Source organism: Fertoeibacter niger, assembly GCF_009380135.2.
In the GTDB taxonomy this organism is placed as follows: Bacteria; Pseudomonadota; Alphaproteobacteria; order Rhodobacterales; family Rhodobacteraceae; genus Fertoeibacter; species Fertoeibacter niger.
Genome location: NZ_WHUT02000019.1, coordinates 1 through 49,672 on the forward strand (window position 1 = coordinate 1; position 49,672 = coordinate 49,672).

Consider the following 49,672-nt stretch of genomic DNA (forward strand, 5'->3'; position numbering starts at 1 on the left):
CCCTCACATCGCTGGTGGCGGTTGGTGCAGGAGTTTCCACACAGCCTAAGCCCAAAGCCGACTGTCTGAGGGAACCGTCAAAGGACCAAGAGAGCAAAACCCGTTAACATTCGAAGAAGCTTGCGCGGACCATGAAGCTTTGTATGGTTACTAGCGCACAAAGGGTAGCTCAACTATGCTTTCCGACCAACTTTCCCGCCTCGCCACCGAATACACTTATGAACGTGCAAAGCCATTTACAGGTTCGAAATTTGGTGAATTTGTCAGGCACGACATAGCTATAGAGGCAAAGAAGCTTCTGACGTTCAGCCCCTTTGATCTGAAGGTTAAGGCAAGCGTCGGGCAGGGTGTATGGGCGTCGGTTCCTTGGCTCGCATTCTTTGATCCTCTCGTAACCGAGACCGCGACAAAGGGCTTTTACATTGTCTACTTGATTAATCCTGACGCGCAAACCATCACGCTGTCGATGAACCAAGGAACTACGGCCATATACAATGATTTCGGACCGGTCCGTGGTCGCGACGTTCTGAAGCGTAGAGCGCGTGACATGGCGGATCGCGTACATGAGTTTGCGAAGCATTTTTCTGAAGATCCAATTGAACTCGGTTCCGAAGCTGGACTTCCGGCTGGTTATGAGGCTGGGCATGCTTTTGGAAGTACCTACAAAGCTGGCATGCTCACCGAGGACGTGCTCGTGGCTGACTTAAACCAAATGCTGCTCGCCTACGAAGCGCTGGTCAATCGCGGCGGAACTATACCAAGCGAAGTGATGCAGGAAGAGGCAAACGGAAAAGATATCAATGAGACACGACGCTACATTCTTTCTCGCCGTATTGAACGCTCGCCAAAGGTGCGAAAAGACGTATTAAAGACAAAACCTCCGATCTGTGAATGCTGTGGGCTTGACCCGAAACGAGACTATGGTTTCACCGGTCCAGTTTATGAAACACCTCTGGATGTACATCATGCAGCCCCATTGCACGGCCTTGCTGAGGGCGAAACAAGTCGTTATCGGGTTCCAGATGACTTCATGGTACTTTGTCCCACCTGCCATCGCATGATCCACAAGATTGATGCACCGTCCGATCTGTCAAGGTTGAAACAAAAGCTAAGATTCAAGATTGCGCGTGAGGTTTTCTACTTCACCCCTTGAGGGTCATTAGGATAGTAGGTTGCTGCCGTCCACAGTAGAAAAAACGGAAACCTGATTGACCGTCTGCTTCGTTTGTCCGCTAAGCCGCCAGCCAAACCTAAAGGCACCGCCCACCCTCACCGCCTCTTCTTCGGCACCACCACCCGGTTGCCCCGCGGACCCGTCAGCACCGGCGTGTTGTCGCGGTTTTCATCCCCCAGCTTGCGCCAGCGGTCCAGCCTGCCAGCATCCAGCGTGCCTGCCGCCACCGCCGCCTGCACGGCGCAGCCGGGTTCATGGGCATGGGTGCAGTCGCGGAAGCGGCAGAGGGGGGCCAGTTCGGTGATCTCGGCGAACAATGTGTCGATGCCGAAGGCCGCCTCGCTCATGTGCAGCGTCCGCATGCCGGGCGTGTCGATCACCCAGCCGCCGCCCGCGATGGGGTGCAGGGATCGCGCGGTGGTGGTGTGCCGCCCCTTGGCGTCATCCTCGCGGATCGCGCCGGTTTCCTGCGGCACCGCCAGCGCATCGCCCGCCAGCGTGTTCAGCAGCGTGGATTTGCCCACGCCGGATGAACCCACCAGCGCCACGGTCTGCCCGGCACCGCACCAGCGGGCCAGTGCCGCCCCGGCATCGGGCGATTTCGCATTCACCGTCACCGCCACCAGCCCCCGCTGCAACACCCCGGCCTGCGCGATATAGCTGCTGGCATCCGCCACCGTGTCGGCCTTGGTCAGCACGATGACCGGGTCGCAGCCCGCCTCATTCGCCAGCGCCAGATAACGCTCCAGCCGCGCCGGGTTGAAATCGGCATTGCAGGAGGTGACGATGAACAGCGTATCGACATTGGCGGCGATAAGCTGCGGCTGGCGCGCGCCTTCGGTGTGTCGCTCCAGCAGGGTGTGCCGGTCAAGGCGGCGGTGCAGGCGGTGGCTGTCAGGCTCCAGCAACACCCAGTCGCCCACAGCGAAATCGCCGGTGGTGGCATGGGCGGGCAAGGTGACGCGCACCGATCCGGCGGTAGTCAGCGCCGACATGCGGGCGCGGTGCACGGTGGCGATGCGGGCGGGGCGCAGGTGCGCCTCGTCGCCCGTCACCTGATCGGCAAAGTGGGCGTCAAAGCCCAGATCCGCCAGCGGGGTGGCGTCAGGCACGATGCTGGCCTTGGGTGGGCATTGGCAGCTTCCTTTGCTGTGGCGGGTGCAGCAGGCATAGGCTGCGGCAGGGCGTTAGGCAACCGGCGCGCGGCGGCAGGCGGTGGACAGCGCGCGGCATGGGGCCTATCACCCCGGGGGGCGGCGCGGGCTGGGGGCTTTTATGCGGGCGATCATGATTCAGGGCGCGGGATCGAACGTCGGCAAATCGCTGCTGGTGGCGGGGCTGTGCCGGGCGGCCCGGCTGCGCGGGCTGTCGGTCGCGCCGTTCAAACCGCAGAACATGTCGAACAATGCCGCCGTCACGGCGGACGGGGGCGAGATCGGCCGCGCGCAGGCCTTGCAGGCGCTGGCCTCGGGCCTTGATCCGCACACCGACATGAACCCGGTGCTGCTGAAGCCGGAATCCGAGGTGGGGTCGCAGGTTATCGTGCAGGGCCGCCGGGTGGCCACGGTAAAGGCGCGCGACTATGCGGCGCTGAAACCCGCGCTGATGGCCCCGGTGCTGGACAGCTTTCACAGGCTCAAGGCGGCGCATGATCTGGTGATCGTCGAAGGGGCGGGCAGCCCGGCCGAGGTGAACCTGCGCAGCGGCGACATCGCCAACATGGGCTTTGCCCGGGCGGGCGGCGTGCCTGTGGTGTTGGTGGGCGATATCGACCGGGGCGGGGTGATCGCGCAGATGGTGGGCACGCTGGCGGTGCTGGACCCAAGCGATGCCGCGATGATCGCGGGCTTCATCATCAACAAGTTCCGGGGCGATGTGCGGCTGTTCGACGATGGCTATCGGCTGATCGCTGACCGAACCGGATGGCACGGCCTTGGCGTGGTGCCCTACTTTGCCGATGCGGCAAAATTGCCCGCCGAAGATGCGCTGGATCTGCCGCGCGGTGGTGGCACGGGCGCCTTTCGGATCGCCGTGCCGGTGCTGTCGCGGATTGCGAATTTCGATGACCTTGATCCTTTGGCGCAGGAACCGGGCGTGGCGCTGACCATGCTGCATGCGGGGCAGCCGATCCCGGGCGATACCGATCTGGTCATTCTGCCCGGCACCAAATCCACCCGCGCCGACCTGGCCTATCTGCGCGCGCAGGGCTGGGATGTTGATCTGGCGGCGCATGTGCGGCGCGGCGGGCATGTGCTGGGCATCTGCGGCGGATATCAGATGCTGGGCTGCGTGGTGGGCGACCCCCAGGGCATCGAAGGCCCGGCGGGGGAAACGGCGGGGCTGGGCCTGCTGGACGTGGAGACGGTGATGAGCCCCGACAAGCGGCTGAGCCGGGTGTCGGCTGTCCATGCCGCCACCGGCCAGCCGATGCAGGGTTACGAGATTCACATCGGGCGCAGCGCGGGGCCCGATTGCGCCCGGCCCTTTGCCCATGTCGCGGGCCAGCCCGAAGGGGCCATGTCGCCGGGCGGGCGGGTGATGGGCAGCTATCTGCATGGCATGTTCGCGGGCGATGCCTTTCGCACGGCCTTTCTGGCCGCGCTGGGGGCCGCGCCCGCGGGTCTGGCCTATGGCGCGGGCGTCGAGGCGGTGCTGGACCGTCTGGCCGCACATCTGGAAACGCATCTGGATGTGCCGGGGCTGCTGGCGCTGGCGCGCTGAACCGCCTGATGCCAAAGTCGCAGGGTGACGCAACGGCGGGGCTGCATACAGACCCCGCCCGCAGTGCTAGCCTTGCACAGAGGGAGGACCATCCGATGACCATTTTCACCAGCCCGCTGCCGGCCATTGCCGTGCCCGATGTGACGATCACCGAACGCCTGTTTCAGGGTCTCAACGCCCGGCCCGACCGCGTGGTGCTGATCGACGGGCCATCGGGCCGCAGCCTGACCGGCGCTGCGCTGATGGAGGGCATCCGCCGCATGGCAGGCGGGCTGACGGCGGCGGGCTACGGGGCCGGGCATGTGGTGGCGCTGATGGCCCCGAACATGCCGGAATACTGCACCGTCTTTCATGGCGTCGCCTGGGCGGGTGGCACGATCACCACCATCAACCCGACCTATACCGAGCATGAACTGCGCCACCAGTTGAACGATTCCCGCGCCGAGCTGCTGATTACCATCCCGGATTTTCTGCCGATCGCCACCTTGGCCGTCGCGGGAACCGCCGTCAGGCAGATTGCCGTGATCGGACATGCCGCAGGGGCGACGCCGCTGGACGCATTCATGGGCGAGCCGCTGGCCGATCAGGTTCCGGTGGATCTGGATGGCCACATCGTCGTGCTGCCCTATTCCAGCGGCACCACCGGCCTGCCAAAGGGCGTGATGCTGAGCCAGCGCAATCTGACGGTGAATGTCGATCAGTCGATGGCGCTGATCGAGGTGCGCGAGGGCGAGGTGACGGTGGCCTTTCTGCCGTTCTTCCACATCTACGGCATGAATGTGATGATGAACCTGTTCCTGACCGGCGGGGCCACGCTGGTGACGATGCCGCGTTTCGACCTGCCCGCCCTGCTGGGCCATGTGCAGACCCACCGCGTGCGCCAGATCTTTGCCGTGCCGCCGGTGGCGATGGCGCTGGCCAAACACCCGCTGATCGACCAGTTCGACCTGTCGTCGCTGGAGGTGGTGGTGTCTGCCGCCGCCCCGCTGGGGTCGGAACTGGCCGATGCCTGTGGCGCGCGGCTGAACTGCGTCGCGGTGCAGGGATACGGCATGACCGAGATGAGCCCGGTGTCGCATTTCACCTCGGCCCGCAACGCGCGGTCGGGGGCGGTGGGGCTGACGGTGCCCAACACCGAATGCCGGATTCTGGACATTGAAACAGGCGCGCCCCTGCCTGCGGGGCAGGAGGGCGAATTGTGCATCCGTGGCCCGCAGGTGATGAAGGGCTATCTGAACAACCCCGAGGCGACCGCCCGCACCATTGATGCCGACGGCTGGCTGCATACCGGCGATGTGGCGATGTTTGACGCCGACGGGTTCCTGTTCATCCGTGACCGCCTGAAAGAGCTGATCAAATACAAGGGCTTTCAGGTGGCCCCGGCCGAGGTGGAGGCCGTGCTGCAAAGCCACCCCGCCATTGCCGATGCCGCCGTGATCGGCCTTCCCGATGACGAGGCGGGCGAAGTGCCGATGGCCTTCATCGTGCCCGCGCCGGGCACCGTGCCAGATCTTGACGCGATCCGCGCCCATGTGGCGGACAGGCTGTCCAGCTACAAACGCCCGCAGCGCATCGACGTGATTGATGCCATCCCGAAATCCGCTTCGGGCAAAATCCTGCGCCGCATCCTGCGCGAGCGGGTGAAAGCGGCCTAGCGGGTCAGGTCATCGGCGGGGCCAGCGGCTTGCGCCGCATGCCCGACAGCGCATTGCCCGCCAGCGCCGCCATCAGCACCGCCCCGCCCAGCAATGTGGCGGACGAGGCGGTCTCGTCCAGCGCAAGCCAGACCCACAGCGGGGCCAGAAACGCCTCGACCGTGGCCAGCAGCGCCAGTTCGGCGGCGGGCACGACCCGGCTGCCCAGCGTGAAAAGTATCATGCCGGTGGCCAGCAACACCGCGCCCATGGCCAGCGACAGCAGGATGTCCGGCAAGGGCACCAGCAGCGCGCTGCCCTGCACGCCCAGCACCAGCGCCGCCGCTACCATGGAAAACACACCTCCCAGCACGACGGCAGGCATCATGTCCTCCAGCCGCCCCCAGCGCAGCGTGACGGTGAAGGCGGCAAAACCCAATGCCGACAGCAGGGCCGCCAGATTGCCCGCCGCAGCCCCCATCGCCAACCCGTCACGCACCATCAGGAACATGCCGATGCCGCCCACGGCCATGGCCAGCCACGTCGCGCGGCGCACAGGCTCGCGCAGCAGGATCCACCCCAGGATCGCGGCCAGGAAAGGCGAGGCCGCGAACAGAAAGACGGCATTGGCGATCGTGGTGGCCTGAATGGCAAAGATCGCCCCGGCAAAGGCAAATACCAGCGCCAACCCGCCGATCGCGCCCGCCACGCCCACGCGGCGCAGCCTTTCCAGCGTGCGCCCGCCTGACCGCCATGCGATGAAGGCCAGCAACACCGGCACCATGCCGACTGACCGCCAGAACAGCACCGCCCAGGTGCCCGCCTGATCCACCTGCCGGATGGCCAGCCCCATGCCTGACCACAGCACCGCCGCCAGCACCACCAGCACCACACCCGTCCCGTAACGCATCGCCGCCCCTTGGGTTATGACCGGCAGGGCACTTCGCCCGGCCTGCATTTTCCGGGCAGTCTCGCGGCGGGGCAGGGGGCGGTCTGTTCCGTTCCCGACGCGCGGGGTGGCGCAACGGGCCGCTCTTCCGCCCTGACGGGCGACATCGCCGGTGCGGGTTCAATACCCCCGCGCGCGGTCCACCAGATACAGCAGCGGCTCGCCCGCCTCGGCCCGGCGGATGTTCTCGGCCACCACGCCTGCCGCCGTCACGGGTTTGGTGCTGGCCGCGACATGTGGCGTAACGGTGACGCCGGAATGCGCCCAGAACGAGTGATCCGGCGGCAGGGGTTCCACCCGGAACACATCCAGCGTGGCATGGGCGATCTGGCCCGCATCCAGCGCCGCCAGCAGCGCGTCATCGTCAATCAGCGGCCCGCGCCCGGGGTTGATGATGAACGCCCCCCGGGGCAGCCAGCCCAGCCGCCGCGCATCCAGCAGGTTTTCCGTCTCGGCCGTCCTTGGCAGCAGCGTCACGACAATCTGCGCCTGCCGCAACACCGCCTCCAGCCCCGCCTCGCCATGCAGGCAGGGGATGCCGGGCACTTCCTTGGCCGTGCGGCTCCACCCCGTCACCGGAAAGTTCAGCGCCGCCAGCGCCTGCGCGCAGGCCTGCCCCAGCGCGCCCATGCCCAGCATCGCCACGGGCCGTTCCCGCGCGATGGGCGGGCTGATCTGATCCCAGTGCGGGGCGGGGCTGCGGATATCGCGGTCCATGCCCAGATGATGCCGCAGCGCATGGCCCACCACCCATTCCACCATGCTTTCGGTCATCGCCGGGTCCACCATCCGGCACAGGGGCTGAGTCAGCGTGGCATTGCCCACGATCTTTTCCACCCCCGCCCACAGGTTCAGCACCGCCTTGCAACGGGTGAAGGGGGTGAAATCGGCAATGATGCCGCCGGGCGAATACACAATGTAATCCACTGCCGCCGGGTCTTCCGCCCGGTCGGCCAGCACCGCATCGACCCCGGTCGCCGCCAGCGCGTTTTGCAGCGGGATGCGGTAATCCGGCCAATGCTCGGGCCCCGCCGCAAAGAACACATTCACCGGCATCCCGACACCCCGCGTATTCCCAGATCAAAATATCCCCGCCGGAGGCGCACATCAGCCCCTAGCGCAACCGGTGCACATGCGCGCTTTGCACGATGCCAAAGGCCGCCATCAGCACCAGCATGGCCGACCCGCCATACGACACCAGCGGCAGCGGCACGCCAACAACCGGGGCCAGACCCATCACCATCAGCATGTTCACCGCAAACAGGAAAAAGAACGTGGCGGCAATGCCCAGCGTGACCAGTGATGCGAAACGGTCCTTGTTCTGCACGGCCGACACGATGCAGAAGGCGATGATCAGCGCGTAAAGCACCAGCAGCGAGAATGCGCCGACAAAGCCGAATTCCTCGGCCAGCGTGGTAAAGATGAAATCGGTGTGCTTTTCGGGCAGAAAGTTCAGCCGGCTTTGCGTGCCCTGCATGTAGCCCCGCCCGGTCCAGCCGCCCGACCCCAGCGCGATCTTGGCCTGGCTGATGTGATAGCCCGCGCCCAGCGGATCGGATGACGGGTCAAGGAAGGTGTCGATGCGCCGATACTGGTAGTCGCGCAGCAATTGCCAGGGCGTGCCCCGGCTGGTCAGCACGGCGGCCACCAGCCCCACCCCGGCCCCGATCACCACCGCGAAATACAGCCAATGCACCCCGGCGCAGAACATCACCACCGCGCCCCCGCCCAGCAGCAGCAGCGACGTGCCCAGATCGGGCTGCACCATGACCAGCGCCACGGGCACCAGAATGATCAGCACCGGGATCAGCACCCACAGCGGGCGCGAGGTTTTCCTGACATCCAGCCAGTCGTAATAGGCCGCCAGCATCATCACCAGCGTCACCTTGGCCAGTTCCGAGGGTTGCAGCCGGATGAAGCCCAGATCCAGCCAGCGCTGCGCGCCCATGCCTATGTCGCCCACCACATCCACCGCCACCAGCAGCAGGACCGACACGATATAGGCCAGCCCTGCCATATTGCGCCAGAACCAGATAGGCACAAAGGCGATGAACAGCATCACCGCCAGCCCCAGAAGGAACCTTTTCATCTGCGGTTCGGCCCAGGTTTCCAGCGTGCCGCCCGCCACGGAATACAGCATCAGCCAGCCGACCGACGCCACGGCCGTCAGCAACAGCACCAGCGCCCAGTTGACATGCAGCACCTTGCGCAGGCCGGTGGGCGCGGTCTTGACCCGGTATTCCAGAAAGCTCATGCCGCCACCTAAGCCCGCGATTTCGTGTCGGTATCGGGGGAGGGCTGGCGCAACTTCAGCTCCTTCAGCTGCGTCTCGATCCTGTTGCGCTGGTTGGTGGGATAGGCGGTCAAGGGCGGCATGCCACCCGTCAGTGCCCGCAGCAGAATGTCGCGCACGATGGGGCCCGCCACCGATGACCCGCCGCCGCCATGTTCCACCACCACCGACACCGCGACGCGCGGATTGTCATAGGGGGCATAGCCCACGAACAGTGCATGGTCGCGGCGTTCCCACGGCAGATCCTCGTTCGAGATCACACCCCGCGCGCGTTCGGCGGCGGAAATGTTTCGCACCTGGCTGGTGCCCGACTTGCCCGCCATCACCAGCGTGTCATCGGCGATGCGGGTGGAATAGCCGGTGCCGCGCTGGCTGTTGATGACGGCGAACATGCCGCCGCGCACCGCACGCAACTGCGCCGCGTCCAGCCCCAGCGGCGGCGCATCGGGCACGGCAAGCTCTTCGCCGCCGATGCTGCGCACCAGACGCGGCACCACCGCCCGCCCCGAGGCGACGCGCGCCGTCATCACCGCCAGTTGCAGGGGCGAGGTCAGCACATAGCCCTGCCCGATCGAGGCGTTGATCGTGTCGCCGATGCGCCAGTCCTGGCTGTAGCGCTCCTGCTTCCAGGCCTTGTCGGGCATCACGCCTTCGGTGATGGCCGACATCGGCAGATCGTGGCGCATGCCAAGGCCCAGCCTGCGGCCCATCTCGGCAATCTTGTCGATGCCCACACGCTGCGCGATGTCGTAGTAATACACGTCGCAGCTTTCGGCCAAAGACCGTTCCAGCGAAACGCCGCCATGCCCGCCGCGTTTCCAGCAATGGAAGCGCCGCCCGCCCATCTCGTAATGCCCGGGGCAGCTGACGGTGGTTTCGGGGGTGATCACGCCCGCCTCCAGCGCCGCCAGCGCCGTCACCATCTTGAAGGTCGATCCGGGCGGGTAGGCACCCTGCACCGCCTTGTTGGCCAGCGGACGGTGGTCGTTGCCGGTCAGCGCCTCGTAATCCTTGTAGGAAATGCCACGCACGAACAGGTTGGGGTCAAAGGACGGGGCCGAAACGATGGCCAGGATGTCGCCGTTCTGCACATCCATTGCCACGGCGGCGGCGCTTTCCTGGCCCAGCCGGGCCTGCATGAAATTCTGCACATCGGCGTCGATGGTCAGGCGGATGTCCTGGCCCGCATCGCCTTCGATCCGCTCCAGCTCGCGCATCACGCGGCCCACGGCATTCACCTCGATCCGGGTGTTGCCGGCCTTGCCGCGCAGCGACGCCTCCATCCAGGTTTCCACACCGATCTTGCCGATCTGGAATTTCGGGATTTGCAGCAGCGGGTCGGGATCCTCCAGCTTGGCCAGATCGGATTCCGACACCGGGCCCACATAGCCCACCACATGCGCGAAATCGGTATCCAGCGGATAGGTGCGCGACAGCCCCACCTCGGGCGTGACACCCGGCAGGCTGGGCGTGTTCAGCGCCACTTTCGACAGGTCATCCCATTGCAGCCGGTCGGCCACGATGATCGGCACGAAGGGGCTGCGGCGTTTCACCTCGGCCAGGGTGCGCTCAATGTCGTCGGGCGTCAGGGGTATCACCCCGGCCAGCCGATGCAGCACCTCGTTCACATCGCCCGCATCCTCGCGCGTGATCACGACGCGGTAGTTCTGCTCGTTCCCGGCGATCAGCTTGCCGTTGCGGTCGAAAATCTGGCCGCGCGCGGGCGGGATCAGCCTTATGCTGACGCGGTTGCGTTCGGCCAGCATGCGGAACTGGTCGGCCTGATCGACCTGCATGTAGCGCATGCGCGCACCCAGCACGGCCACCACAGCCGCCATCGAGCCGCCCATGAACAGCGCGCGGCGGGTGATGATGCGGGCCGAATCCTCGGTATCGCGGGCTGAGCGTCTCACATCCGTCTCCCGTATGCGTCAACTTCGCCCATCGCGGGTTTGCGCAGGTTCAGCGCCAGCCACGACAGGCCCACCACCAGTGGATAGCACAAGATCGAGGCCAGCGTCTGCACCATCGCAAAGCCGAACCCCGTCTGCGGCAGGAAGGCCAGCGCAAAGATCAGCCGATAACCCAACAGCAACGCCACCATCAGCCCCGAGATCAGCGCCCATTCCACCACAAAGCTCAGCTCGCGCGTCAGCGCCGCCCGGCTGCGCAGGAATTCCGATGCCAGCAGCACCAGCGCCGCCCACAGCCCCGGCGGCCGCATCAGCAGCAGATCCTCGGCCAGCACCACCAGGGCGATCAGCAGCGCAGGCAGATAATCGGGCCGCCGCGTGACCCAGGCCAGGATCAGGCACAACAGCAGGTCAGGCCCCGGCCAGCGCCCGGCCTCAGTGCCCAAGGGCAGCACCCGCACGAAAAACAGCCCCAGCGCCAGCCCGACAAAGGCGGTGCGGAACAGCCAGACGCGGGCCTGCAGCGGCTCAGCCATCGGCGTTTTCCGCGGCGGCGGCCTCCTCGGCCGCAGGGGCGGGGGGCAGCGGCGGGGCCACCAACGACCCCGGATCGGTGATCGGGGCAAGCTCGTGGCTGCGCAGCACGCGCAGGAATTCCAGCCGGTCATAATCCGCCGACAACAGCACGCGCAGCCGCCTGTCAGTGCCCTGCGCCACCTGGCCCACCAGCAGATCGGCCGGGAACACCCCACCGTCGCCCGATGTCACCACACGGTCGCCGGGGCGCACGAGATCCGGCTTTTCCAGAAACTCCAGCGGCGGGGCGGCGGAATTGTCACCCGACAGCAGCGCCTTCTGCCCTGAGGGCTGCACGATCACCGGGATGCGGCTGTTGCTGTCAGTCAGCAGGATCACCCGCGCCGTGGTCTGCCCCACGCCGGAAATCCGCCCCACCAGCCCGATGCCATCCATCGTGGCCCAGCCGTCGCGGATGCCGTCGCGCGCGCCCACATTCAGCAGCACCGACTGGCGGAAGGGGGAGCCGGAATCAGCCAGCACCACGCCGGTCACATGCGTCAGCTTGGGGTCCAGCCGCACCTGGTTGAGGTCCAGCAGCCGAGCGTTCTTCTGCTCCAGTTGCAGGGCCGCTTCTTTCCACGCCTTCATCTGCTGCAACTCGCGCCGCAGTTCCTGATTCTGCTCGTAAATCCGGGTGTAGGACTGGAAATCGTCGATCATGCCCGCAGCCTTGGTCACCGGCAGCAGGGCCCATTCCATGTTCGGCACCAGCCGGTCGATCAGCGCGGCGCGGAAGCGTTCCACCCGCGGGCTGTCGATGCGCCAGATCAGGAACACCGCCAGCAACAGCAACACCAACCCGCCCACAAGAATGCGGCGCAGGGGGCGGGTGAATTCTTCTGGTCCGTTGCGGTCTTTCGGCACGGGCGGCCTCGTCTCGGGCGCTCAGCGTCAGCTATCGTAGTCGATCACATGACGCAGTTGCTTTTCATATTCCAGCGCCTTGCCGGTGCCCAAGGCAACACAATTCAGTGACTCGTTGGCGACCGAGATCGAGAGGCCGGTCTGCTCGCGCAGCGCCAGATCCAGATCGCCCAGCAGCGCACCACCGCCGGTCAGCATCACGCCACGGTCCACAATGTCGGCCGCCAGATCGGGCGGCGTCGCCTCCAGCGCCTGCATCACCGCGTCGCAGATCTGCTGCACGGGTTCGGCCAGGGCCTCGGCCACCTGCGCCTGATTTATCTCGGTTTCCTTCGGCACGCCGTTCAGCAGATCGCGCCCCCGGATCATCATGCTGGACCCGCGCCCGTCATCGGGCATGCGCGCCGTGCCGATGCTGGTCTTGATGCGTTCGGCGGTGGATTCGCCAATCAGCAGGTTCTGGTGACGGCGCAGATAGCTGATGATCGCCTCATCCATCCGGTCGCCGCCCACCCGCACCGAGCGGGCGTAAACGATGTCACCCAGCGACAGCACCGCCACCTCGGTCGTGCCGCCGCCGATATCCACCACCATGTTGCCGGTGGGGTCGGTGATCGGCATGCCCGCGCCGATGGCCGCCGCAATAGGCTCGGCAATCAGACCGGCGCGGCGCGCGCCGGCCGACAGAACCGATTGCCGGATCGCGCGCTTTTCCACCGGGGTCGCGCCATAGGGCACGCAGACGATGATCTTGGGTTTGGAAAATGTCGTGCGCTTGTGCACCTTGCGGATGAAATGCTTGATCATTTCCTCCGCCGTATCAAAGTCGGCAATCACGCCGTCGCGCATCGGGCGGATCGCCTCGATGCTGCCCGGTGTGCGGCCCAGCATCAGCTTGGCATCCTCGCCCACGGCCAGAACCTGTTTCTTGCCGTCCTTCACATGATAGGCCACCACCGAGGGTTCGTTCAGGACAATGCCTTTGCCCCGCACATAGACAAGCGTATTTGCCGTGCCGAGGTCGATCGCCATATCTGACGAGAAAAGGCCTGAAAGTACCGACATCCTGAGGTGATCCTAAGCTAGCGCAAACAGATATGCGCCCGCGACTCTGCCGTGAGGCGGGCGCCTTCTTATAGGTAGCGTGACAGGGAAGGGAAAGAGCCTTGCCCAAAGCCATGCGCGCCATGCCGCCTGCGGCGCAGAAAGGGCGGGTTCTGGGCGGCCGGATTGGCCTGCCACAAATCGCCGGAATGTTTGAAAAACACAAGGCAGGCGGCACCAGAGCCTTGGCTGACCGCGGAATTGTTGAAAGAGTGCTAGCCCTAAATTAGTGCCGCCTGTGCCGGAAATCCGTGCGATTCCCGGCACGGGCAGCCCGATTTCAGGACGCATCCTTGTAATGCACCGACTTTACATCATGGTCCGGCGCGGTTTTCTTGCGGCGCAGAATCAGCTTGTTCAGCGCGTTCACATAGGCCTTGACCGATGCCACCACGGTGTCTGTATCGGCCGACTGGCCGGTGGCGATCTTGCCATCTTCTTCCAGCCGCACCGAAACCGTGGCCTGCGCATCGGTGCCTTCGGTCACGGCATGCACCTGATAAATCTGCAAGCGGGCCGCATGGCTGAACAGGCTGTTCACCGCCTTGAAGCTGGCATCGACCGGCCCGTCGCCCGTGGCCTCGATCGCGTGGTCCACGCCTTCGATGGTCAGTGTCAGTTCCGCCGTCTGCGGGCCTTCGGTGCCGCAGACCACGCGCAGGCGTTTCACCTGCAACGTGTCATGTTCGGCGCTGGTCGTGCTGTCCTGCACCAGCGCCACCAGATCGTCGTCGAACACCTCTTTCTTGCGGTCGGCCAGCGCCTTGAACCGCACGAAGGTGTCGTTCAGCTGGTTTTCGGCCATGTCATAGCCCAGATCGCGCAGTTTCGCCCGCAGCGCCGCCCGGCCCGAATGCTTGCCCAGGGGCAGCGAGGATTCCGACAGGCCCACATCGGTAGGGCGCATGATCTCGAATGTTTCGGCGTTTTTCAGCATGCCGTCCTGATGGATGCCGGATTCATGCGCAAACGCGTTCTTGCCGACGATGGCCTTGTTGAACTGAACCGGAAAGCCGCTGACTGTTGCGACCTTGCGGCTGATGTTCATGATCTTGGTGGTGTCGATGCCGGTGCGGTAGGGCATGATGTCATTCCTGACCTTCAGCGCCATCACCACTTCTTCCAGCGCAGTGTTGCCCGCGCGTTCGCCCAACCCGTTGATCGTGCATTCGATCTGCCGCGCGCCGGCTTCCACGGCGGCCAGAGAGTTGGCCGTGGCCATGCCCAGATCGTTGTGGCAATGGGTGGCGAAGATGACGCTGTCGGCCCCCGGCACCCGTTCCAGCAACATGGCGATCAGCGCGGCGGATTCGCGCGGCGCGGTGTAGCCCACGGTATCGGGGATGTTGATGGTGGTGGCCCCGGCCTTGATCGCGATTTCAACCACGCGGCACAGGTAATCATGTTCGGTGCGGGTGGCATCCATCGGCGACCATTGCACGTTGTCGCACAGGTTGCGCGCATGGGTGACGGTGTCGTGAATCCGGCTCGCCATCTGGTCCATGTCCAGATTGGGGATGGCGCGGTGCAGGGGCGAGGTGCCGATGAACGTGTGGATGCGCGGGCGGCGGGCGTGGCGCACAGCCTCCCAGCAGCGGTCGATGTCCTTGAAATTGGCGCGGGCCAGCCCGCAGATCACCGCGTTCTGCGCCTGTTTCGCAATCGCCGACACCGCCTCGAAATCGCCTTCCGAGGCGATGGGAAAGCCCGCCTCGATGATGTCCACGCCCATCTCGTCCAGCAGGGCGGCGATTTCCAGCTTTTCATGGTGGGTCATGGTGGCGCCGGGCGATTGTTCACCGTCGCGCAGGGTGGTGTCGAATATCACAACGCGGTCTTGCGTCTGTTTCGGGTCGGTCATGGCGAATCTCTCTTCTTCCTGATCTCAGCGGTCGTTTTGGGCGCTGATCACCTCCGAGCGGTCGCGCCCAAGGGCACGCTCAGAGGCGGGTAAGAAGGAGGATCGCACGGGGGTGCGGCAGGCCCAGCGGCCCGGTGGCAATGGCGATATGGCGTTCCCGTGTCATGATCCGGATCATACGGCGGTTTGACCAAAAGGAAAGCGGGAAAATCACGGGTGGCGGGGGTGCCGCGCTCGGCCCCATCGAGGGCCCTCGCGCGGCGTTGCCACGGATTGCGGCAAGGGCGGTGCGGTTTGGCGGTGTGGGTTTCATCCTGGCGGAAACATCGCTGCCGGAGGCCGGCAAACGCCCGAGGCGGAGGCCTCCGGCGGGGATATTTGGAGGCAGAAAATGTGGGGGCGGTCCCGCCGCCGCCCCATGAGGCGCAGGAAGGCTGGCCGCAGCGCCATGCAAAATAACACTTTGCGGCATTGGCCATGGCTGTTGCGGGCCTAAGTGCTGGGCAGGCAAGGGAGAACGGGTATGGCGGGTGAGGCGGGGCGCGCTTTGGTGATCGGGGCGTCGGGCGGGATCGGTGCTGCGCTGGTGACGGCGCTGGTGGCGCGGGGGGATCAGGTGGTGGGCCTGTCGCGGTCGGGTGACGGTCTGGACGTGACCAGTGAGGCCAGCATCGCGCGGGTGCTGGGCGGGCAGGAGGGCGTGTTCGATACCGTGTTCGTGGCCACGGGCGCGCTGGAGATTGCCGGGCGGGGGCCTGAAAAGACGCTGAAGGCGCTGGATGCCGCGGCACTGGCGGCGCAGTTTGCCGTCAATGCCATCGGGCCCGCGCTGGTGCTGAAACATGCGCTGCGGCTGTTGCCGCGTGACAGGGTGGCGCATTGCGCGGTTTTGTCGGCACGGGTGGGCTCGATCGGCGACAATGCCTTGGGTGGCTGGTATGGCTATCGTGCGGCCAAGGCGGCGCTGAACCAGTTGGTGCATACGGCGGCGATCGAGGTGGCGCGCAGCCATCCGAAGGCCGTGCTGGTGGCGCTGCATCCGGGCACGGTAGCCACGCGGTTTACCGCCGCCTATCAGGCCGGGCACCCCACGGTGGCCCCCGCCACCGCTGCCGCCAATCTGTTGGCGGTGCTGGGCGGGCTGCACCCTGCGGACAGCGGCGGGTTTTTCGACTGGAGCGGCGCAGGGGTGCCGTGGTGACGCGGCTGGTGCTTGTTCTGGGCGACCAGCTGACCGAGGGGTTGGCGGCGCTGCGGGCAGCCGATCCGGTGCGCGATGTGGTGGTGATGGCCGAGGTGGCGGCCGAGACCGGCTATGTGCCGCATCACCCGCAGAAAATCGCGCTGGTGCTGGCGGCGATGCGGACATTTGCGGCGGTGCTGGAAGGGCAGGGCTGGCGTGTGGCCTACACGCGGCTGGATGACCCCGCCAGCAGCGGCAGCATCACGGGTGAGTTGCTGCGCCGGGCGGCCGAGCATGGCGCGGGCCGGGTCATCGCCACCCGCCCCGGCGAGTGGCGGCTGATCGCGGCGCTGGAGGCGCTGCCGCTGGCCGTGACATTGCTGGAGGATGACCGGTTCCTGTGCTCCACCGCTGATTTCACCACCTGGGCCACGGGGCGCAAGCAATTGCGGATGGAGTATTTCTACCGCGACATGCGCCGCAAGACCGGGCTGTTGATGGAGGGCGACCAGCCCGCCGGCGGCCAGTGGAACTATGACCATGACAACCGCAAACCCGCCAAGCCCGACCTGTTCCGCCAGCAGCCGCCGCGCTTTGCCCCGGATGCGGTGACAGAGGATGTGCTGGCGCTGGTGGAGGCGCGCTTTGCCGGGCATTTCGGCCAGTTGCGCCCCTTTGGCTGGGCCACCGACCGCGCGGGGGCCTTGCAGGCGCTGGCGCATTTCATCAGCCACGCCCTGCCGCGCTTCGGGGATGAGCAGGATGCGATGCTGCGGCATGACTGGGCATTGTCGCATTCGCTGCTGTCGCCCTATCTGAACATCGGTCTTCTGGGGCCGCTGGAGGTGTGCCGGGCCGCCGAGGCGGCGTGGCAGGCGGGCCACGTGCCGATCAACGCCGCCGAAGGCTTCATCCGCCAGATCCTTGGCTGGCGCGAATACATCCGCGGCATCTATTTTCACGAGGGGCCGGAGTATACTGCCCGCAACCTTTTGCGCCATGACCGTGCGCTGCCCGCCCTCTACTGGGGGGGAAAGACCCGGATGGCCTGCATGCGGCATGCCGTGGCGCAGACCCGCGACCACGCCTATGCCCATCACATCCAGCGGCTGATGATCACCGGCAATTTCGCGCTGCTGGCGGGGGTGGACCCGGCCGAGGTGCATGCATGGTATCTGGCGGTCTATATCGACGCTTTCGAATGGGTCGAGGCGCCAAACACCATCGGGATGAGCCAGTTTGCCGATGGCGGGGTGGTGGCGTCAAAACCCTATGTGTCATCCGGTGCCTATATCGACCGGATGTCGGATTACTGCGGCACCTGCGCCTACAAGGTGAAGGACAAGACCGGCCCGGATGCCTGCCCGTTCAACCTGCTGTATTGGCATTTCCTGCACCGGCACCGCGACAGGTTTGCCGCCAATCCCCGCATGGGCGCGATCTATGCGGGCTGGAACCGGATGGAGGAAAGCCGCCGCGCACAGGTGCTGGCCGATGCGGAAAAGGTGCTGGCCCGGCTGGACGCGGGCGAGGTTGTCTGACCGGGGGCAGGGGGGACTTGCCGCGCTGACGGCCGTCTTTGGGACGGGATGGGCGACCCGAGAGGCGGCACCCGCCACAACCCGTTTCAGTGCTGCGTCCGGCAAGGGGCGGCTTTGCGCGCGCCGCCCGTGACTCGCCCGGAGTTTCACTTTCAGGTGGCCTGCGTCAGACTGGGGCAAGCGCCGGTGCAGCCGCACCCCGGACGCTGGCCCGGCAATTGCGGTTCAGCAGAACCCCGGCGCGGTGTGCAGGATGCCGGTCTCGAACCCGCGCCAGTTGCGCTGCACGGTGTTCAGCCGCTTTTGAGTGGCCGGATGTGCGGCATCCAGCACGCCCAGCCGCACCAGCAGCGCGCAGATCGCCGCCTCTGACGCGCGGGTGCCGCCATCGGTGATCTTCAGCGCAATGCCCATCTTCCGTGCGGGGATGATCGCCACGAACACCGCCTCGGCCCCGGTCTTGATCGCCACGCGGTGATCCATCGCGCGCATCAACTCGGTGCAGGCGCGTCCTTCGCCCGCCACCATTTCTGGGAAGGCCGCCATCGCCCGGGTCAGCCTGTAGGCCGCGCGGCTCCGCGCATCGCCCGCATCCTCGGCGGCGGCAAAGAACGCCATCGACCGCGCAAGACCATGCACCGAAGTGGCGAAATTCGGGGCTGAACAGCCGTCGATGCCATGGCCGGGGCTGGTCTCGGCCGTCACCTCCTCGAACGCATCCTTCACGGCGCGCTGCACGGGGTGGTCAAGCTCCACATATTCCGGCCCGGCCTTCAGGTGCCGCGCAAGCGTCAGGAAACCCGAATGCTTGCCCGAACAATTGTTGTGAATCTGGCAGGGGGCTTCATGCGCCAGGATCAGGCGGTCACGCTCATCGGTATCGGCGGGCACATGGCTGCCGCAGCGCAGGTCAGCCTCGCCCATGCCCAATGCGGCCAGCCAGTCTGTTACCGCATGGGTGTGGATCGCGGCCCCCTGATGGCTGGCACAGGCCAGCGCCAGTTGCGCCTGGGTCAGCCCCGCCGCATCGGCGGCACCACTTTCCAGCAGGGGCAGCGCTTGCAGCATCTTGCAGGACGAGCGGGGAAAGATCACCGCCGCAGGGTCGCCCCATGCCTCGACGATGCCGCCCCCTGCATCACAGATCACCGCATGGCCTGTATGGGTGCTTTCCAGCAGCCCGCCGCGCCACAATTCGACCATCGGAACCGGTGCTGTCATCGTCGTCCCCCCTCACAGATGCGCGATTTTCTGCCCATGGGGCTTTCGCCGCAGGGCGCTTTTGCGTTAAGAGGTAGTATCGAGTTGAAAAGGCCCGCGCCACAGGAAAAGCTGGAACAGCAAGCGGCGGGGACGGGCAGAGGCATCGGAGGCTAAACGACATGACAACCCTGAAAGGGCGCGTTTTCGCAACGGCGATGATCGCACTGACCGGGGCCATTGCGGCCACCGGCACCATGGCACAGGAATCGACCAACGTAGTCGCCACCAGAACCGACTGGAGCGTGTTTACCGAACCTGCGGGCGCGGCTCAGGCGACCGAATGCTGGGGCGTCTCGACCCCCAAGGAAACCGTGAACACCCGCGACGGTCAGCCGGTCTCGGTGCAGCGCAGCGACATCTTGCTGTTCGTCACCTTCGTGCCGGGGGCCGGTGCCAACGGCCAGGTGTCCTTTACCGGCGGCTATCCCTTTGCCCCCGGATCGACGGTGAACATCACCATCGACTCCAGCAGTTTCGAGCTGTTCACCGAGGGCGAATGGGCCTGGACGGCGAATGACAGCGAGGATAGCGCGCTGTTGACGGCGATGAAACGCGGGTCGTCCGCTGTGTTGACCGCCCGTTCGGCGCGCGGCACACAGACACGGGATACATTCTCGTTGCAGGGCTTTACCGCCGCGATGACGGATGCCGAGGCGCGCTGCCAGTAGGCGGGCCGGCCCATCCGGGGCGTCACTGTCACCTTTCTGCCCGCCCCGGTGCGTTGCCGGGGCGTTTTGCATTGCAGGCGTTCCGTTTTGCGCTGGAATGCCCTATATGCCTTGCTTCGCCGACCAAAGGACCACCCCGATGACCGCCAATACCCCCATCACCCAGGACGTGCTGACCCTGCCGCGCAAGCTGCCCGAAGGCGGGTTGACGAACATCGTGGGCCTGACGCGCGATCAGTTGCTGGCGGCGCTGGTGGAAAAGGGCACGCCGGAACGGCAGGCAAAAATGCGGGTCGGGCAGTTGTGGCAATGGGTCTATCACTGGGGCAAGCGCGACTTTGCCCAGATGACCAATCTGGCCAAGGATTACCGCGCCTTTCTGGCGCAGCATTTCACCATTGACCTGCCGCAGGTCGTTACCCGCCAGATCAGCAGCGACGGCACGCGCAAATATCTGGTGCGCATCGCCGGCGGGCATGAGGTGGAGGTGGTCTATATCCCCGAAACCGATCGCGGCACCTTGTGCATCTCGTCTCAGGTGGGCTGCACGCTGACCTGTTCGTTCTGCCACACCGGCACGCAGAAACTGGTGCGCAACCTGACAGCGGCGGAAATCGTGGGGCAGGTGATGCTGGCGCGCGACGATCTGGGCGAATGGCCTGTGCAGGGCGCGCCCAAGGATGAAACGCGGCTGATCTCCAACGTCGTGCTGATGGGCATGGGCGAACCGCTTTACAATTTCGACAATGTGCGCGACGCGATGAAGATCGTGATGGATGGCGAGGGCATCGCGCTGGGCCGCCGCCGCATCACGCTTTCCACATCCGGCGTGGTGCCGGAAATCGCGCGCACGGCGCAGGAGATCGGGTGTCTGCTGGCTGTCAGCTTCCATGCCACCACAGATGCCGTGCGCGACGTGCTGGTGCCGATCAACAAGAAATGGAACATCGCCACCCTGCTGGATGCCTTGCGCGATTACCCGCGCCTGACCAATTCGGAACGCATCACCTTTGAATATGTGATGCTGGCGGGCGTGAATGACAGCAACGAGGATGCGCACCGTCTGGTCGAATTGATCAGGGGCATCCCTGCCAAGATCAACCTGATCCCGTTCAACGAATGGCCGGGTGCGCCTTACAAACGGTCGTCGGGCAACCGCATCCATGCCTTTGCCGACATCATCCACAACGCGGGCTATGCCAGCCCGATCCGCACCCCGCGCGGCGAAGATATCATGGCGGCCTGCGGGCAGCTGAAATCGGCCACCGAACGCGCCCGCAAAAGCCGCGCCGAAATTGCTGCCGAGGCCGGGCTTTAACCGTTCGCCGCAGGTTTTGCCGGGCAGCGTCAAGGTCGCCTGTCCGGGCGGCTGACAGCGACGAACAGGCAGCGCAAGGCCAACCCTCAGGCCACGCGGGTTTCATCGGGCGCGGTGGCGGTGTTTTTCGGCACCAGTTGCCGCGCCTGCCAGCGGTCCAGCCCGGCAAACAGCAGCGGGTTCACCAGGATCGACACCAGCGCCCCCGCCACCACCAGATCGCGCGTCTCGCCCGGCACGATGCCCAGGCTGACACCCATCACGATCAGGATGAACGAAAACTCGCCGATCTGCGCCAGACTGGCCGCGATGGTCAGCGCCATGCCCCGGTCTCGGCCAAAGGCCCGCACCAGCGCATAGGCCACGACCGCCTTGACCCCCACGATCACCGCCACCGTGCCCAGCAGCGCCAGCGGTGCCGCAATCAGCACCGCCGGGTTGAACAGCATGCCGACCGACACAAAGAACAGCACCGCAAAGGCATCGCGCAGCGGCAGCGTCTCGCGCATCGCCTGCTGGCTGAGGGTGGACCCCGCCATCACCATCCCGGCGAAGAATGCCCCCAGCGCGAAAGACACGCCAAACATGGCCGACGACCCATAGGCCACCCCCAGCGCAATGGCCAATACCCCCAGCCGGAACAATTCGCGCGATCCGGTATGCGCCGTGTAATGCAGCGCGGCGGGGATCAGCTTGCGCCCCACCACCAGCATCAGCGCCACAAAGGCCGAAACTTTCAGCGCCGTCAGCAGCAGGGTGGCCGCCACGGGGCCAAAGCCCAGGGCCTGCACCTGTGCGGCCCCCTCCTCCAGCGGCACGTCGCGCCCGCCCAGCAGGCCTGCCAGCGGCGGTATCAGCACCAGCGCCACCACCATCACCAGATCCTCGACGATCAGCCAGCCCACGGCAATGCGGCCGCGTTCGGTTTCTACCAGCGCGCGGTCCTGCAAGGCGCGCAGCAGCACCACGGTCGAGGCGACCGACAGCGACAGGCCGAAGATCAGGCTTGCCCCCCAGCCCCAGCCCATCGCCAGCCCCACCGCGCCACCCGCCACAGTGGCCAGCACCGTCTGCACGATGGCCCCCGGAATGGCCAGCGCACGCACCGCCAGCAGGTCGCGCACCGAAAAATGCAACCCCACCCCGAACATCAGCAGGATCACGCCAAGCTCGGCCAGTTCATTGGCCAGCTTCTGGTCCGCCACATAGCCGGGCGTGAACGGCCCGATCACCACACCCGCCAGCAGATAGCCGGCCAGCATCGGCAGGCGCAGCCGCTGCGCCACCAGACCGAAGATGAAGGCAAGGCCAAGACCGGCAACGATGGTGGCAATCAGCGGCGTGTCATGGGGCAACCGGCAAATCCTTTCGCGGGCAATGGTCAAAACGGCCCGAACGGCCGCAGGCGGGGTGAGGGTGGTTCAGCAGCAAGGATACACCGACACATCACGCCAATGCCCCGACAGGCGACCCCGCGGGCAATACGCCGGGTTTGCGATATGCTGGTGTCATGTCAATTTATGCAAAGCACCCGGGATTGCAAGCCGCGCCTGTGGGCGGATCACGGCAATAGACCTTTTCTGACAGAATGTTACGGCTCGATCGACCTTTGCGTTGCGGTCAAACCGCAGGCTCCGGGTTGACCGCCGCAGCCGCCGTGATACGCCTTGGCGCATGCCCCCGCAGCCCGCACCACCCCTGCTTGCCAATGCCGCCGCGCGGCGGCTGTTCCTGCATCTGCACGGGCTGGCCGAGGCCCCCACCGGGCCCGCGCATGGCCAGGCCCTGCATGCGCTGATCGACCGTATCGGGTTCGTGCAGGTGGACAGCATCACCACAGTGGAACGCGCGCATCACATGATCCTTGCGGCGCGGCGGCAGACCTACCGCCCCGCCGCCCTGTCTGGCCTGCTGGAGCATGACCGCAGCCTGTTTGAACACTGGACACATGATGCCTCAATCCTGCCGGTGCAGCTTTTCCCGCATTGGAAACACCGCTTTGCCCGTGACGCCGAACGGCTGCACGGCAACTGGCAGCGCTGGTTCCGTGATGGCTATGCGGCGCAGTTCGACACGATCCTGAACCGCATCGCCCGCGACGGCCCGGTGCGCAGCGCCGATGTGGGGATCGGCGAAGTGCGCGGCAAGGGCGGCTGGTGGGACTGGCATCCGTCAAAAACCGCACTGGAATGGCTGTGGCGCACCGGCGCGCTGTCGATCGCGCGGCGCGAGGGGTTTCAAAAGGTCTATGACCTGACCGAACGGGTTATCCCTGCCGATGTGCTGCGCGCCGAGGTGGCGGCTGAAGAGACAGTGGATTGGGCCTGCAACGCCGCGCTTGACCGGCTGGGTTTTGCCACATCCGGCGAGATTGCCGCCTATTGGAAGGCCGTCACCCCGGTGCAGGCGCGTGAATGGGGCCGGGCGGGTCTGGCCAGTGGCGCGCTGATCGAGGTTGATGTGGAGTGCGCCGATGGCAGCCCGCGGCGCAGCCTTGCGCGGCCCGATCTGCTGGCCCGCGCGGCAGAGGCCCCCGAACCCCCCGGCCGCATCCGCGTGCTTTCGCCCTTTGACCCTGCGCTGCGCGACCGCAACCGGGCTGAACGGCTGTTCGGCTTTCATTACCGGATCGAGGTCTTCGTGCCCGAGCCGCTGCGGGTCTATGGCTATTACGTCTTTCCGTTGCTGGAGGGTGCCCGCATCATCGGGCGCATCGACATGAAGGCGCATCGTGACCGGGGCGCATTGGTGGTGCGGGCTTTCTGGCCAGAACAGGGTGTGGTGCTGGGCGCGGGGCGTGCCGCGCGGCTGGCGGCAGAGCTGGACCGGATGGCGCGCTTTGCCGGCTGCGACCGGGTGGACTTCACCGGGGGCTGGCAGCGCGAGACGCTGGCACATGTTGCCGGTGGCGAAGCCGGGGGCCACCCCCCGGACCCCCGGGATATTTAGGTCTGGAAAGAGCGGGGCCAGACGGCGCGCCGTCAGGCTGCGTCGGGCCATCCGTCAATCGCGGCCAGCGCCTCTTCCGCCGTTTCGACGAAACGGAACAGCGCAAGATCAGCCGCGGCGATGGTGCCTGCCTCGGCCAGCGCCTGCCAGTTGATGATCGTTTCCCAGAACTGCCGCCCGAACAGCAGGAAAGGGATCGGCTTCATCCGTCCGGTCTGGATCAGCGTCAGCGACTCGAACATTTCGTCCAGCGTGCCGAACCCGCCCGGGAACACGCAGACCGCACTGGCCCGCATCAGGAAATGCATCTTGCGGATGGCGAAATAGTGGAAGTTGAAGCTGAACTCGGGCGTGACATAGGCATTGGGTGCCTGTTCATGCGGCAGCACGATGTTCAGCCCGATGCTGCGGCCTCCGGCCTCGGCAGCGCCCCGGTTGCCCGCCTCCATCACGCCCGGCCCGCCGCCGGTCACGATCACATCCGCATGCCCGCCACCCGCCATGCTGCGCAGCGTCACAGCATGGGCAAAGCGCCGCGCCTCGTCGTAATAGCGTGACAGATCGGCCAGCGCCGGGGTGCGGGCCTTGTCCTTGCGCGCCGGGTCGGGAATGCGCGCACCACCGAACAGCACCACGGTCGAGGTGATGCCCGCCTCGTCCAGCATCATCTGCGGCTTCAGAAGTTCCAGTTGCAGCCGCACGGGGCGCAATTCCTCGCGCGTCAGGAAATCGGTGTCGGTGAAGGCCAGCCGGTAGGCGGGCGCGCGGGTTTGCGGCGTGTCGGGAATGCGGCGCACGGCCTGGGCATCCTGCGTGCTGTCGCGGAACGGGTGGCTGCGGTGGTCGTCTTTCATCGGGTGCATCCTTCTCGGCCGGGGTCCGCATGGATTGCGGGAATGTGCCTGCCGGTCTATAGCCGGGCACCGGACAAGACCATGCCAAAGGAGCCCGCCATGACCCATGCCGCCCTAGAGACCGCCATCGACGCCGCCTGGGAGGCCCGCGACAGCATCTCTGCCGCCACCAGGGGCGAGACGCGCGACGCCATCGAGGCCACGCTGGAGGCGTTGGACAAAGGCACCCTGCGCGTGGCCGAACGCGATGCGGCGGGCGTCTGGCAGGTGCGGCAATGGGCGAAAAAGGCGGTGCTGCTGGGCTTCCGGCTGGAGGATATGGCCGTGCAGGAAGGCGGCCCGCAGGGCGGCGGCTGGTGGGACAAGGTTGACAGCAAGTTCAAGGGCTGGGGCGAGGCAGACTGGAAAGCCGCCGGTTTCCGCGCTGTGCCTAACTGCGTGGTGCGCCGGTCTGCGTTCATCGCCAGGGGCGTGGTGCTGATGCCATCTTTCGTGAACGTGGGCGCCTATGTTGACGAGGGCACGATGGTGGATGCCTGGGCCACGGTGGGGTCTTGCGCGCAGATCGGCAAGAATGTGCATCTGTCGGGTGGCGTGGGCATCGGCGGCGTGCTGGAACCGATGCAGGCCGGCCCCACGATCATCGAGGACAACTGCTTTATCGGTGCGCGGTCCGAGGTGGTCGAAGGCTGCATCATCCGCGAAGGGTCAGTCCTTGGGATGGGCGTATTCATCGGCAAATCCACCAAGATCGTGGACCGCGAAACGGGTGCCGTGACCTATGGCGAGGTGCCCGCCGGGTCTGTGGTGGTGGCAGGCTCGATGCCGTCGAAAAACGGCGTGAACCTGTATTGCGCGGTGATCGTGAAACGGGTGGACGCGCAGACCCGCTCGAAAACCGCGATCAACGAGTTGCTGCGCGACTGATACGAATGCGACCGGCCCGGCTTGCGCGACAGATGCGCGGGGGCAGATTGCGGCGCATGGCGACCGGCGACTTTTTGCAGCAGCCCCATTGCCGCAAAAGCGGGGCGGGGCCGCTGTGTAAAAGCCAGTCCGCCAACGGCGGCCGGTCAAACTGCGGCCCGTCATAGGCGGGGCAGGGGGCAGATGCCGGCCCCGGCTCAGTTCCCGGTCGGCGCGGGTTCGGCCGTGGTTCCTGCCTCGGGCGCGACGGTGCCTTCGGCGGCGGAAGTGGCAGCGCCTTCGGTTGCGGCCTCGCCACCGGTGGGCGGCGTGGCCACGGCAGCGCCCTCACCCTCGGGTGCGGCCCCGGCCGGTGCGGCACCCCCGGCCGGGGGTGCCGTGATCAGCCCGTCGGTCCATTGGCCTGCCGTTTCCTGCCCGGTGGCATAGCGCATCACGCCTTCGCCCTGGCGTTTGCCCATGCGGAATGTGCCTTCATAGACATCGCCATTGGGATAGGTGGCCACACCCTGACCGTCGATCTCGCCCGCGGTCCAGCCGCCGACATAGCGGAACCCGTCGGGCATCACGATCTCGCCCTGGCCCTCGCGCTTGCCCGCGACGAAGCCGCCGCGATAGACCGTTCCATCGGGATAGGTCGCCACGCCCTCGCCATGGCGCTGGCCGTCCTGCCACTGGCCTTCGTATTTATAACCATCGGGATAGGTCATGACACCCGCCCCGTTGTTGCGTGCGGCCTTGAATTCGCCCTCATAGACCAGACCGTTGGCATAGGTGGCCTTGCCCTTGCCCTCGATCAGCCCGGCCTTCCAGGTGCCCTCATAGCTGCCACCGTCGGGATAGGTGATGGTGCCCGCACCCTCGGGCTGGCCGTTCACGAAGGCCCCGGCATAGACCGACCCGTCGGGATAGGTCACGCGGCCGCTGCCCTCGATCCGCCCCTCCACCCAGTCGCCGTCATAGCGATATCCGTCGGCACCGCTGAACACGCCCTTGCCATGGCGCTTGTCGGCCCTGAACGCCCCGCCATAGCTGTCGCCATTGCCATAGCTGACCTTGCCCACGCCCTCGCGCTGGCCGTTCACCAGCGGGCCTTCATAGATGTCACCATTGGGCTGGGTCAGCTTGCCCGTGCCGTTGATCTGGCCATCGGCCCAGTCACCCACATAGGTCAGCCCGTCGGGCATGGTCAGCGTGCCCTTGCCCGCGCGCTGGCCCTTGACCAGCCCGCCCTCATAAACCGCGCCATCGGGATAGGTGATCTTGCCGGTGCCATCCTTGACACCCTCGGCCCATGTGCCGTCATAGCGGTAGCCGCCGGGCATTTCCAGCACGCCCGCCCCGTGATGCACCGCGTTCTGAAAACCGCCGGTATAGACCGACCCATTGGCATAGCGCGCCACACCTTGCCCGGTCATTTGGCCATCGGCCCAGTCGCCCTCATACGTCCCGCCATCGGAAAAGGTGATCTTGCCTTTTCCTGCGGGTTTTCCGGTCGCAAATTCGCCCTCATAAACCGACCCGTTGGGAAAGCGCGCCACGCCCGCGCCGCTGATCTCGCCGTTTTCCCAGTTGCCGGTGTATTCATAGCCATTGGGCAGCCGGTAGGTGCCGGTGCCATGCTGGCGGCCATCCCGGAATGTGCCCTCATAGACCGAGCCATCGTCATACTGCTTGGTTTCCACCGCGCCCTGCGCCAGTGCCGCGCCCGGTGCGGCCAAAGCCAGCGCCAGACATCCAGCGCCCGCCATCTGCCTGAATCCAGCCATCTGCCTGAAACCCGCCAACTGTCTGAAACCCGCCTGCCGCATGAAAGCCCTGTCCATCACCCGCATCATCCCCGCCCTTCGCCGCCTGCCCGCTTTCGTGCCGCCCCGAGGCCGCAGTGCCAGCCGAACCACCAGCCGCGCCAAAGCCTAACTTCGCCGCCCCCGGCTGACAAGCGCCAGCACCGCTATCGGCTTTTCCTTGCCCGCCAGTCTGCTACATGTGACGCGCAACATTGCGTGATGCCCCGGGCGGCGTCATGCCGCAGACAAGGGCAGATTCATGGCCGTGACCTTTCGCCTGACGCTGGCGCAACTGAACCCCGTGGTGGGGGCGCTGGCCGCCAATGCCGACCGTGCCCGCGCTGTCTGGGCTGCTGCAAAGGCGGCCAAGGCCGACATGGTGGCGCTGACCGAAATGTTCATCACCGGCTACCAGACGCAGGATCTGGTGACGAAACCGGCCTTTGCCCGCGCCGCCATGGCCGAGATCGACCAGCTGGCCGCCGATTGCGCCGATGGGCCCGCCATCGGCATCGGCGGGCCGCATCTGAAGGACGGCCAGCTTTACAACGGTTACTACATCCTCCACGGCGGCAAGGTGGCGACGGTGGTGCTGAAGCACGATCTGCCCAATGACGGCGTGTTTGACGAAAAGCGTATCTTCCGTGCATCCGATGTGCACGGCCCTTACCGCATCGGCCCCCTGCGCATCGGCACCCCGATCTGCGAGGACAGCTGGCACCCGGAGGTGGCCGAAACGCTGGTAGAATCGGGGGCGGAGCTGCTGCTGGTGCCCAATGGATCGCCCTATCACCGGAACAAGCTGGAACTGCGGCAGAACCTGATGGTGGCCCGCGTGCTGGAATCGGGGCTGCCGCTGGTCTATCTGAACATGGTGGGCGGGCAGGACGATCAGGTGTTCGATGGCGCGTCCTTCGTGCTGAACCCCGGCGTGTCCCTCGCCGCGCAGATGCCTGCCTTCGTCGAGGATGTGGCCCATGTGGATTTCGTGCTGACCGAAGACGGCTGGCGCGCGACCCCCGGCGCCTATGCCGACCAGCCCGAGGAATGGGAGGCGGATTATCACGCCATGGTCTTGTCCTTGCGGGATTATCTGGGGAAAAGCGGGTTTTCGAAGGTGCTGCTGGGCCTGTCGGGCGGCATCGATTCGGCCATTGTCGCGGCGATTGCCGCCGATGCCATCGGCCCCGCCAATGTGCGCTGCGTGATGCTGCCATCGGAGTTCACATCCGTGCATTCGCTGGAGGATGCGGCGGCGGTGGCGCAGGCATTGGGCTGCCGGCTGGACAATGTGCCGATTTCCGGCCCACAGGCCGCCGTGGGCGCGGCTCTGGCGCCGCTGTTCGCAGGCACCGCGCCCGGCATCACCGAGGAAAACATTCAAAGCCGGTTGCGCGGGCTGCTGTTGATGGCCATGTCGAACAAATTTGGCGAAATGCTGCTGACCACTGGCAACAAATCGGAAATGGCGGTGGGTTACTGCACGATCTACGGTGACATGAACGGCGGCTATAACCCCATCAAGGATATGTATAAAACCCGGGTGTTCGAAACCTGCCGCTGGCGCAACGCCAATCACCGCGACTGGATGATGGGCCCTGCGGGTTCGGTCATCCCGCCCCGCGTGATCGACAAGCCGCCATCGGCCGAACTGCGCGAGGGTCAGCGCGACGACGACAGCCTGCCGCCCTACGATGTGCTGGATGCGGTGCTGGAGGGGCTGGTGGACCGCGAGGCATCGGTGGCCGATCTGGTGGCGCAGGGGTTCGATCCGGCGGTGGTGAAAAAGGTGCAGCATCTGCTTTACCTGAGCGAATACAAACGCTTCCAGTCCGCGCCCGGCACCCGGTTGACGCAAAAGGCCTTTTGGCTCGACCGCCGCTATCCCATCGTGAACCGCTGGCGGGACGGGTAAGGGGGCTTGTCATTTCCCTGCGGCCCCGCTTCGCGGGTTGCAGATGCGAACCGCGCCGCCGGGCCGGATGGGTGGCCCGGCGGTTGTCATCTGCCTTGCACCAAATCCATGCTAGCCTTCGGTCGAACCCCAGACCGGAGCCCACCCGATGCGCCCCCATGCCCTGCTGCTGATCGCCACAGCCCTTGCCGCGCCTGCCCATGCAGAAACTACCCTGCGCGTGATGAACTACAACATCTGGGGCGCGGGCGGGAATGAGGGCAAGGGGATCGACGAAACCCTGGCCGTGATCCGCGCCGCGAACCCCGACATCATCGGCTTGCAGGAAACCCGGCTGGAGGGGGCCGATTGCACCGCCGATGCCTGCCCGCCCGGCGGTGACAGCATCGCACCCGCGCTGGCACAGGCGCTGGGCTGGCATGTCTATGACCAGACACAGGAAAACGGTGTGCTCTGGGCCAATGCGGTGATCTCGCGCTATCCCATCGGGCCCGCATCCGCCAATGATCTGGGCGTGGCGGTGGATGTGGATGGCCAGTCCGTGTGGATATTCAACATCCACCACGATGACGAACCCTATCAGCCCTATCAGTTGCTGGGAATCGAATATGGCCCCGCCCCCTTCATCACCACCGGTGCCGAGGCGGTGGATTACGCCAACCAGACGCGCAAGGCGGGGATGGATCTGCTGATGGCCGACATGGCGGCGGCGGAAGGTGCTGCGGCGGTCTTTGTCACCGGCGATTTCAACGAGCCTTCGCATCTGGACTGGACGGCGGCGGCCGTGGCCGCAGGCACGCATCCTGTGGTGGTGGAATGGCCCACCACGAAACGGCTGGCCGATGCCGGGTTTACCGATGCCTACCGCGCGGCGCACCCCGATCCGGTGGCAAAGCCCGCCTTCACCTGGACACCGACCGGCGACGAGGCCGCGACAGATGACCATCACGACCGCATAGATTTCGTGTTTGCGCGCGCGCCGGGGCTGGTGGTGGTGGATGCGGCCATTGTCGGCGAGGATGGCCCGCGCAGCGACATCGCGGTCACACCCTGGCCCTCGGATCACCGTGCGGTGGTGGCCGAACTGCGCTTCTGAACAAGGCAAAGCGGCAAACGCAAGGCTTTCTGCGCGTGGGCGCACACGTATTCCGCCCATATGCGGAATGGTGCGCGCGAGTGTCGGAGCCTATGTGTTGGTTCAGCACACAGCAAGGAGGCTCCCATGAGCAATGTGAAACTCGCCATCATCTTCTATTCGACCTATGGCACCAATCATGCCATGGCCGAGATCGCCGCCGAGGCTGCCCGCGCCGCCGGGGCCGAAGTGCGCCTGCTGCGCATCGCCGAAACCGCGCCGGATGAGGTGGTGAACGGCCAGGACGCCTGGAAGGCGCAGGCCGAAAAGGCCGCGCCGCTGCCGGTGGCCACCCCGGCGGATATGGAATGGGCCGATGCCTATCTGTTCTCTTCGCCCACACGTTTTGGCGCGGCCACAAGCCAGATGCGCGCCTTCATCGACACGCTGGGCGGCCAGTGGTTCACAGGCAAGCTGGCCAACAAGCCGATCAGCGCCATGACCAGCGCGCAGAACGCGCATGGCGGGCAAGAGGCCACATTGCTGGGGCTTTACACCACGTTCATGCACTGGGGCTCGATCATCGTGGCACCGGGCTATACCGATGCGTCGATCTTCAAGGTGGGCGGCAACCCCTATGGCTATAGCCACACCCAGGGTGCCGAATTCACCGATGATGTGAAAGCGGCCATCGGCCATCAGGCAAAGCGTCTGGTGGAGTTTGCGGCCAAGCTGGCCTGAGCCAATGGTGACACGACAAAAGGCCCCCGCCATCGCGGGGGCCTTTTTCGTTGCAGGTCAGCCTTCCAGCATCATCTGATAGCTGGCGGGCACATAGCGGAAGCCGCTGCCCTGCGCCTCGACATAGCCCATGGCGGGGAAGGGCATGTGATAGCCGATGAAGGGCAGCTTGTCGGCGGCCAGCATGCCGAACACGTTGCGGCGCGTGGCGGCTGCGGCGGCCTTGTCGGCGTCAAAGCTCACCTCCCAGTCGGGATAGCCCAGCGACCAGACATAGTGATTGGCCGTGTCGGCGGTGATTGCCAGCTGCGCGCCGTTGCTTTCCAGCATGTAGATCATGTGGCCCGCCGTGTGGCCAAAGGCGGCCATTGCGGTGATGCCGGATGCGACAGAGCCGCCATCATCCAGAAAGCTGGTCTTGTCCAGCAGGGGGCGGACGTTGGCGTCATAGCCTTCGTTCGCGGCCAGCGCCCATGTGTCATTCTCCAGCGCGCCGGTGACATAGCGGGCGTTGGCAAAGGTGGGGGCGCCGCCGGTCATCAGCCCGCCGATATGGTCGCCGTGCATATGGGTCAGCACCACCACATCCACCTGATCGGGGGTATAGCCCGCATTGGCCAGGGCGGCAGTGATCGCCTCGCCGGCAAGGCCGGTATCGAACAGCACCAGTTCGGTGCCGGTGTTCACGATGGTGGGGGTGAAGAAAAACTGCGCCTTGTCGGCGGGAATGAAATTCGCGTCAGCGGCGGCGGCAAATTCCTCGGGCGTGGCGTTCAGGCCGAAGATGGTGTTCGGGTCAGGCACCGTGCGGGTGCCGCCCAGCAGGGCCGTCACCTCGAACCCGCCCAGTTTGAAGCGGTTGAAGGCCGGGTTGGCCGCGCCCAGCATTTCTGCGGCGGCGCGGGCGGGTTGCGGGGCAAAGGCACCGGCAAAGGGCAGCGCGGCCCCGGCCAGAAGGGCGTGGCGGCGGGTCAGGGTGGGCATGGCAATCCTCCGTCAGGGTTCTTGTGCGGCGATGATAGCCCGTCGCGCGCCGGGGGCGAGGCTGGCCGCGCCTGATGACGCATCCGTGATCTGCGCTGCCAGCTTCGCCCGTGCCTCGGGCGCTATTCCCACCACGGATCGACGCGGGCGATATCCGCATCCGACCAGCCGAAATGATGCGCCAGTTCATGCACCAGCACATGCGCCACCAGATCGCCCAGCGTCACATTGCCCCTGTCGGCCCATTCATCCAGAATAGGGCGGCGGAACAGCCATATCGCGTCGGGTTGCATCGGCTGATCCATCACCGACTTTTCTGTCAGCGGCGTGCCTTCGTAAAGGCCGGTCAGTTCGAACGGGTCGTCGATACCCATTTCGGCGCACAGATCCTCGGGCGGAAAATCCTCGATCCGCAGCTGAACGGCGCGTGCCGCTGCGGCATAGCTGTCAGGCAGCGCGGCAATGGCCGCTTCGGCCAGTGCTTCGATCTGGGCAAGGTCGGGGGCAACGAGGGCGGCAGGGTTCTGGGTCATCCGTGACAGATAGGGTCTGCGGGCCAAGGTGGAAAGCCCGCCCGCAGGGATGCTATGCTGTCGAAAACGGAGGCGGGGATGGGAACGCTGAAAACCACGGCAAGCGAGGAAAGCCTGGCGGATTTTCTGGCCCGCGTGCCGGATGTGCCGCGCCGGGACGAGGCGGCACGGCTGGCTGCGATCTTTGCTGACGCCACAGGCTTTGCGCCGCGCATCTGGGGTGGCACGATGGTGGGCTATGGGCGCTACGCCTACCGCACCGCCAACGGGCGGATTGAGGAGTATTTCGCCACCGGCTTTGCCCCGCGCAAGGCGGAACTTGTGATCTATATCCTGCCGGGCTACGCCGGTTTCGGTGCGTTGCTGGCCGCGCTTGGCCCGCACCGCAAGGGCAAGTCCTGCCTCTACCTGCGCCGTCTGGCGGGGGTGGACGAGGCTGTGCTGGCCCGGCTGATCCGCGCCGGGCTGGAGGATCTGGCAACCCGGGCCACCATCCTGCCCCACTAGCCGCCCGCACGCGTCTGCGCCCGCGATATGGACAAATTCGCGCTGGCATGAAACAGCAGGCGGGATCAGGAGAGCACCCATGACCACCGTGACCCGTTTTGCGCCGTCGCCCACCGGCTATATCCATGTGGGCAATCTGCGCACCGCGCTGATGAACTGGATGATTGCCCGCAAGGCTGGCGGCACTTTCATTTTGCGGCTGGATGACACCGATCAGGAACGCAGCAAACAGGAATATGCCGACGGGATCATGGAAGATCTCGATTGGCTGGGCCTGACCTGGGACCGGGTGGAAAAGCAATCGTTGCGCATGGGCCGCTATGCCGAGGCGGCGGACGCGCTGCGCGCGGCGGGGCGGTTCTACGAGGTGTTCGAGACGCCCGTGGAACTGGACCTGAAACGCAAGAAGCTGCTGAACATGGGCCGCCCGCCGGTCTATGACCGCGCCCACCTGGGCCTCAGCGATGACCAGAAAGCCGCGCTGCGCGCCGAGGGGCGGGCGGGCTACTGGCGGTTCCGGCTGGACCAGGAGCGTATCGAATGGCCTGACGGCATTCTGGGGCCGATTTCCATCGACGCGGCATCCGTGTCGGACCCGGTGCTGATCCGGGCGGACGGGCAGGTGCTGTATACATTCGCCTCATCCGTCGATGACATCGACATGGGCGTGACCTTCATCGTGCGCGGGGCGGATCATGTGACCAACACCGCCACGCAGATCCAGATCATGCAGGCGATGGGGGGCACGCCGCCCAGCTTTGCGCATCACAGCCTGCTGACCGGACCGCAGGGCGAGGCGCTGTCGAAACGGCTTGGCACGCTCAGCCTGCGCGACCTGCGCGCGCAGGGGGTGGAACCTTTGGCCTTGCTGAGCCTGATGGCGCGGCTGGGTTCGTCAAAGCCAGTGGAACTGGTCGGCAGCCTGGATGAGCTGATTGACGGCTTTGACGTGGGCAGCTTCGGGGCCGCGCCCACGAAATTCGACAGCGACGACCTGTTTCCCCTGACGCGGCAACATGTGCAGGGGCTGGCTTTTTCCGCGGTGGCCGATCGCATCCGCGAACTGGGTGTGCCCGATGATCTGGCCGAAGGCTTCTGGCGCGTGGCGAAAGACAACATCACCGTGCGGGCCGATCTGGAAAAATGGTGGCACCTGTTTCGCGACGGGGCCGAGCCGGTGATCGCGCCGGAGGATGCCGATTTCGTGCGCGACGCGCTGGCGCTGCTGCCCGATGGGCGGTTTACATCCGCCACCTGGGGGGAATGGACTGCAAAGGTGAAAGAGGCCTCAGGCCGCAAGGGCAAGGGCCTGTTCATGCCGCTGCGGCTGGCGCTGACGGGCCAGGCGCATGGGCCGGAAATGGCCGATGTGATGCCGCTGTTGCAGGTGGTGCGCGCGAAGGGCTGAGCGCTGCGGCGGTGCAACGCGCCGGGGGTTTCACACCCCCGGACCCCCGTGGGATATTTGGAGACAGAAAATGAAGGGAGGCCGCCTTCATTCTGGAGGACGCTGATGGCGGAACCGGCGCAGCAGGGCAAGTTTGTCACCGGGAACACGTTCCGGCATATCACCACCATGTCGTTGACCGCCTCGGTCGGGTTGATGGCGGTATTTTCGGTCGATTTCATCTCGATGATCTTCATCGCCATGCTGGGGCGGGCGGAACTGGCGGCGGCGGTAGGCTATGCCGGGGCGATATTGTTCTTTACCGCGTCTTTCGGCATCGGCATGGGCATAGCGGTGGGCGCGCTGGTGGCGCGGGCGCTGGGTGCGCGCGACACGCTGGCGGCGCGGCGGGCGTCGAGCCACGGGATTGTCATCGGCACCGGCTTTGGCGTGGTGTTTGCCGCGGTGATCTGGGCGTTTCTGTCGCCGCTGGTCACGTTGCTGGGGGCGACGGGCGAGACCCATGACCTGACGGTGCATTATCTGGCGATCATCGTGCCCTCGCAGCCCTTGCTGATGGTGGGCATGATCGGCGGGGCCATTCTGCGGTCGCATGGCGATGCGCGCCGGTCGATGATGGTGACGGTCTGGGGGGCGCTGGCCAATGCGGCGCTGGATCCGGTGCTGATCTTCTGGATGGATCTGGATCTGACGGGGGCGGCCATCGCATCTGTCGCATCGCGCGTCGTGATTGCGGTGATGGCGATCGTGCCGATCCTGCGGCATCACGGCGGGTTTGACCGGCCGTCGGTGCCGGGGCTGCTGGAAGATCTGCGCCCGGTCTTTGCCATCGGCCTGCCGGCAATCCTGACGCAGGTGGCGACCCCCATCGGGCAGGCCTTTGTCACCCGCGCCATGGCGCAGTTCGGCGAGGCGGCGGTGGCGGGCATGGCGATTACGGGGCGGCTGACCCCGGTGGCATTCGGCGTGCTGTTCGCGCTGTCGGGGGCCATTGGGCCGGTGATCGGGCAGAATTACGGGGCCAAGCGGATGGACCGGGTGCGCCGGGCCTTTCTGGACGGGCTGGTGTTCACCGGGCTGGTGATCCTGCTGGTGTCGGGGCTGTTGTTCGTGCTGCGCGGGCCGATTGCCGATCTGTTCAGCGCCACCGGGCTGACGCGCGATCTGGTGTTCCTGTTCTGCGGGCCGCTGTCGCTGCTGTTTTTCTTCAACGGGGTGATCTTTGTCTCGAACGCCGTGTGCAACAATCTGGGGCGTCCGTTCCAGTCCACCCTGGTGAACTGGGGGCGGCACACGGTTGGCACCATTCCCTTCGTGATCTGGCTGGGGGCCTGGTATGGCGCGCCGGGGGTGCTGGTGGGGCAGGCGGTGGGCGGCGTGATCTTTGGGGCCTGGGCGCTGTGGATGGCGTTGAAGGTGATCGAGAAGCCGGGCCGGGCCGAGAAGGGGCTGTTTGACCGCGAGGGGCGGCTGATGGCGCTGTTCAACCTGCGGAAATGAGCGCATCGACTGCGGCGGTTTCCCGGGCAGTCAGGCGCTGCGCACGGGGGTACAGCGGGGCCGAACGGTCATCCAGCACCCGCACCCAATGCGCGGTTGAGGCGTGGAAGCGTGCCGCGCCTTGCGGACCGTGTTCGCGCAGGAACCCCTGGATCACGGCATCCAGATAGCTGCGCAGGATCGGTGTTTCGGCGGTGGCGGGGCGGGCGTCGGGCACGGCATAGATGTGCGCTGATGCACCGGCAACCTGCACCGGATGGCGGCGATACAGCGCCTCGCGCAGGTCCAGCGCAGCCCAGTCATCGCCGGGAACGGCGGCCAGCAACCCGTCGATCTGCCCCGGGGCCGGTTCGGCGGACAGGATCGCAAAGGGCCGCCCGGGCAATTGCAGCCATGCGCGGCGCCAGCCCGGCAGCGTGGCGGGCAGGGCGGGGGCATAGCCATGCGTCGCGCGGTTCACCAGAGAGCCATAGCCGAAAAACTGGGCAGGGGATGCGGGTGCCATATGTCGCCTTTGCGGGGTGAAGCGTCGCCTTCGCTTTCTGCTTGCCATGGCCGCATGCGGCGCGCTAGGTGAACCTGTCAGGTTCGGGAGAATCCGGCGGGCTTACCCCCCGACGGTGCCGAAGGAGCAACCGCCCCGGTAAACTCTCAGGCGCAAGGGACCGTTTCTGGCAACAGACTCTGGAGAGTGGCGCAGCCGCGCCCGCCGAAGGGATAACGATCTCAGGCGCCCTGATTGCCGAAAGGCTGTGCGGGCAGGGACAGAGGGGGCATCGTGGGGCGGGGATTGGCCTGTCCGGGCGGTGCCGGCATGTTTCCGGCGTGAATGAGGGAGAGGCGGCTTGACCGACCTTGCGCAGAACGGACCTGAGGAAACGGGCCTGAACCGACTGGGGCTGCATGATCTGCATGTGGGCCTTGGTGGCCGCATGGTGCCCTTTGCGGGCTATGCCATGCCGGTGCAATATCCGGCGGGCGTGATGGCAGAGCACCTGCATTGCCGTGCAGCGGCGGGGCTGTTTGACGTGTCGCACATGGGGCAGGTGATCCTGCGGCCAAAGGGTGACATGGCGGCGCTGGTGGCAGGGTTTGAGGCGCTGATGCCTGTCGATGTGGCGGGGCTGGCCGAGGGGCGGCAACGCTATGGGCTTTTCACCAATGAAACCGGTGGGATACTGGACGACCTGATGTTCGCCAACCGGGGCGATCACCTGCTGGTGGTGGTGAATGCCGCCTGCAAGGAGGATGACATCGCCCATATGCAGGCGCATCTGGCCGATGTGGCCGAGGTGCTGCCCGTGACGGACCGCGCGCTGCTGGCCTTGCAGGGGCCCTTGGCGGAAACTGCCCTGGCGCGGCTTGTGCCGGATGTGGCGGCCATGCGGTTCATGGATGTGCGGGTGTTCGACACGCTGTTCGGGGCGCTGTGGATCTCGCGGTCTGGCTATACCGGTGAAGATGGGTTTGAAATCTCGGTGCCCGATGGCGGGGCCGAAGGGCTGGCCACGGCCCTGCTGGCGATGGACGAGGTAGGGCCCATTGGCCTTGGCGCGCGGGATTCGCTGCGGCTGGAGGCGGGGCTGTGCCTTTATGGCCATGACATTGATGCCACCACGTCGCCGGCCGAGGCGGGGTTGACCTGGGCCATCCAGAAGGTGCGCCGCGCGGGCGGCGCGCGCGAGGGCGGCTTTCCCGGGGACCAGCGCATACTTGAGGAACTGGCCGAAGGGCCGGAACGCTGCCGCGTCGGCCTGCGCCCCGAGGGCCGCGCCCCGATGCGCGAGGGCACGGAACTGTTCACCCCTGACGGCACACCCGTTGGCAAGGTCACCTCTGGCGGCTTTGGCCCCTCTGTCGGCGCGCCCATTGCCATGGGCTATGTCGCCGCCGCTTTCGCCACGCCCGGCACGGCCTTGCTGGGCGAGGTGCGCGGCAAGAAACTGCCCGTCACCGTGGCCACAACCCCATTCCACCCCACAACCTACAAGCGCTGAGGAGCGTTGCGATGAAATATACCGAAGATCATGAATGGCTGCGCGTCGAGGGCGATCTGGTTGTCGTCGGCATCACCGAACATGCCGCCACGCAACTGGGCGATGTGGTGTTCGTGGAACTGCCCGAGGTGGAAACCATGGTGGCCGCGGGCGACGAGGTGGTGGTGATCGAAAGCGTCAAGGCCGCATCCGACATTCTGGCCCCGGTGGACGGCGAGATTGTCGAGGTGAACGACAAGCTGGCGCTGAAACCCGGCCTCGTGAACGACGACCCGACCGGGGCCGCGTGGTTCTTCAAGATGAAACTGGATGACATGAGCGTGCTGGATACGTTCATGGATGAGGATGAATACCTCGACCTGATCGGCTGAGCCCGACGACAGATCAGCAGGCAAGATTTTTCGAAAAATCTTGCAAAATCCTTCTAAGGATTTTGGCCCCGCGTGCAGCGCGGCCAGCCTCGTAATGCCCATGCCGCAACCCGACACGCCGGAGGCACCGCAGATGACCTATACCCCCACCGACTATAACCCCTATGATTTTGCCAACCGTCGCCACATCGGCCCCTCGCCCGCCGAAATGGCGGCGATGTTGCAGGTGGTGGGGGTCGAAAGCCTTGATCAGCTGATTGATGAAACCATCCCCGCCGCGATCCGGCAGGATACTCCGCTGACATGGGCACCCTTGGCCGAGCATGAATTGCTGGCGAAAATGCGCGAGGTGGCGGGGAAAAACCGGGTGATGACCAGCCTGATCGGCCAGGGCTATTTCGGCACGGTGACGCCGCCCGCGATCCAGCGCAACATTCTGGAAAACCCGGCGTGGTATACCGCCTATACCCCCTACCAGCCCGAGATTGCGCAGGGGCGGCTGGAGGCGCTGCTGAACTATCAGACCATGGTGGCCGACCTGACCGGCCTGCCCGTGGCCAATGCCAGCCTGCTGGACGAGGCGACAGCGGCTGCCGAGGCGATGACCATGGCCGAACGCACCGCCAAATCCAAAGCGCGCGGGTTCTTCGTGGACCGTGGCTGCCATCCGCAGACCATAGCCGTCATCCGCACCCGCGCCCTGCCGCTGGGCATCGAAGTGATCGTGAGCGCACCCGAGGCGCTGGATGCAACGCAAGTGTTCGGTGCGATCTTCCAGTATCCCGGCACCTATGGCCATGTGCGCGACTTTACCGCCGAGATTGCCGCGCTGCATGCGGCCAAGGCGATTGCCATCGTGGCGACAGACCTGTTGGCGCTGTGCATGCTGAAGGAACCCGGCGCGATGGGGGCCGATATTGCCATCGGGTCCAGCCAGCGGTTCGGTGTGCCGATGGGCTACGGCGGGCCGCATGCGGCCTTCATGTCGTGCCGCGACGATCTGAAGCGCGCGATGCCGGGGCGGATCGTAGGCGTGTCGATTGATGCGCGCGGCAACAAGGCCTACCGGCTGGCGCTGCAAACCCGCGAGCAGCATATCCGGCGCGAAAAGGCCACATCGAACGTCTGCACGGCGCAGGCGCTGCTGGCGGTGATGGCGAGTTTCTACGCCGTGTTCCACGGGCCCCTGGGCCTGCGCGCCATTGCCGAACGGGTGCATTTCAGCACCACACGGTTGGCGCGGGCGTTGAAGGCGGCAGGGGCAAAGGTGGCGCCGGATGCGTTCTTCGATACCATCACCGTCGAGGTGGGCGTGGGGCAGGCGGGCATTCTGGCGGCCGCCCGGCACGAAGGCCTGAACCTGCGCAAGATCGGCACGGACCGGGTGGGCATCACGCTGGACGAGACGACGGATGAGCAGGTGCTGATCCGCGTGCTGCGCGCCTTTGGCATCGAAGGCGTGCCACCGCACCGCGCCACGCTGGGCTTCCCCGAGGATATGGTGCGCGAAACCGAATACCTGACCCATCCGGTATTCCACATGAACCGGGCGGAATCGGAAATGATGCGCTACATGCGCCGCCTGTCCGACCGCGATCTGGCACTGGACCGGGCGATGATCCCGCTGGGATCGTGCACGATGAAGCTGAACGCGGCGGCGGAAATGATGCCGATCACCTGGCCCGAGTTCGCAGCACTTCACCCCTTTGCCCCGGTGGAACAGGCGGCGGGATACCATGAGGCGATCAGCGATCTGGCGGCCAAACTGTGCGAGATCACCGGCTATGACGCGATGAGCATGCAGCCGAACTCTGGCGCGCAGGGCGAATATGCGGGGCTTCTGACCATTCAGGCCTATCACCGCGCCCAAGGGAACGGCCACCGCGACATCTGCCTTATTCCGGTGTCGGCGCATGGCACCAACCCCGCATCAGCGCAGATGGTGGGGATGAAGGTGGTGGTGGTGAAATCCGCCCCCAACGGCGACGTGGATCTGGAGGATTTTGCGGCAAAGGCGGCGGCGGCGGGCGATAACCTTGCGGCCTGCATGATCACCTACCCCTCCACCCATGGCGTGTTCGAGGAAACCGTGCGCGAGGTGTGCGACATCACCCACCGCCACGGCGGGCAGGTATACATCGATGGCGCGAACATGAACGCGATGGTGGGTCTGGTGCAGCCGGGCAAGATCGGCGGCGATGTCAGCCACCTGAACCTGCACAAGACCTTTGCCATTCCGCATGGCGGTGGTGGCCCCGGCATGGGGCCGATCGGCGTCAAGGCGCATCTGGCGCCGTATTTGCCGGGGCATCCCGAAACGGGCGGGCCGTCAGCGGGGGGGCAAAGGGTGGACATGACCGAAGGGCCGGTGTCAGCCGCGCCCTATGGCTCGGCGTCCATCCTGCTGATTTCCTGGGCCTATTGCCTGATGATGGGCGGGGCCGGGCTGACACAGGCCACCCGTGTGGCGATCCTGAACGCCAATTACATCGCGGCGCGGCTGCGTGGGGCTTACCCGGTGCTGTTCATGGGCAACCGGGGCCGGGTGGCGCATGAATGCATCCTCGACACCCGGCCCTTTGCCGAACATGGCGTGACGGTGGACGACATCGCCAAACGGCTGATCGACAACGGTTTTCATGCTCCGACGATGAGCTGGCCGGTGGCGGGCACCCTGATGGTGGAACCGACGGAGTCGGAAACCAAGGCCGAGATCGACCGTTTCATCACCGCCCTGCTTGCGATCCGGGCCGAGATCAAGGCGGTGGAGGAGGGCGAGATCACCGCCGAGGCCAGCCCCCTGCGCCACGCCCCGCATACGGTGGAGGATCTGGTGGCCGACTGGACCCGCGCTTATCCGCGCGAACAGGGCTGTTTTCCGCCCGGTGCCTTCCGGGTGGACAAATACTGGCCGCCGGTGGGACGGGTGGACAACGTGCATGGCGACCGCAACCTGATCTGCATCTGCCCGCCCTTGGAAAGCTACGCCGACGCGGCGGAATAGCCATCTCTGCGGGCCGGCAAACCCTTCGCCGGCCCGCAGACCGGCTTGGCATTTCCGGCCGCCATCCGGCGCAGCGGCCGCCTGCCCCGCGCTTGACAACCGCAATACCTTAAGCCACATAAACCGTCAGTGGGGTCGTAGCTCAGTTGGGAGAGCGCGTCGTTCGCAATGACGAGGTCAGGAGTTCGATCCTCCTCGGCTCCACCAATATCTTCCAGTGATGGTCTTGATCGGCAGCGCTTTGGAACGCCTTGTGCGCCCGGTGTCGTGCCTGTGCAACGGCTTGCCCGGGCTGGCGAACTGCGTCTCAGGTGCCCCTGTTCAATAAGGGCGATCCCCGTTGGCATGGCCAAGTTGCAACCGCGCGACCAGGGCGGGCAAGGTGCTGAAGTCATCGAAAATCGCGGCGGCACCCAGGGTTTCGGCGGGTGCCTTGCGGTAGCCTTGTGAAAACAGCAGCAGCGGCACACCGGCGGCATGGGCGGTTTCGGCGTCAACCTCGCTGTCGCCGACAAACAGGCCCGGGCCACCAAGCGCCGCAAAGGCCGCGCGCAGCGGTGCCGGATCGGGTTTGTGCACCGGCAGGCTGTCGCCGCCCAGGATGGTGTCAAACAGCCCTGCGATACCCAGATGGGTCAGGATGGCCATTGTCGGGCGATGCGGCTTGTTGGTGCAGATGCCAAGCCGGTGGCCATTCGCCTCCAGCACATGCAAGGCTGCCACCGCCCCGGGGTAGGGATGCGTCAGGCTGACGAAATCATCATAGCGGCGGACAAATTCGGCATGCAGGCGGGGCTGTTCGCTGTCGGGAATGCCGCGGACCGCCCGCATGCGGGCCACGAACACCGCCGCCCCGTTGCCGATGAAGCTGCGCGCTTCGGCCAGGGTGATGGGGGCCTGGCCCTCGTCGGCCAGCAGGCCATTGGCCCCGGCGTGGATGTCGGGCGCGCTGTCGATCAGCGTGCCGTCCAGATCGAAAACCACCGGCAGCATCAAAGCGCCGCCTCTGCCGCCGCGCGGATGGCGCGGATATTCGCGCCATAGGGTGCGGAGTTGGCCACCGACCCGCCCTTGAACACCGCTGACCCGGCCACCAGCACATCGGCCCCCGCAGCGGCCACCAGCGGGGCCGTGTCTGCCGTCACGCCGCCGTCAATCTCGATGTGAACCGGGCGGTCGCCGATCATCGCGCGCAGTTTCGCCACCTTGGAAACCTGGCTGTGAATGAATTTCTGGCCGCCGAAACCGGGGTTCACGGTCATCACGCAGACCAGATCCACCATATCCAGCAGGTAATCCAGCGCCTCGACCGGGGTGCCAGGGTTGATGGCCAGACCAGCCTTGCAACCCGCGCCGCGAATGGCCTGCAATGTGCGGTGGATATGCGGCCCTGCCTCAAGATGCGCCGAGATCACATCAGCCCCGGCCGCCGCGAAAGCCTCGATATAGGGGTCAACCGGGGCAATCATCAGATGCACATCCATGACGCCCTTGATATGCGGGCGGATCGCGGCGCAGGTTGCCGGGCCAAAGGTGATGTTGGGCACGAAATGGCCATCCATCACATCGACATGCACCCAGTCGCAGCCCTGCGCCTCGATCGCGCGGCATTCTGCGCCAAAGTCGGCGAAATCGGCGGCAAGGATTGACGGCGCAATCTTGATCTTGCGGTTGAAGGTCATGTCTGCGGCTCCTTGGGTTCACTGTCCGGCCCGCCGGGAACGACGCGGCCCGGGCGGATGCCAGCCCCTTTTAGGGCGAAGAGTGTGATGGCGGCAAGAAACCCGCAAAAAAGACTTTGCTTTGGCACATTGTGCCAATGTGCAGGTCAGCCATCTTGCGCAGGTCAGCCATCTTGCGCAGGTCAGCCATCTTGCGCAGGTCAGGCGGGCTTGCAGAACATGTTGTAAAGCAGCGCGATGATCTGTTGCGCCTTTGGATCGCGCAGGCTGTAATAGATCGCCTTGCCTTCGCGCCGTGCGGCTACGATGCCCTCCAGCCGCAGCCGCGCAAGTTGCTGGCTGACCGCTGCCTGCCGCGAGTTCAGCAGGTTTTCCAGCTCTGTCACCGATTTCTCGCCGTCGACAAGCGAACACAGGATCAACAGCCGGCCTTCATGCGCCAGCGCCTTGAGCAAGGCCGCAGCCTGCTCGGCCTGCGAGAACATCAGGTCTATCGCGGGTGCATCGGCCGCGTCTGTCACAGGTTCGGTTTTCATTGGGCTGCTGTTCAACAGCGTCTCCATCATTCGGTCATACAGGCATGCCCGGGCCACCTGACCGCACGCATCGCATCGCCCTTGGCCTGGCGCTGGTTGCCGGTCATCCATGCCGATGTTGTTCTGGCGATACATCTAACACCCTTTGCCGCCCTATGCGACCCCCGGGAGAGCCGTTCAACGGCGGCCTCATTCTCGCCCTGTGCAGAACATTCAACACACTCCGGATGAACATGCTTGACACATTAGAACATATGAATATATCTTAGCAAGAGGAATTCATGGAGTTGGGCGAAATGGCAAACGTTGGAAACATCGACCGGTGGGTCAGGGTTGTTGTGGGGGTGGTGCTGCTGGCGCTGCCATTGCTGCCGATGACGGCAGGCATGTTTGCGGGTTGGGGGGCATGGAAATTCGCTGTGGCTATTGTGGGTGTTGTGCTGATCGCCACCGCCGGCCTGCGGTTCTGCCCGCTGTACCGGATCCTCGGCGTAAACACCTGCGCGCTGCGTTGAGCGGAACTGGCGGAGGTTCATGATGGTCGAGACTGAATTCGCGCCGCTGGCGGCACTGGCAGGCGGCGCGCTGATTGGTGTTGCCTCTGTCCTGCTGATGGCGGTCAAGGGCCGGATTGCGGGAATAAGCGGCATCACGGTGCGGCTGTTCCCGCCCTATTCCGACGGCGACCTTGCTGGGCGCGCTGCCTTTGTCCTTGGCGTGATTGCGGCTCCGCTGATCTGGCTGCTGGTCACAGGCGCGCTGCCGGTGCAGACCATCGAGGCGGGGCTGGGCTTGCTGCTGATCGCCGGTCTTTTGGTCGGGTTCGGGTCGGTCTGGGGCAATGGCTGCACCTCGGGGCATGGCGTCTGCGGCATGTCGCGGCTGTCTGCCCGGTCCTTTGTTGCAGTGGCCACGTTCATGACCACGGCGGCCATCACCGTCTACGTCACGCGTCATCTGGTCTGAGGGTATCATGGCTGTCCTGATCCAATTCGCAATCGGCCTGATCTTTGGTGTGGGCCTGGTGGTCGCGGGCATGTCAGACCCTGCCAAGGTTCTGAATTTCCTTGATTTCGCTGCCATCCCCGCGAGAACATGGGATGCGAGCCTTGCCTTTGTTCTGGGCGGTGCCGTCGCTGTGACGGCAATAGGCTTTCGGCTGGTCCTGCGGCGCGGCCAACCCGTGTTCGGCACGGCGTTCCACCTGCCAAACGCACGTGCGATTGACGCGCGCATCATCACCGGCCCGGCCATTTTCGGCATCGGTTGGGGGTTGGCGGGGTTTTGCCCCGGCCCGGCACTGACCGCGCTTGGCGCAGGCACTCTGCCGGCCATCACCTTTGTTGCCAGCATGCTGGTCGGCATGATCGCGGCGCGCTGGCTTGCCGAACGGCAAACCACCGCTGCATCGCTGACCGGCGCGTGATCCAGACAGGAGCATACCATGCAAAGCCTTCCCCAAGAAGTCGACCTGACCGTCAAGCCGCAGGTGACAGCGTTCTTTGATGAACCCACGAACACCGTGTCCTATGTGGTGCGCGACCCGGGCTCCACCGCCTGCGCCATCATCGATTCCGTCATGGACATCGACTATGCCGCCGGGCGCATTGCCTACGAATCCGCCGATGCGCTGATCGCCTTTGTGCAAGAGCATGGGCTGACGCTGGAATGGCTGATCGAAACCCATGTCCACGCCGATCACCTGTCCGCCGCGCCCTACATCCAGGGCAAGCTGGGCGGCAAGATCGGCATCGGCGAAAACATCACCGTGGTGCAGGACACATTCGGCAAGGTGTTCAACGAAGGCACCGAGTTTCAGCGAGACGGCAGCCAGTTCGACCGGCTGTTTGCCGATGGCGATACCTACCAGATCGGTGGCATGACCGCCTTTGCCATGGCCACACCCGGGCACACACCCGCCTGCATGACGCATGTGGTGGGCGACGCGGCTTTTGTGGGCGATACGCTGTTCATGCCCGATGGCGGCTCGGCCCGTGCCGACTTTCCGGGGGGCGATGCGCGCACGCTTTACCGTTCGGTGCGCCGTGTGCTGAGCCTGCCCGATGAGGCGCGGCTGTTCATGTGCCACGACTATGGCCCGAACGGCCGCGAGATCCGCTGGGAAACCACCGTGGGCGAACAGCGTGCACACAACATCCATGTGAAGGACGGCATCACCGAGGATGAATTCGTGGCCCTGCGCGAGGCGCGCGACGCAACGCTTGCGATGCCCCGTCTGATCATTCCGTCCTTGCAGATCAACATGCGCGGCGGCGAACTGCCCGAACCTGATGAGTCGGGAAAGCGGTTTCTGAAGGTGCCGATCAACGGGCTGTGACTGCCACGCGGGCCAACCCGGTGTGCAACACTCGGCATCTTGCCGCCCTCTGACAGCGACGCGCGGCATGACGCGCGGGCGGCGCTCGGATATGGTGGCGAAACGGTGCCTGCCGTTTGAAAAGGATCGGTCGTTGGCGCCCGGCCGGGTTGGTGCGGGCGGGTGCAGCCGGTTCACCGTAATTCCAGGCTGCACGGCAAAGAGCGGATGGCCAGACCTGACCTGGCCATCTGACCGTCAGTGTCACGAAAGAAGAACGCCGTGCCCGATATGAAGTCCCTTTTCCCCATTCTTGACTGGGCACCGGCCTATTCCAAAAACACCGCGCTGAACGATCTGGTGGCGGCGCTGATCGTGACGATCATGCTGGTGCCGCAAAGTCTGGCCTATGCGATGCTTGCGGGCCTGCCTGCCTATGTCGGGCTTTATGCGTCGATCCTGCCGCTGGTGGCCTATGCCGTCTTCGGCACCAGCCGGGTGCTTGCGGTGGGGCCGGTGGCTGTAGCCTCGCTTATGACGGCGGCCGCGGTGGGAGAGGTGGCGGCACAGGGCACGGCCAGCTATCTGGAGGCGTCGATCGTGCTGGCGTTCCTGTCGGGCCTGGTGCTGCTGGGCATGTCGGTGCTGCGGCTGGGGTTTCTGGCGAATTTCCTCAGTCATCCCGTTGTATCCGGCTTCATCACCGCCTCGGGCATCCTGATTGCGGCCAGCCAGCTTAAACACGTTCTGGGCATCGCTGCGGCGGGTGACAGCCTGCCAGAGATCGTGATCCAACTGTTTGCCGGGCTGGGCCAGGTCAACCTTTACACCGCGATCATTGGTGTGGGGGCGATCATCTTCCTGTTCTGGGTGCGCAAACGGCTGAAGCCGCTGCTGCTGCGCGCCGGTCTGCGCCCCCGGCTGGCAGAAATTCTGGCAAAGGCCGGCCCGGTTGCCGCCATTGCCGTATCCATACTTGCGGTGCTGGCCTTCGGGCTGGATCAGCAGGGCGTCAAGATCGTGGGCGAGATTCCGGGTGGATTGCCGCCTTTTGCCTTGCCGTCGTTCAACCTTGACCTGTGGTGGCAATTGCTGCCCTCGGCGGTGCTGATCAGCCTTGTGGGCTTTGTCGAATCCATTTCCGTGGCGCAGACGCTTGCCGCCAAACGCCGCCAGCGCATCGTGGCAAATCAAGAGCTTGTGGGCCTTGGCACCGCCAATATCGCATCGGCGCTGTCGGGTGGCTATCCGGTGACGGGGGGCTTTGCACGATCGGTGGTGAATTACGACGCCGGGGCCGAAACCCCGATGGCGGGGGTGTTCACCGCGCTGGGCATCCTGTGCGCCACGCTGTTCCTGACACCGCTGTTTCGGCTGTTGCCGCAGGCCGTGCTGGCCGCCACGATCATTGTCGCCGTGCTGTCACTGGTGGATCTGGGCGCGATCCGCCGCATCTGGAACTATTCGAAGACCGATTTCGCCGCCATGGCCGTCACCATTGCCACGGTGCTTCTGGTGGGTGTCGAGGCGGGGATCACCGCAGGCATGTCTTTGTCGTTGCTGCTGTTCCTGTGGCGCACCAGCCGCCCGCACATGGCCATCGTGGGCCAGATGCCCGGCACCCAGCATTACCGCAACGTGTCGCGCCATGATGTGATCTGCGAGCCGTCGGTGCTGACCATCCGGGTGGATGAAAGCCTGTATTTCGCCAATGCCCGGTATCTGGAGGACAGCATCTATGCCCATGTCGCCGCGCGCCCCGCGCTGAAACATGTCGTGCTGATGTGCCCGGCGGTCAATCTGATCGACGCATCGGCGCTGGAAAGCCTTGAGGCGATTTCACACCGGCTGGATTCGGCAGGGGTGGGATTTCATCTGTCCGAGGTGAAAGGCCCGGTGATGGATGCGCTGAAACGGTCGGATTTTTTCCATCACTTCAAGGGCCGGGTGTTCCTGTCGCAATATGAGGCGTCACAGGCGCTGGCCCCGGCGCAGCCCTGACGGCAACTGCGGCCAACTGCCCCACACGCCAACCCGGTCATCAGGCGTTCAGAAACACCCTGACCGTCTGTTCAAATTCGCGCGGTTTTTCGGCATGCAGCCAGTGGCCGGCATCGGGCAGTTTTGCAAAGCGGGCACGGGGAAACTGCTGCAAGATCGCCGGGCGGTGTTCGGGCAGAACATAATCGGATTGCCCGCCCGTCAGAAACAGCGTGGCCCCGTCGAACACGCCTGCGGTGCCGGGCCAGCCGACGATGCCTTGCATCTGATCCTCCAGCACATCCAGGTGCAGCCGCCAGCGCGGCGGCTCTGCCTTCAGATCCAGCGACTGCAGGAAGAACGCCCGCAGGCCCGCATCGGGCACGGTGGCAGCAAGGCGCTTGTCGGCCTCGGCCCGGGTGGTCAGCCCCGCCAGATCAAGGCCCCGCATCGCGGCGATGTGGCGGCTTTGGCTGTGGTCATAGGCAACCGGGGCAATGTCGGCCACCACCAGCCGCCGCAGCAGGGCGGGCCTTGTCAGCGCCAGCACCATGGCCGCCTTGCCCCCCATCGAATGCCCCAGCACATCGGCCCGCCCGCCAAGGCCCGCAATCACTTCGGCCAGATCATCGGCCATTGCGGCATAGCTGTGGTCGGGTGAGCGGGGGCTTTCGCCGTGGTTGCGCAGATCCACCGCCACTACATCGCGGCTGTCGGCCAGCCGCCGCGCGATGACACCCCAGTTGCGCGCCGAGCCGAACAGGCCATGCACGATCAGCAGCGGCAGGTGGCCCGAGGGCGTCTCGGCGGGATAGGAATATGTGCTCAGCATGCCGCGTTCATAGCCCGCCACGCCCGGCATCGCCAGAGGTGTTGAAGCGCGGCGCGCCACGGCCTAGACTTGCCGAAAACCAAGGGGCAGGGGCATGAGCGCGGTAACAATTCAGCAGATGGCCGACCGCGTTGCGGCGCTGATGGAGGAACGGCTGCGCATCAAGGGACGGGGGCTGGCGGAAAAGCTGCAACGCGGCGGGCGCGTGCTGCCGCGCCGGGTGCGGGCAGCGGCGCAGGTGCTGGCCGATGCGGCGCATATGGCGCAAAACCCCAAGCTGCTGTTGCAGGTCGATCAGGAACAGATCGCTGCGGCCTATGACCTCTGCGTCAACCACCTGAACGGCGTGAACCGCTGGCAGCGCCGCATGGGCTGGCTGACCGGCTTTGCCGCCTCGGTCGCGTTCATCGTGCTGGTGGTGGGAGGGCTGGTCGTGGCGGTGCTGGTGCTGCGGGGGTATCTGTGATGGCTTGGCGGGCGACGAGGGCGGCGGTGACGAAGGTGAAACCGGCTTTTTGTCGCAATTCGACACTTTCTGAATTTGCACGGGAGCAGAGTCATCAAAGAAGATTCTGGTTGCAAAGAGCCGAGGCTGTGTGAAAACCTCCAGATATGGTATGCTTCCTGCGATACAGGAGTGCATTTATGTCAGGTTTCATTGAAGGGGTAGACCGGGATCAGGTGACGCTGTTTCCGGACCGTCTT

General features: G+C 65.4%; 44 protein-coding genes, 1 tRNA gene and 1 riboswitch. Of the genes, 25 read left to right on the top strand and 20 right to left on the bottom strand.

The annotated features are described in order from the left end of the window. The first annotated feature begins 175 nt into the window (after positions 1–175). Entirely contained in the window at positions 176–1,153 is a 978-nt protein-coding gene (locus GEU84_RS19975) for an MrcB family domain-containing protein (RefSeq protein ID WP_152828712.1), read from the top strand. A 116-nt stretch (positions 1,154–1,269) separates the two neighbouring features. On the opposite strand, the gene rsgA is transcribed toward GEU84_RS19975, so the two are convergent. Continuing rightward, positions 1,270–2,286, bottom strand: a complete 1,017-nt coding sequence (rsgA, locus tag GEU84_RS19980) for a ribosome small subunit-dependent GTPase A (RefSeq protein ID WP_338144847.1) — start codon at positions 2,284–2,286, stop codon at positions 1,270–1,272. Positions 2,287–2,449: 163 nt separating this feature from the next. Between rsgA and GEU84_RS19985 the strand changes: the two genes are divergently transcribed. Both GEU84_RS19985 and GEU84_RS19990 read left to right on the top strand, forming a co-directional pair. Further along, positions 2,450–3,895, top strand: coding sequence for a cobyric acid synthase (locus tag GEU84_RS19985; protein WP_152828711.1), 1,446 nt, complete (start codon positions 2,450–2,452; stop codon positions 3,893–3,895). A gap of 95 nt (positions 3,896–3,990) precedes the next feature. After that, positions 3,991–5,550, top strand: a complete 1,560-nt coding sequence (locus GEU84_RS19990) for an AMP-binding protein (protein WP_152828710.1) — start codon at positions 3,991–3,993, stop codon at positions 5,548–5,550. A 4-nt stretch (positions 5,551–5,554) separates the two neighbouring features. Here the strand turns inward: GEU84_RS19990 and GEU84_RS19995 are convergent, their stop codons facing one another. The 8 genes from GEU84_RS19995 to GEU84_RS20030 form a co-directional block, all read right to left on the bottom strand. Continuing rightward, a complete protein-coding gene (locus tag GEU84_RS19995; protein WP_152828709.1) occupies positions 5,555–6,439 on the bottom strand; it encodes a DMT family transporter in 885 nt (294 codons plus the stop codon). 159 nt (positions 6,440–6,598) lie between these two features. Further along, complete coding sequence (locus tag GEU84_RS20000) at positions 6,599–7,534, bottom strand: 2-hydroxyacid dehydrogenase (RefSeq protein WP_152828708.1); 936 nt, start codon at positions 7,532–7,534, stop codon at positions 6,599–6,601. A gap of 58 nt (positions 7,535–7,592) precedes the next feature. Beyond that, positions 7,593–8,732, bottom strand: coding sequence for a rod shape-determining protein RodA (gene rodA / locus GEU84_RS20005; protein WP_152828707.1), 1,140 nt, complete (start codon positions 8,730–8,732; stop codon positions 7,593–7,595). 8 nt (positions 8,733–8,740) lie between these two features. Beyond that, the gene (gene mrdA / locus GEU84_RS20010) at positions 8,741–10,684 is read right to left on the bottom strand and encodes a penicillin-binding protein 2 (protein ID WP_174540077.1); all 1,944 of its coding nucleotides are present in this window, start codon (positions 10,682–10,684) and stop codon (positions 8,741–8,743) included. Then, positions 10,681–11,220: a rod shape-determining protein MreD gene (locus GEU84_RS20015; RefSeq protein ID WP_152828706.1), complete on the bottom strand. Its 540-nt coding sequence runs from the start codon at positions 11,218–11,220 to the stop codon at positions 10,681–10,683. The genes mrdA and GEU84_RS20015 overlap by 4 nt, the downstream gene beginning before the upstream one ends. After that, the gene (mreC, locus tag GEU84_RS20020) at positions 11,213–12,127 is read right to left on the bottom strand and encodes a rod shape-determining protein MreC (protein ID WP_174540078.1); all 915 of its coding nucleotides are present in this window, start codon (positions 12,125–12,127) and stop codon (positions 11,213–11,215) included. Before mreC ends, GEU84_RS20015 begins: the two co-directional genes overlap by 8 nt. A gap of 27 nt (positions 12,128–12,154) precedes the next feature. Next, positions 12,155–13,192 (bottom strand): rod shape-determining protein, encoded by a 1,038-nt coding sequence (locus GEU84_RS20025; protein WP_152828705.1) that lies wholly within the window; start codon positions 13,190–13,192, stop codon positions 12,155–12,157. Between the two features lie 319 nt (positions 13,193–13,511). Beyond that, positions 13,512–15,092 (bottom strand): 2-isopropylmalate synthase, encoded by a 1,581-nt coding sequence (locus GEU84_RS20030; protein ID WP_152828704.1) that lies wholly within the window; start codon positions 15,090–15,092, stop codon positions 13,512–13,514. A gap of 523 nt (positions 15,093–15,615) precedes the next feature. Between GEU84_RS20030 and GEU84_RS20035 the strand changes: the two genes are divergently transcribed. Together GEU84_RS20035 and GEU84_RS20040 are read left to right on the top strand one after the other, a co-directional pair. Beyond that, positions 15,616–16,293, top strand: a complete 678-nt coding sequence (locus tag GEU84_RS20035; protein WP_152828703.1) for an SDR family NAD(P)-dependent oxidoreductase — start codon at positions 15,616–15,618, stop codon at positions 16,291–16,293. Next, the gene (locus GEU84_RS20040; protein ID WP_174540079.1) at positions 16,290–17,816 is read left to right on the top strand and encodes a cryptochrome/photolyase family protein; all 1,527 of its coding nucleotides are present in this window, start codon (positions 16,290–16,292) and stop codon (positions 17,814–17,816) included. Before GEU84_RS20035 ends, GEU84_RS20040 begins: the two co-directional genes overlap by 4 nt. 225 nt (positions 17,817–18,041) lie before the next feature. Here the strand turns inward: GEU84_RS20040 and GEU84_RS20045 are convergent, their stop codons facing one another. Then, complete coding sequence (locus GEU84_RS20045) at positions 18,042–19,037, bottom strand: asparaginase (RefSeq protein WP_152828702.1); 996 nt, start codon at positions 19,035–19,037, stop codon at positions 18,042–18,044. 161 nt (positions 19,038–19,198) lie between these two features. On the opposite strand from GEU84_RS20045, the gene GEU84_RS20050 reads away from it, so the two are divergent. Then, entirely contained in the window at positions 19,199–19,747 is a 549-nt protein-coding gene (locus GEU84_RS20050) for an invasion associated locus B family protein (RefSeq protein WP_152828701.1), read from the top strand. Positions 19,748–19,886: 139 nt separating this feature from the next. Then, positions 19,887–21,065 carry a dual-specificity RNA methyltransferase RlmN gene (gene rlmN, locus GEU84_RS20055; RefSeq protein ID WP_152828700.1) on the top strand — a complete coding sequence of 393 codons (1,179 nt, stop codon included), beginning with the start codon at positions 19,887–19,889 and terminating at the stop codon, positions 21,063–21,065. Between the two features lie 86 nt (positions 21,066–21,151). Here rlmN and GEU84_RS20060 read toward each other — a convergent pair whose 3' ends face one another. Further along, the gene (locus tag GEU84_RS20060) at positions 21,152–22,420 is read right to left on the bottom strand and encodes a cation:proton antiporter domain-containing protein (protein ID WP_152828699.1); all 1,269 of its coding nucleotides are present in this window, start codon (positions 22,418–22,420) and stop codon (positions 21,152–21,154) included. A gap of 319 nt (positions 22,421–22,739) precedes the next feature. On the opposite strand from GEU84_RS20060, the gene GEU84_RS20065 reads away from it, so the two are divergent. After that, positions 22,740–24,014 carry a winged helix-turn-helix domain-containing protein gene (locus GEU84_RS20065; protein WP_152828698.1) on the top strand — a complete coding sequence of 425 codons (1,275 nt, stop codon included), beginning with the start codon at positions 22,740–22,742 and terminating at the stop codon, positions 24,012–24,014. A gap of 32 nt (positions 24,015–24,046) precedes the next feature. On the opposite strand, the gene GEU84_RS20070 is transcribed toward GEU84_RS20065, so the two are convergent. Then, positions 24,047–24,868 carry an LOG family protein gene (locus GEU84_RS20070; RefSeq protein WP_152828697.1) on the bottom strand — a complete coding sequence of 274 codons (822 nt, stop codon included), beginning with the start codon at positions 24,866–24,868 and terminating at the stop codon, positions 24,047–24,049. A gap of 99 nt (positions 24,869–24,967) precedes the next feature. Between GEU84_RS20070 and dapD the strand changes: the two genes are divergently transcribed. Then, positions 24,968–25,795 (top strand): 2,3,4,5-tetrahydropyridine-2,6-dicarboxylate N-succinyltransferase, encoded by an 828-nt coding sequence (gene dapD / locus GEU84_RS20075; protein ID WP_152828696.1) that lies wholly within the window; start codon positions 24,968–24,970, stop codon positions 25,793–25,795. Between the two features lie 197 nt (positions 25,796–25,992). Here dapD and GEU84_RS20080 read toward each other — a convergent pair whose 3' ends face one another. After that, entirely contained in the window at positions 25,993–27,564 is a 1,572-nt protein-coding gene (locus GEU84_RS20080) for an MORN repeat-containing protein (protein WP_420899297.1), read from the bottom strand. Between the two features lie 280 nt (positions 27,565–27,844). On the opposite strand from GEU84_RS20080, the gene GEU84_RS20085 reads away from it, so the two are divergent. The 3 genes from GEU84_RS20085 (at position 27,845) to wrbA (ending at position 31,316) form a co-directional block, all read left to right on the top strand. Then, complete coding sequence (locus GEU84_RS20085; RefSeq protein ID WP_152828695.1) at positions 27,845–29,500, top strand: NAD+ synthase; 1,656 nt, start codon at positions 27,845–27,847, stop codon at positions 29,498–29,500. A gap of 148 nt (positions 29,501–29,648) precedes the next feature. Beyond that, positions 29,649–30,596: an endonuclease/exonuclease/phosphatase family protein gene (locus tag GEU84_RS20090; protein WP_152828694.1), complete on the top strand. Its 948-nt coding sequence runs from the start codon at positions 29,649–29,651 to the stop codon at positions 30,594–30,596. A 126-nt stretch (positions 30,597–30,722) separates the two neighbouring features. Continuing rightward, positions 30,723–31,316 (top strand): NAD(P)H:quinone oxidoreductase, encoded by a 594-nt coding sequence (gene wrbA / locus GEU84_RS20095; protein ID WP_152828693.1) that lies wholly within the window; start codon positions 30,723–30,725, stop codon positions 31,314–31,316. A 57-nt stretch (positions 31,317–31,373) separates the two neighbouring features. On the opposite strand, the gene GEU84_RS20100 is transcribed toward wrbA, so the two are convergent. After that, positions 31,374–32,300, bottom strand: coding sequence for an MBL fold metallo-hydrolase (locus GEU84_RS20100; protein WP_152828692.1), 927 nt, complete (start codon positions 32,298–32,300; stop codon positions 31,374–31,376). A gap of 122 nt (positions 32,301–32,422) precedes the next feature. Continuing rightward, a complete protein-coding gene (locus tag GEU84_RS20105; protein ID WP_152828691.1) occupies positions 32,423–32,833 on the bottom strand; it encodes a metallopeptidase family protein in 411 nt (136 codons plus the stop codon). A gap of 78 nt (positions 32,834–32,911) precedes the next feature. On the opposite strand from GEU84_RS20105, the gene GEU84_RS20110 reads away from it, so the two are divergent. The 3 genes from GEU84_RS20110 to GEU84_RS20120 all read left to right on the top strand — a co-directional run bounded on the left by GEU84_RS20110 (position 32,912) and on the right by GEU84_RS20120 (position 36,248). Next, positions 32,912–33,340 carry a DUF1801 domain-containing protein gene (locus tag GEU84_RS20110; protein ID WP_152828690.1) on the top strand — a complete coding sequence of 143 codons (429 nt, stop codon included), beginning with the start codon at positions 32,912–32,914 and terminating at the stop codon, positions 33,338–33,340. Positions 33,341–33,419: 79 nt separating this feature from the next. Further along, positions 33,420–34,748 carry a glutamate--tRNA ligase gene (gene gltX, locus GEU84_RS20115; protein ID WP_152828689.1) on the top strand — a complete coding sequence of 443 codons (1,329 nt, stop codon included), beginning with the start codon at positions 33,420–33,422 and terminating at the stop codon, positions 34,746–34,748. Between the two features lie 105 nt (positions 34,749–34,853). Further along, the gene (locus GEU84_RS20120) at positions 34,854–36,248 is read left to right on the top strand and encodes an MATE family efflux transporter (protein WP_152828688.1); all 1,395 of its coding nucleotides are present in this window, start codon (positions 34,854–34,856) and stop codon (positions 36,246–36,248) included. On the opposite strand, the gene GEU84_RS20125 is transcribed toward GEU84_RS20120, so the two are convergent. Next, positions 36,232–36,753 (bottom strand): gamma-glutamylcyclotransferase family protein, encoded by a 522-nt coding sequence (locus tag GEU84_RS20125; RefSeq protein WP_152828687.1) that lies wholly within the window; start codon positions 36,751–36,753, stop codon positions 36,232–36,234. The genes GEU84_RS20120 and GEU84_RS20125 overlap by 17 nt on opposite strands. A 74-nt stretch (positions 36,754–36,827) precedes the next feature. Next, positions 36,828–36,926: riboswitch (glycine riboswitch) on the top strand. 167 nt (positions 36,927–37,093) lie between these two features. Here GEU84_RS20125 and gcvT point away from each other — a divergent pair. The 4 genes from gcvT to GEU84_RS20145 all read left to right on the top strand — a co-directional run bounded on the left by gcvT (position 37,094) and on the right by GEU84_RS20145 (position 41,827). Continuing rightward, on the top strand, positions 37,094–38,245 hold the full coding sequence (gene gcvT / locus GEU84_RS20130; RefSeq protein ID WP_152828686.1) for a glycine cleavage system aminomethyltransferase GcvT: 1,152 nt from the start codon (positions 37,094–37,096) through the stop codon (positions 38,243–38,245). A gap of 11 nt (positions 38,246–38,256) precedes the next feature. Continuing rightward, on the top strand, positions 38,257–38,616 hold the full coding sequence (gene gcvH, locus GEU84_RS20135) for a glycine cleavage system protein GcvH (protein WP_152828685.1): 360 nt from the start codon (positions 38,257–38,259) through the stop codon (positions 38,614–38,616). A gap of 133 nt (positions 38,617–38,749) precedes the next feature. Further along, complete coding sequence (gene gcvP, locus GEU84_RS20140) at positions 38,750–41,620, top strand: aminomethyl-transferring glycine dehydrogenase (protein WP_152828684.1); 2,871 nt, start codon at positions 38,750–38,752, stop codon at positions 41,618–41,620. A gap of 131 nt (positions 41,621–41,751) precedes the next feature. Then, positions 41,752–41,827 (top strand) — tRNA-Ala (locus GEU84_RS20145). A 114-nt stretch (positions 41,828–41,941) separates the two neighbouring features. Here GEU84_RS20145 and gph read toward each other — a convergent pair. The 3 genes from gph to GEU84_RS20160 form a co-directional block, all read right to left on the bottom strand. Continuing rightward, a complete protein-coding gene (gene gph, locus GEU84_RS20150; protein WP_152828683.1) occupies positions 41,942–42,613 on the bottom strand; it encodes a phosphoglycolate phosphatase in 672 nt (223 codons plus the stop codon). Then, complete coding sequence (gene rpe, locus GEU84_RS20155; protein ID WP_152828682.1) at positions 42,613–43,302, bottom strand: ribulose-phosphate 3-epimerase; 690 nt, start codon at positions 43,300–43,302, stop codon at positions 42,613–42,615. Before rpe ends, gph begins: the two co-directional genes overlap by 1 nt. A gap of 200 nt (positions 43,303–43,502) precedes the next feature. Further along, the gene (locus GEU84_RS20160; RefSeq protein ID WP_152828681.1) at positions 43,503–43,838 is read right to left on the bottom strand and encodes an ArsR/SmtB family transcription factor; all 336 of its coding nucleotides are present in this window, start codon (positions 43,836–43,838) and stop codon (positions 43,503–43,505) included. Between the two features lie 281 nt (positions 43,839–44,119). On the opposite strand from GEU84_RS20160, the gene GEU84_RS20165 reads away from it, so the two are divergent. The 5 genes from GEU84_RS20165 to GEU84_RS20185 all read left to right on the top strand — a co-directional run bounded on the left by GEU84_RS20165 (position 44,120) and on the right by GEU84_RS20185 (position 48,156). After that, entirely contained in the window at positions 44,120–44,353 is a 234-nt protein-coding gene (locus GEU84_RS20165; RefSeq protein WP_241427783.1) for a YgaP family membrane protein, read from the top strand. 19 nt (positions 44,354–44,372) lie between these two features. Beyond that, positions 44,373–44,804 carry a YeeE/YedE family protein gene (locus tag GEU84_RS20170; RefSeq protein ID WP_217438618.1) on the top strand — a complete coding sequence of 144 codons (432 nt, stop codon included), beginning with the start codon at positions 44,373–44,375 and terminating at the stop codon, positions 44,802–44,804. Between the two features lie 7 nt (positions 44,805–44,811). Then, complete coding sequence (locus GEU84_RS20175; protein WP_152828680.1) at positions 44,812–45,264, top strand: DUF6691 family protein; 453 nt, start codon at positions 44,812–44,814, stop codon at positions 45,262–45,264. Between the two features lie 18 nt (positions 45,265–45,282). Next, positions 45,283–46,176, top strand: a complete 894-nt coding sequence (locus GEU84_RS20180; RefSeq protein ID WP_152828679.1) for an MBL fold metallo-hydrolase — start codon at positions 45,283–45,285, stop codon at positions 46,174–46,176. 270 nt (positions 46,177–46,446) lie between these two features. Then, entirely contained in the window at positions 46,447–48,156 is a 1,710-nt protein-coding gene (locus GEU84_RS20185; RefSeq protein ID WP_152828678.1) for a SulP family inorganic anion transporter, read from the top strand. 40 nt (positions 48,157–48,196) lie between these two features. Here the strand turns inward: GEU84_RS20185 and GEU84_RS20190 are convergent, their stop codons facing one another. Then, the gene (locus GEU84_RS20190) at positions 48,197–48,967 is read right to left on the bottom strand and encodes an alpha/beta fold hydrolase (RefSeq protein WP_152828713.1); all 771 of its coding nucleotides are present in this window, start codon (positions 48,965–48,967) and stop codon (positions 48,197–48,199) included. A gap of 94 nt (positions 48,968–49,061) precedes the next feature. Here GEU84_RS20190 and GEU84_RS20195 point away from each other — a divergent pair, with 94 nt between their 5' ends. After that, positions 49,062–49,433, top strand: a complete 372-nt coding sequence (locus tag GEU84_RS20195; RefSeq protein WP_152828677.1) for a hypothetical protein — start codon at positions 49,062–49,064, stop codon at positions 49,431–49,433. Positions 49,434–49,672: the final 239 nt, after the last annotated feature.

What these genes read in the sequence shown, in the direction of transcription:
- GEU84_RS19975 (WP_152828712.1), top strand. Translation starts at nt 176, where the DNA reads ATGCTTTCCGACCAACTTTCCCGCCTCGCCACCGAATACACTTATGAA.
- GEU84_RS19985 (WP_152828711.1), top strand. Translation starts at nt 2,450, where the DNA reads ATGCGGGCGATCATGATTCAGGGCGCGGGATCGAACGTCGGCAAATCG.
- GEU84_RS19990 (WP_152828710.1), top strand. Translation starts at nt 3,991, where the DNA reads ATGACCATTTTCACCAGCCCGCTGCCGGCCATTGCCGTGCCCGATGTG.
- GEU84_RS19995 (WP_152828709.1), bottom strand. Translation starts at nt 6,439, where the DNA reads ATGCGTTACGGGACGGGTGTGGTGCTGGTGGTGCTGGCGGCGGTGCTG.
- GEU84_RS20000 (WP_152828708.1), bottom strand. Translation starts at nt 7,534, where the DNA reads ATGCCGGTGAATGTGTTCTTTGCGGCGGGGCCCGAGCATTGGCCGGAT.
- rodA (WP_152828707.1), bottom strand. Translation starts at nt 8,732, where the DNA reads ATGAGCTTTCTGGAATACCGGGTCAAGACCGCGCCCACCGGCCTGCGC.
- GEU84_RS20015 (WP_152828706.1), bottom strand. Translation starts at nt 11,220, where the DNA reads ATGGCTGAGCCGCTGCAGGCCCGCGTCTGGCTGTTCCGCACCGCCTTT.
- GEU84_RS20025 (WP_152828705.1), bottom strand. Translation starts at nt 13,192, where the DNA reads ATGTCGGTACTTTCAGGCCTTTTCTCGTCAGATATGGCGATCGACCTC.
- GEU84_RS20030 (WP_152828704.1), bottom strand. Translation starts at nt 15,092, where the DNA reads ATGACCGACCCGAAACAGACGCAAGACCGCGTTGTGATATTCGACACC.
- GEU84_RS20035 (WP_152828703.1), top strand. Translation starts at nt 15,616, where the DNA reads ATGGCGGGTGAGGCGGGGCGCGCTTTGGTGATCGGGGCGTCGGGCGGG.
- GEU84_RS20045 (WP_152828702.1), bottom strand. Translation starts at nt 19,037, where the DNA reads ATGACAGCACCGGTTCCGATGGTCGAATTGTGGCGCGGCGGGCTGCTG.
- GEU84_RS20050 (WP_152828701.1), top strand. Translation starts at nt 19,199, where the DNA reads ATGACAACCCTGAAAGGGCGCGTTTTCGCAACGGCGATGATCGCACTG.
- rlmN (WP_152828700.1), top strand. Translation starts at nt 19,887, where the DNA reads ATGACCGCCAATACCCCCATCACCCAGGACGTGCTGACCCTGCCGCGC.
- GEU84_RS20065 (WP_152828698.1), top strand. Translation starts at nt 22,740, where the DNA reads ATGCCCCCGCAGCCCGCACCACCCCTGCTTGCCAATGCCGCCGCGCGG.
- GEU84_RS20070 (WP_152828697.1), bottom strand. Translation starts at nt 24,868, where the DNA reads ATGAAAGACGACCACCGCAGCCACCCGTTCCGCGACAGCACGCAGGAT.
- dapD (WP_152828696.1), top strand. Translation starts at nt 24,968, where the DNA reads ATGACCCATGCCGCCCTAGAGACCGCCATCGACGCCGCCTGGGAGGCC.
- GEU84_RS20080 (WP_420899297.1), bottom strand. Translation starts at nt 27,564, where the DNA reads ATGGCTGGATTCAGGCAGATGGCGGGCGCTGGATGTCTGGCGCTGGCT.
- GEU84_RS20085 (WP_152828695.1), top strand. Translation starts at nt 27,845, where the DNA reads ATGGCCGTGACCTTTCGCCTGACGCTGGCGCAACTGAACCCCGTGGTG.
- GEU84_RS20090 (WP_152828694.1), top strand. Translation starts at nt 29,649, where the DNA reads ATGCGCCCCCATGCCCTGCTGCTGATCGCCACAGCCCTTGCCGCGCCT.
- wrbA (WP_152828693.1), top strand. Translation starts at nt 30,723, where the DNA reads ATGAGCAATGTGAAACTCGCCATCATCTTCTATTCGACCTATGGCACC.
- GEU84_RS20100 (WP_152828692.1), bottom strand. Translation starts at nt 32,300, where the DNA reads ATGCCCACCCTGACCCGCCGCCACGCCCTTCTGGCCGGGGCCGCGCTG.
- GEU84_RS20105 (WP_152828691.1), bottom strand. Translation starts at nt 32,833, where the DNA reads ATGACCCAGAACCCTGCCGCCCTCGTTGCCCCCGACCTTGCCCAGATC.
- GEU84_RS20110 (WP_152828690.1), top strand. Translation starts at nt 32,912, where the DNA reads ATGGGAACGCTGAAAACCACGGCAAGCGAGGAAAGCCTGGCGGATTTT.
- gltX (WP_152828689.1), top strand. Translation starts at nt 33,420, where the DNA reads ATGACCACCGTGACCCGTTTTGCGCCGTCGCCCACCGGCTATATCCAT.
- GEU84_RS20120 (WP_152828688.1), top strand. Translation starts at nt 34,854, where the DNA reads ATGGCGGAACCGGCGCAGCAGGGCAAGTTTGTCACCGGGAACACGTTC.
- GEU84_RS20125 (WP_152828687.1), bottom strand. Translation starts at nt 36,753, where the DNA reads ATGGCACCCGCATCCCCTGCCCAGTTTTTCGGCTATGGCTCTCTGGTG.
- gcvH (WP_152828685.1), top strand. Translation starts at nt 38,257, where the DNA reads ATGAAATATACCGAAGATCATGAATGGCTGCGCGTCGAGGGCGATCTG.
- gcvP (WP_152828684.1), top strand. Translation starts at nt 38,750, where the DNA reads ATGACCTATACCCCCACCGACTATAACCCCTATGATTTTGCCAACCGT.
- gph (WP_152828683.1), bottom strand. Translation starts at nt 42,613, where the DNA reads ATGCTGCCGGTGGTTTTCGATCTGGACGGCACGCTGATCGACAGCGCG.
- rpe (WP_152828682.1), bottom strand. Translation starts at nt 43,302, where the DNA reads ATGACCTTCAACCGCAAGATCAAGATTGCGCCGTCAATCCTTGCCGCC.
- GEU84_RS20160 (WP_152828681.1), bottom strand. Translation starts at nt 43,838, where the DNA reads ATGAAAACCGAACCTGTGACAGACGCGGCCGATGCACCCGCGATAGAC.
- GEU84_RS20165 (WP_241427783.1), top strand. Translation starts at nt 44,120, where the DNA reads ATGGAGTTGGGCGAAATGGCAAACGTTGGAAACATCGACCGGTGGGTC.
- GEU84_RS20170 (WP_217438618.1), top strand. Translation starts at nt 44,373, where the DNA reads ATGATGGTCGAGACTGAATTCGCGCCGCTGGCGGCACTGGCAGGCGGC.
- GEU84_RS20175 (WP_152828680.1), top strand. Translation starts at nt 44,812, where the DNA reads ATGGCTGTCCTGATCCAATTCGCAATCGGCCTGATCTTTGGTGTGGGC.
- GEU84_RS20180 (WP_152828679.1), top strand. Translation starts at nt 45,283, where the DNA reads ATGCAAAGCCTTCCCCAAGAAGTCGACCTGACCGTCAAGCCGCAGGTG.
- GEU84_RS20185 (WP_152828678.1), top strand. Translation starts at nt 46,447, where the DNA reads ATGAAGTCCCTTTTCCCCATTCTTGACTGGGCACCGGCCTATTCCAAA.
- GEU84_RS20190 (WP_152828713.1), bottom strand. Translation starts at nt 48,967, where the DNA reads ATGCTGAGCACATATTCCTATCCCGCCGAGACGCCCTCGGGCCACCTG.
- GEU84_RS20195 (WP_152828677.1), top strand. Translation starts at nt 49,062, where the DNA reads ATGAGCGCGGTAACAATTCAGCAGATGGCCGACCGCGTTGCGGCGCTG.